Source organism: Enterobacter sp. A8, from assembly GCF_004296595.1.
Taxonomy (GTDB): Bacteria; Pseudomonadota; Gammaproteobacteria; order Enterobacterales; family Enterobacteriaceae; genus Enterobacter; species Enterobacter cloacae.
Genome location: NZ_SCMF01000001.1, coordinates 56372 through 112259, shown reverse-complemented (window position 1 = coordinate 112259; position 55888 = coordinate 56372). Strand labels below are relative to the sequence as shown.

General features: G+C 55.8%; 59 protein-coding genes and 1 other annotated feature (2 of these 60 cut by a window edge). Of the genes, 25 read left to right on the top strand and 34 right to left on the bottom strand.

What is annotated here, in order from left to right; translation table 11 throughout:
- The 3 genes from EQV24_RS00585 to ppsA all read right to left on the bottom strand — a co-directional run.
- Positions 1–592, bottom strand: the start of a protein-coding gene (locus EQV24_RS00585) for a glycoside hydrolase family 3 N-terminal domain-containing protein (protein WP_130626014.1). The gene continues 1784 nt to the left of window position 1, outside the view; only the first 592 of its 2376 coding nucleotides appear in the window; it begins with the start codon at positions 590–592; its stop codon lies beyond the left edge, outside the window.
- A gap of 3 nt (positions 593–595) precedes the next feature.
- Positions 596–1996, bottom strand: a complete 1401-nt coding sequence (locus EQV24_RS00580; protein WP_013096978.1) for an MFS transporter — start codon at positions 1994–1996, stop codon at positions 596–598.
- Between the two features lie 233 nt (positions 1997–2229).
- Positions 2230–4608, bottom strand: a complete 2379-nt coding sequence (gene ppsA / locus EQV24_RS00575) for a phosphoenolpyruvate synthase (RefSeq protein WP_020688345.1) — start codon at positions 4606–4608, stop codon at positions 2230–2232.
- 335 nt (positions 4609–4943) lie between these two features.
- On the opposite strand from ppsA, the gene ppsR reads away from it, so the two are divergent.
- From ppsR to EQV24_RS00535, 8 genes are all read left to right on the top strand, one after another.
- A complete protein-coding gene (ppsR, locus tag EQV24_RS00570; protein WP_023620693.1) occupies positions 4944–5777 on the top strand; it encodes a posphoenolpyruvate synthetase regulatory kinase/phosphorylase PpsR in 834 nt (277 codons plus the stop codon).
- 152 nt (positions 5778–5929) lie between these two features.
- Positions 5930–6976 carry a 3-deoxy-7-phosphoheptulonate synthase AroH gene (gene aroH, locus EQV24_RS00565; protein WP_058681460.1) on the top strand — a complete coding sequence of 349 codons (1047 nt, stop codon included), beginning with the start codon at positions 5930–5932 and terminating at the stop codon, positions 6974–6976.
- A 210-nt stretch (positions 6977–7186) separates the two neighbouring features.
- Positions 7187–7369: a hemin uptake protein HemP gene (gene hemP, locus EQV24_RS00560; protein ID WP_130626013.1), complete on the top strand. Its 183-nt coding sequence runs from the start codon at positions 7187–7189 to the stop codon at positions 7367–7369.
- Positions 7370–7445: 76 nt separating this feature from the next.
- The gene (locus EQV24_RS00555; RefSeq protein ID WP_057071549.1) at positions 7446–9431 is read left to right on the top strand and encodes a TonB-dependent hemoglobin/transferrin/lactoferrin family receptor; all 1986 of its coding nucleotides are present in this window, start codon (positions 7446–7448) and stop codon (positions 9429–9431) included.
- A 45-nt stretch (positions 9432–9476) separates the two neighbouring features.
- Positions 9477–10505, top strand: coding sequence for a hematinate-forming heme oxygenase ChuS (chuS, locus tag EQV24_RS00550; protein ID WP_040019718.1), 1029 nt, complete (start codon positions 9477–9479; stop codon positions 10503–10505).
- The gene (locus EQV24_RS00545) at positions 10502–11323 is read left to right on the top strand and encodes a hemin ABC transporter substrate-binding protein (protein ID WP_095427185.1); all 822 of its coding nucleotides are present in this window, start codon (positions 10502–10504) and stop codon (positions 11321–11323) included. Before chuS ends, EQV24_RS00545 begins: the two co-directional genes overlap by 4 nt.
- Positions 11323–12315: an iron ABC transporter permease gene (locus tag EQV24_RS00540; protein WP_023620696.1), complete on the top strand. Its 993-nt coding sequence runs from the start codon at positions 11323–11325 to the stop codon at positions 12313–12315. The genes EQV24_RS00545 and EQV24_RS00540 overlap by 1 nt, the downstream gene beginning before the upstream one ends.
- Positions 12308–13087, top strand: a complete 780-nt coding sequence (locus tag EQV24_RS00535) for a heme ABC transporter ATP-binding protein (protein ID WP_130626012.1) — start codon at positions 12308–12310, stop codon at positions 13085–13087. The genes EQV24_RS00540 and EQV24_RS00535 overlap by 8 nt, the downstream gene beginning before the upstream one ends.
- Here EQV24_RS00535 and EQV24_RS00530 read toward each other — a convergent pair.
- The gene (locus EQV24_RS00530) at positions 13066–13977 is read right to left on the bottom strand and encodes a LysR family transcriptional regulator (protein ID WP_165875998.1); all 912 of its coding nucleotides are present in this window, start codon (positions 13975–13977) and stop codon (positions 13066–13068) included. The genes EQV24_RS00535 and EQV24_RS00530 overlap by 22 nt on opposite strands.
- Positions 13978–14117: 140 nt before the next feature.
- Between EQV24_RS00530 and EQV24_RS00525 the strand changes: the two genes are divergently transcribed.
- The 5 genes from EQV24_RS00525 to EQV24_RS00505 are packed head-to-tail and all read left to right on the top strand — an operon-like array spanning position 14118 to position 18891.
- Positions 14118–14825, top strand: coding sequence for a CoA transferase subunit A (locus EQV24_RS00525; protein WP_020688355.1), 708 nt, complete (start codon positions 14118–14120; stop codon positions 14823–14825).
- A gap of 2 nt (positions 14826–14827) precedes the next feature.
- Positions 14828–15484, top strand: coding sequence for a 3-oxoacid CoA-transferase subunit B (locus tag EQV24_RS00520; RefSeq protein ID WP_013096990.1), 657 nt, complete (start codon positions 14828–14830; stop codon positions 15482–15484).
- A 9-nt stretch (positions 15485–15493) separates the two neighbouring features.
- The gene (locus tag EQV24_RS00515) at positions 15494–16675 is read left to right on the top strand and encodes an acetyl-CoA C-acetyltransferase (RefSeq protein WP_130626011.1); all 1182 of its coding nucleotides are present in this window, start codon (positions 15494–15496) and stop codon (positions 16673–16675) included.
- 43 nt (positions 16676–16718) lie between these two features.
- A complete protein-coding gene (locus EQV24_RS00510; RefSeq protein WP_130626010.1) occupies positions 16719–18110 on the top strand; it encodes a GntP family permease in 1392 nt (463 codons plus the stop codon).
- Between the two features lie 10 nt (positions 18111–18120).
- Complete coding sequence (locus EQV24_RS00505; RefSeq protein ID WP_130626009.1) at positions 18121–18891, top strand: 3-hydroxybutyrate dehydrogenase; 771 nt, start codon at positions 18121–18123, stop codon at positions 18889–18891.
- A gap of 39 nt (positions 18892–18930) precedes the next feature.
- Here the strand turns inward: EQV24_RS00505 and selO are convergent, their stop codons facing one another.
- The 14 genes from selO to thrS form a co-directional block, all read right to left on the bottom strand.
- Entirely contained in the window at positions 18931–20373 is a 1443-nt protein-coding gene (selO, locus tag EQV24_RS00500; protein ID WP_013096994.1) for a protein adenylyltransferase SelO, read from the bottom strand.
- 64 nt (positions 20374–20437) lie between these two features.
- Positions 20438–21148 carry an EAL domain-containing protein gene (locus EQV24_RS00495; protein WP_020688361.1) on the bottom strand — a complete coding sequence of 237 codons (711 nt, stop codon included), beginning with the start codon at positions 21146–21148 and terminating at the stop codon, positions 20438–20440.
- Between the two features lie 293 nt (positions 21149–21441).
- A complete protein-coding gene (locus EQV24_RS00490) occupies positions 21442–21906 on the bottom strand; it encodes an NlpC/P60 family protein (protein WP_023620702.1) in 465 nt (154 codons plus the stop codon).
- Between the two features lie 74 nt (positions 21907–21980).
- Positions 21981–22736: a vitamin B12 ABC transporter ATP-binding protein BtuD gene (gene btuD, locus EQV24_RS00485; RefSeq protein ID WP_130626008.1), complete on the bottom strand. Its 756-nt coding sequence runs from the start codon at positions 22734–22736 to the stop codon at positions 21981–21983.
- Complete coding sequence (locus EQV24_RS00480) at positions 22736–23287, bottom strand: glutathione peroxidase (RefSeq protein WP_020688363.1); 552 nt, start codon at positions 23285–23287, stop codon at positions 22736–22738. The genes btuD and EQV24_RS00480 overlap by 1 nt, the downstream gene beginning before the upstream one ends.
- 22 nt (positions 23288–23309) lie before the next feature.
- Positions 23310–24290: a vitamin B12 ABC transporter permease BtuC gene (gene btuC / locus EQV24_RS00475; RefSeq protein ID WP_057071555.1), complete on the bottom strand. Its 981-nt coding sequence runs from the start codon at positions 24288–24290 to the stop codon at positions 23310–23312.
- 103 nt (positions 24291–24393) lie between these two features.
- On the bottom strand, positions 24394–24693 hold the full coding sequence (ihfA, locus tag EQV24_RS00470) for an integration host factor subunit alpha (RefSeq protein WP_013097001.1): 300 nt from the start codon (positions 24691–24693) through the stop codon (positions 24394–24396).
- 4 nt (positions 24694–24697) lie between these two features.
- Positions 24698–27085, bottom strand: a complete 2388-nt coding sequence (gene pheT, locus EQV24_RS00465; protein ID WP_045295826.1) for a phenylalanine--tRNA ligase subunit beta — start codon at positions 27083–27085, stop codon at positions 24698–24700.
- 15 nt (positions 27086–27100) lie between these two features.
- Positions 27101–28084: a phenylalanine--tRNA ligase subunit alpha gene (gene pheS, locus EQV24_RS00460; protein ID WP_013097003.1), complete on the bottom strand. Its 984-nt coding sequence runs from the start codon at positions 28082–28084 to the stop codon at positions 27101–27103.
- 62 nt (positions 28085–28146) lie between these two features.
- Positions 28147–28271: a sequence feature (Phe leader region), on the bottom strand.
- Complete coding sequence (gene pheM / locus EQV24_RS23630; protein ID WP_001386830.1) at positions 28222–28266, bottom strand: pheST operon leader peptide PheM; 45 nt, start codon at positions 28264–28266, stop codon at positions 28222–28224. (Overlaps the previous feature by 45 nt.)
- Positions 28272–28449: 178 nt before the next feature.
- A complete protein-coding gene (gene rplT / locus EQV24_RS00450) occupies positions 28450–28806 on the bottom strand; it encodes a 50S ribosomal protein L20 (protein ID WP_000124850.1) in 357 nt (118 codons plus the stop codon).
- Positions 28807–28856: 50 nt separating this feature from the next.
- Positions 28857–29054, bottom strand: a complete 198-nt coding sequence (gene rpmI / locus EQV24_RS00445) for a 50S ribosomal protein L35 (RefSeq protein WP_001124225.1) — start codon at positions 29052–29054, stop codon at positions 28857–28859.
- A 97-nt stretch (positions 29055–29151) separates the two neighbouring features.
- Positions 29152–29694 (bottom strand): translation initiation factor IF-3, encoded by a 543-nt coding sequence (gene infC / locus EQV24_RS00440; protein ID WP_023616141.1) that lies wholly within the window; start codon positions 29692–29694, stop codon positions 29152–29154.
- A gap of 3 nt (positions 29695–29697) precedes the next feature.
- Entirely contained in the window at positions 29698–31626 is a 1929-nt protein-coding gene (gene thrS, locus EQV24_RS00435) for a threonine--tRNA ligase (RefSeq protein WP_013097005.1), read from the bottom strand.
- 294 nt (positions 31627–31920) lie between these two features.
- On the opposite strand from thrS, the gene yncL reads away from it, so the two are divergent.
- The gene (yncL, locus tag EQV24_RS00430; protein ID WP_071829997.1) at positions 31921–32025 is read left to right on the top strand and encodes a stress response membrane protein YncL; all 105 of its coding nucleotides are present in this window, start codon (positions 31921–31923) and stop codon (positions 32023–32025) included.
- An 85-nt stretch (positions 32026–32110) separates the two neighbouring features.
- Complete coding sequence (gene yniD, locus EQV24_RS00425) at positions 32111–32218, top strand: small membrane protein YniD (protein WP_008500658.1); 108 nt, start codon at positions 32111–32113, stop codon at positions 32216–32218.
- Between the two features lie 107 nt (positions 32219–32325).
- Here the strand turns inward: yniD and EQV24_RS00420 are convergent, their stop codons facing one another.
- Both EQV24_RS00420 and EQV24_RS00415 read right to left on the bottom strand, forming a co-directional pair.
- Positions 32326–32535 (bottom strand): hypothetical protein, encoded by a 210-nt coding sequence (locus EQV24_RS00420; protein WP_013097006.1) that lies wholly within the window; start codon positions 32533–32535, stop codon positions 32326–32328.
- 261 nt (positions 32536–32796) lie between these two features.
- Positions 32797–33555, bottom strand: coding sequence for a YdiY family protein (locus EQV24_RS00415; RefSeq protein ID WP_013097007.1), 759 nt, complete (start codon positions 33553–33555; stop codon positions 32797–32799).
- Positions 33556–33850: 295 nt separating this feature from the next.
- On the opposite strand from EQV24_RS00415, the gene pfkB reads away from it, so the two are divergent.
- From pfkB to EQV24_RS00400, 3 genes are all read left to right on the top strand, one after another.
- On the top strand, positions 33851–34783 hold the full coding sequence (gene pfkB, locus EQV24_RS00410; RefSeq protein WP_128311961.1) for a 6-phosphofructokinase II: 933 nt from the start codon (positions 33851–33853) through the stop codon (positions 34781–34783).
- Positions 34784–34886: 103 nt separating this feature from the next.
- Complete coding sequence (ghoS, locus tag EQV24_RS00405; protein ID WP_013097009.1) at positions 34887–35177, top strand: type V toxin-antitoxin system endoribonuclease antitoxin GhoS; 291 nt, start codon at positions 34887–34889, stop codon at positions 35175–35177.
- 105 nt (positions 35178–35282) lie between these two features.
- The gene (locus EQV24_RS00400) at positions 35283–36143 is read left to right on the top strand and encodes a fructosamine kinase family protein (protein WP_013097010.1); all 861 of its coding nucleotides are present in this window, start codon (positions 35283–35285) and stop codon (positions 36141–36143) included.
- A 33-nt stretch (positions 36144–36176) separates the two neighbouring features.
- On the opposite strand, the gene EQV24_RS00395 is transcribed toward EQV24_RS00400, so the two are convergent.
- Positions 36177–36713 (bottom strand): YniB family protein, encoded by a 537-nt coding sequence (locus EQV24_RS00395; RefSeq protein ID WP_013097011.1) that lies wholly within the window; start codon positions 36711–36713, stop codon positions 36177–36179.
- A 148-nt stretch (positions 36714–36861) separates the two neighbouring features.
- On the opposite strand from EQV24_RS00395, the gene hxpB reads away from it, so the two are divergent.
- The 4 genes from hxpB (at position 36862) to tcyP (ending at position 40627) form a co-directional block, all read left to right on the top strand.
- Positions 36862–37533: a hexitol phosphatase HxpB gene (gene hxpB, locus EQV24_RS00390; protein ID WP_013097012.1), complete on the top strand. Its 672-nt coding sequence runs from the start codon at positions 36862–36864 to the stop codon at positions 37531–37533.
- 129 nt (positions 37534–37662) lie between these two features.
- Entirely contained in the window at positions 37663–38424 is a 762-nt protein-coding gene (kduD, locus tag EQV24_RS00385; RefSeq protein ID WP_130626007.1) for a 2-dehydro-3-deoxy-D-gluconate 5-dehydrogenase KduD, read from the top strand.
- 93 nt (positions 38425–38517) lie between these two features.
- Positions 38518–39108 carry a metal-dependent hydrolase gene (locus tag EQV24_RS00380; RefSeq protein WP_095453129.1) on the top strand — a complete coding sequence of 197 codons (591 nt, stop codon included), beginning with the start codon at positions 38518–38520 and terminating at the stop codon, positions 39106–39108.
- A gap of 127 nt (positions 39109–39235) precedes the next feature.
- A complete protein-coding gene (gene tcyP / locus EQV24_RS00375; RefSeq protein WP_038419159.1) occupies positions 39236–40627 on the top strand; it encodes a cystine/sulfocysteine:cation symporter in 1392 nt (463 codons plus the stop codon).
- Positions 40628–40680: 53 nt separating this feature from the next.
- On the opposite strand, the gene cedA is transcribed toward tcyP, so the two are convergent.
- Positions 40681–40929 carry a cell division activator CedA gene (cedA, locus tag EQV24_RS00370; RefSeq protein ID WP_071829998.1) on the bottom strand — a complete coding sequence of 83 codons (249 nt, stop codon included), beginning with the start codon at positions 40927–40929 and terminating at the stop codon, positions 40681–40683.
- A gap of 188 nt (positions 40930–41117) precedes the next feature.
- On the opposite strand from cedA, the gene katE reads away from it, so the two are divergent.
- Positions 41118–43367, top strand: coding sequence for a catalase HPII (gene katE / locus EQV24_RS00365; protein WP_038979915.1), 2250 nt, complete (start codon positions 41118–41120; stop codon positions 43365–43367).
- Positions 43368–43456: 89 nt separating this feature from the next.
- Here katE and chbG read toward each other — a convergent pair whose 3' ends face one another.
- The 7 genes from chbG to osmE all read right to left on the bottom strand — a co-directional run bounded on the left by chbG (position 43457) and on the right by osmE (position 49309).
- The gene (chbG, locus tag EQV24_RS00360; protein WP_045902856.1) at positions 43457–44206 is read right to left on the bottom strand and encodes a chitin disaccharide deacetylase; all 750 of its coding nucleotides are present in this window, start codon (positions 44204–44206) and stop codon (positions 43457–43459) included.
- Between the two features lie 11 nt (positions 44207–44217).
- Complete coding sequence (locus EQV24_RS00355; protein ID WP_130626006.1) at positions 44218–45573, bottom strand: 6-phospho-beta-glucosidase; 1356 nt, start codon at positions 45571–45573, stop codon at positions 44218–44220.
- 110 nt (positions 45574–45683) lie between these two features.
- Positions 45684–46502, bottom strand: a complete 819-nt coding sequence (chbR, locus tag EQV24_RS00350) for a transcriptional regulator ChbR (RefSeq protein WP_130626005.1) — start codon at positions 46500–46502, stop codon at positions 45684–45686.
- A gap of 29 nt (positions 46503–46531) precedes the next feature.
- Positions 46532–46879, bottom strand: coding sequence for a PTS N,N'-diacetylchitobiose transporter subunit IIA (chbA, locus tag EQV24_RS00345; RefSeq protein ID WP_058651486.1), 348 nt, complete (start codon positions 46877–46879; stop codon positions 46532–46534).
- 48 nt (positions 46880–46927) lie between these two features.
- The gene (gene chbC / locus EQV24_RS00340; RefSeq protein WP_013097022.1) at positions 46928–48286 is read right to left on the bottom strand and encodes a PTS N,N'-diacetylchitobiose transporter subunit IIC; all 1359 of its coding nucleotides are present in this window, start codon (positions 48284–48286) and stop codon (positions 46928–46930) included.
- 79 nt (positions 48287–48365) lie between these two features.
- A complete protein-coding gene (gene chbB, locus EQV24_RS00335) occupies positions 48366–48683 on the bottom strand; it encodes a PTS N,N'-diacetylchitobiose transporter subunit IIB (RefSeq protein ID WP_013097023.1) in 318 nt (105 codons plus the stop codon).
- Between the two features lie 281 nt (positions 48684–48964).
- A complete protein-coding gene (gene osmE, locus EQV24_RS00330; protein WP_003857836.1) occupies positions 48965–49309 on the bottom strand; it encodes an osmotically-inducible lipoprotein OsmE in 345 nt (114 codons plus the stop codon).
- 232 nt (positions 49310–49541) lie between these two features.
- On the opposite strand from osmE, the gene nadE reads away from it, so the two are divergent.
- Both nadE and cho read left to right on the top strand, forming a co-directional pair.
- On the top strand, positions 49542–50369 hold the full coding sequence (nadE, locus tag EQV24_RS00325) for an ammonia-dependent NAD(+) synthetase (RefSeq protein ID WP_013097024.1): 828 nt from the start codon (positions 49542–49544) through the stop codon (positions 50367–50369).
- Between the two features lie 149 nt (positions 50370–50518).
- The gene (gene cho / locus EQV24_RS00320) at positions 50519–51397 is read left to right on the top strand and encodes an excinuclease Cho (protein WP_013097025.1); all 879 of its coding nucleotides are present in this window, start codon (positions 50519–50521) and stop codon (positions 51395–51397) included.
- Here the strand turns inward: cho and ves are convergent.
- The 5 genes from ves to astD all read right to left on the bottom strand — a co-directional run.
- Positions 51375–51932, bottom strand: a complete 558-nt coding sequence (gene ves / locus EQV24_RS00315) for an environmental stress-induced protein Ves (protein ID WP_013097026.1) — start codon at positions 51930–51932, stop codon at positions 51375–51377. The genes cho and ves overlap by 23 nt on opposite strands.
- 288 nt (positions 51933–52220) lie before the next feature.
- On the bottom strand, positions 52221–52712 hold the full coding sequence (gene spy / locus EQV24_RS00310; protein ID WP_130626004.1) for an ATP-independent periplasmic protein-refolding chaperone Spy: 492 nt from the start codon (positions 52710–52712) through the stop codon (positions 52221–52223).
- Between the two features lie 337 nt (positions 52713–53049).
- A complete protein-coding gene (gene astE / locus EQV24_RS00305) occupies positions 53050–54015 on the bottom strand; it encodes a succinylglutamate desuccinylase (RefSeq protein ID WP_029882005.1) in 966 nt (321 codons plus the stop codon).
- Between the two features lie 10 nt (positions 54016–54025).
- Positions 54026–55351: an N-succinylarginine dihydrolase gene (gene astB / locus EQV24_RS00300; RefSeq protein ID WP_058681920.1), complete on the bottom strand. Its 1326-nt coding sequence runs from the start codon at positions 55349–55351 to the stop codon at positions 54026–54028.
- A protein-coding gene (gene astD / locus EQV24_RS00295) for a succinylglutamate-semialdehyde dehydrogenase (RefSeq protein WP_013097030.1) crosses the window boundary here: on the bottom strand, positions 55338–55888 show its end. The gene runs 937 nt beyond the window's last position; the window shows 551 of its 1488 coding nt (coding positions 938–1488); the start codon falls outside the window, past its right edge; it ends in the stop codon at positions 55338–55340. Before astD ends, astB begins: the two co-directional genes overlap by 14 nt.

Sequence of the window (55888 nt, the reverse complement as noted above, 5' to 3'; positions counted from 1 at the left end):
TAACGTAGGCCGTGGCCATCACACCCACCAGCCAGGGATCTTCGCCAAAGGTCTCTTCCGTGCGCCCCCAGCGCACATCGCGGGAGACATCCAGCACCGGGGCCACCCCCTGCTGGCAGCCCACGGACCGCGCCTCTTTGCCTATCTGCTCGGCTGCCCGCTGTACCAGCGCCGGATCCCAGGTTGAACCGTAGTTGAGCGATGACGGGAACAGCGTGGCCGCTTTGCACAACAACCCCACCAGACACTCCTCATGGAACAGCGCCGGAATGCCGAGCCGCGTCTCTTCCATCATCATCCGCTGCAGACGGTTGGCGGCGCGCACGCCGGTTTGCGCATCAACGATATGGGTACCCAGCGGACGGGTAATCTGCCCGACGCCCAGCTTAAGCCGTTCGCTGAGCGAGGCCTGTTCACTCACCCCCGCGAATTCGTCACTCAAGTCGCTGCGTTCACGGTGGTTGCCGTTTTCATCGAGGATCAACCAGTACGCGTGCATCTGGGCGAACTTCTCTTCCGGGGTCATGCGTGCCAGCAAGTCGGCGACGCGCTCGTGCACGGGACGTCCCGCGTCCTTATAGATTGCAGTCATGTTTTACTCCTGTAGGGCGGAAGGGGCAGCCGGGCTGAGTTGCCCTGCTTCTGGCCGCACGTCGCGCTTGCTGGCCAGTTCGCGGGCGATGGAATCCACCAGCCGACTGTTGAGTTTGTAGATGGCAAGCAGCGCGACCATGCAGAGGAACAGCACGCACGGAATGAGGGTAAACAGTGCGTTAATGGTCGTGAGTACGTGCGGCGTCTGGGTTGCCTGGCCTGGCGCGTAATCCACCATCCCGAGCACCCAACCCACCACTGCCCCACCCAACGCCAGACCAAATTTGATGGCGAACAGCGCGGTGGAGAAGACCAGACCATCGAGCCGGCGACCGCTGCGGTGCTCTTCATAGTCGACCACATCGGAGAACATGGTCCACTGTAGCGGCGTGGTCAGGTTCTGGATGAAGCTAAAGACAATATTGAGGCCAAAAATCAGCCAGACCTGTGAAGGCGGCAGGAAGAAGATCAGCGCCCCAAAAATCACGAAGGAAATAATGGTCCACTGATAAGCGCGAACGCGGTCAAATTTCCCCAGCAGCCGTTCGGATAATAATGCGCCACTTAAGGAGGCCACCATCCCGGAGACGATAAAGGCAAACACCAGTTCCGGACGCAACAGCACATAATTCACGTAATACATCGTGGCAGAGCCACGCGTCACGACCGCCGTTAACAGCAAAATATTAAACAGGAACACAATTCGCCACTGGCTGTTCCCGGCCAGCAGTTTTAAATCGGTGAGCATGGAGCCAGAAGTATCATTCCGCGGAGAATAGCGCTCGCGGGTCATCAGGAAGCAGCAGAAGAATAAAATAATCCCCAGTAATCCCATCAGGCTCATGGCATAGAAATAGCCTTTCTGTACGTTGCCCTGTCCAAGATGCGAAACCAACGGCAAAGCGATAACCGTCACAATCAACCCGCCGATAAACGACAGGCCAAAGCGCCACGACTGCAGCGAATGGCGCTCGCGCGGATCCAGCGTCAGCGCGCCCGGCATGGCGCAGTAAGGGACGTTAATGGCGGAATAGATGAGGCTTAAAATCCCGTAGGTCACACAGGCATAGACGATTTTCGCCGTGGGCCCGACGTCGGGAACGTAGAACGTAATGAGGCAGCTTACGCCAAACGGAATGGCAAACCACAGCAGCCATGGACGGAAACGACCGTGACGCGTTTGGGTGCGATCCACCAGCGCGCCGATACAGGGATCAATAAAGGCATCGACCACGCGTACCACTAAAAACATGGTGCCCATAATGGCCGCGGGTAAACCGAAAACGTCTGTATAGAAATAAGCAAGAAATAACGTCGCTGTTTGCCAGACCAGCGCACTGGCCATATCACCTAAGCCATAACCTATTTTATCTTTGGTACGCAGTACAGAGGAGATTGTCATTTGTTATTTGCCTTTTTATCAGGTTAAAACGTATTTCAACCAGTTGCGCAAAATCGTGTTGATTTGCGCGGTAAGGCTCAAGTATTAGCAACCCTTTGTGTGCTAACAATTGTCTAAATTAACAGACAAATTATGATATTTGGTTTTTTACTTTATTTGTGATGGGGAGCAAATATAAGCGGAAATAAAAAAGGCGAGGATTATTTCCCTCGCCTTTTCAGATATGGAAGACGTTACTTGTTCAGTTCAGCCAGGCTCAGCCAGGTTTGCACCACGGTGTCCGGGTTGAGGGAAAGACTGTCGATCCCCTCTTCCATCAGCCAGGCCGCGAAGTCTTCATGGTCAGAAGGGCCCTGGCCACAAATCCCGACGTATTTACCCTGTTTCTTCGCCGCACGGATGGACATCGACAGCAGGGCTTTCACCGCCTCGTTGCGTTCGTCGAACAGCTCAGAGACCACGCCGGAGTCACGGTCCAGACCCAGCGTCAGCTGCGTCATGTCGTTCGAACCAATAGAGAAGCCGTCGAAGTGCTCCAGGAACTGCTCTGCCAGCAGGGCGTTGGACGGGATCTCACACATCATGATGATCTTCAGCCCATTTTCGCCGCGCTTCAGCCCCTGACGCGCCAGCTCGTCCACCACCGCTTTCGCCTGGTCCACGGTACGTACGAACGGGATCATGATCTCAACGTTAGTCAGCCCCATGTCGTTGCGCACGCGTTTTACCGCTTCACACTCCAGCGCGAAGCAGTCGCGGAAGCTGTCGGAGACATAACGTCCGGCCCCACGGAAGCCCAGCATCGGGTTCTCTTCTTCCGGCTCGTAACGCTCGCCGCCCACTAGGTTGGCGTATTCGTTAGACTTAAAGTCCGACAGACGCACGATCACGCGCTTCGGATAAAACGCCGCCCCGAGCGTCGCGATCCCTTCGGTCAGACGGCCAACATAAAACTCTTTCGGCGAGTCGTAGCCTTTCATCATCTCGCGGATTTCGTTCTGCAGCTTTGCGTCCTGGTCGTCAAACTCCAGCAGCGCGCGCGGGTGAACGCCAATCATACGGTTGATGATGAATTCCAGACGCGCCAGGCCCACGCCTTCGTTCGGCAGGCAGGCGAAGTCAAACGCGCGGTCCGGGTTACCGACGTTCATCATGATCTTCAGCGGCAGGTCCGGCATGGTATCGACGCTGGAGCTTTTCACGCTGAAGTCAAGGATGTCAGCATACACGTAGCCGGTATCCCCTTCGGCACAGGAGACGGTCACGTTCTGTCCGTCCTTCATGCGTTCGGTTGCGTCACCGCAGCCGACAACCGCCGGGATCCCCAGCTCGCGGGCGATGATCGCCGCGTGACAGGTACGGCCACCGCGGTTGGTGACGATAGCCGCGGCTTTCTTCATGATCGGTTCCCAGTCCGGGTCGGTCATGTCGGTTACCAGCACGTCGCCCGGTTCAATGCGGTTCATCTCGCTGATATCGTGGATCACTTTCACCGGACCGGCACCAATGCGGTGACCAATCGCGCGACCTTCCGCCACGATTTTGCCCTGCGCGTGGAGGGTATAACGCTCCATCACCTGGCCGCGGGAGCGAACCGTTTCCGGGCGCGCCTGGACGATGAACAGCTTGCCGGTGTGACCATCTTTGGCCCATTCGATGTCCATCGGACGGCCGTAGTGTTTTTCAATCTGCACCGCCTGCTTCGCCAGCTCCTGCACTTCGGCGTCGGTCAGGGAGAAGCGGTCGCGCAGCTCCTGCGGTACATCTTCAATCTTCACCTGCTTGCCATGCTCCTGGGTCGGGGCATAGATCATGCGGATTTTTTTCGAGCCCATGGTGCGACGAACCACCGCCGGACGGTTGGCGGCAAGCGTCGGTTTGTGGACGTAGAATTCGTCAGGGTTCACGGCCCCCTGCACCACCATCTCACCCAGGCCCCACGCGGAAGTGATGAATACCACCTGGTCGAAGCCGGACTCGGTATCAATGGAGAACATCACGCCGGAAGAGCCCACGTCGGAACGCACCATACGCTGTACGCCCGCAGAGAGCGCGACGCCGCGATGGTCATAGCCCTGATGCACGCGATAGGAGATAGCGCGATCGTTAAACAGGGAGGCGAACACGTGTTTCACCGCCACCAGCACCGCGTCATACCCCTGAACGTTCAGGAAGGTTTCCTGCTGTCCGGCGAACGAGGCATCCGGCATGTCTTCTGCGGTTGCAGAGGAGCGCACGGCGAAAGAGGCCTGCGCATCATCAGCGGAGAGCTGGTTGTACGCATCGTGAATGGCTTTTTCCAGTTCCGGCTGGAAAGGTGTGTCGATAATCCACTGGCGGATCTGCGCCCCGGCTTTAGCAAGCGCGGTAACGTCATCAATATCCGTTTTATCCAGCAGGTCGTAAATGCGCTGGTTTACACCGCTCTGGTCTAAAAACAGGTTAAACGCATCGGCGGTCGTGGCAAACCCGTTTGGTACGGAGACACCCATACCGGACAGATTTGTAATCATTTCACCCAGGGAGGCATTTTTGCCCCCAACTCTGTCTACATCATTCATGCCGAGTTGGTTATACCAAAGCACCAGCGGTGACGAGCCATTGTTGGACATCGAAACAATCCTTTTGTGATATTTGATCGGAGTAAGAAACACCTGACTACGTATTTATACTGGCATATTTATTTACGCTAAAAAAACGGTGAATCGTGTAAGCAATTTAAATTTTCAACTTTTCGGATACTTTCCCTCCACCGGATAAGCCGATGATTCCTATATATTCAGCCAAAAACCACAAAAATGACGTCGCTATTTGAAAAATGAAATCCACTTTTCAGGAAAATCAAAAACACCATTTCATTTTAAATTCAGATAACTTCTTTGCTGTGCAATTAACTTTTTTAATTTATGCTTTCAGACAATTAGGTCCGATATTCAGGGTGGATAAAATGGATAATGCTGTCGATCGCCACGTTTTTTATATTTCTGATGGTACGGCGATTACCGCCGAGGTGCTGGGGCATGCGGTGATGTCACAGTTCCCCGTTTCGATTAACAGCATCACGCTGCCGTTTGTGGAAAATGAGAGCCGCGCGCGGGCGGTCAAGGACCAGATTGATGCCATTTACCAGCAGACGGGCGTACGGCCGCTGGTGTTCTACTCCATCGTGATCCCGGAAATTCGCAACATCATTCTGCAAAGCGAAGGCTTTTGTCAGGATATCGTGCAGGCGCTGGTGGCCCCGCTGCAGAGCGAGCTGAAGCTCGACCCGACCCCCATCGCCCACCGAACCCACGGGCTGAACCCTGGCAACCTGACCAAATACGATGCGCGTATCGCCGCCATTGACTACACCCTGGCGCATGACGACGGCATCTCGCTGCGAAACCTCGACCAGGCGCAGGTCATTTTGCTGGGCGTCTCGCGCTGCGGCAAAACCCCTACCAGCCTCTACCTGGCGATGCAGTTTGGTATTCGTGCCGCCAACTACCCGTTCATTGCCGATGATATGGACAATCTGGTGCTGCCTGCCGCCCTGAAGCCGCTGCAGCACAAGCTGTTCGGGCTGACCATTAACCCGGAGCGCCTTGCCGCCATCCGCGAAGAGCGCCGCGAGAACAGCCGCTACGCCTCCATGCGCCAGTGCCGAATGGAGGTCTCCGAAGTGGAAGCGCTGTACCGCAAAAACCAGATCCCGTGGCTGAACAGCACCAACTATTCGGTCGAAGAGATCGCCACCAAAATTCTCGACATCATGGGTCTTAATCGCCGCATGTACTAATATGCTAGTACATTGGCTCAGATTCAGGTATCATCCACCACATCCTCGGGGCGGAGCCGCCCCGAACTTGAAATCAGCAGGGATTGGTTTAAGGTGATGCCCATCACTTCCCGGTAGTCTGCCGATGAAGCAAAAAATTTCTGAGACATTCCATGAATAAAACCGACGAACTCCGCACAGCGCGCATTGACAGCCTGGTTACACCGGCTGAACTGGCACAGCGGCATCCACTTTCCGCAGGCGTTGCGGAGCATGTTACGGCCTCGCGCCGACGCATTGAAAAAATTCTTAATGGTGAAGACAAACGTCTTCTGGTGGTAATTGGCCCCTGCTCGATCCATGACCTGGACGCGGCGATGGATTATGCAAAACGGCTACAGGGGCTGCGGGAAAAACACCAGCATCGCCTTGAGATCGTGATGCGGACCTACTTTGAAAAACCCCGTACCGTGGTGGGCTGGAAAGGATTAATTTCAGACCCCGATCTCAACGGCAGCTATCGCGTTAACCATGGGATTGAGCTGGCACGTAAGCTGCTTCTGCAGGTGAACGAGCTGGGCGTTCCCACGGCCACCGAGTTTCTCGATATGGTGACCGGCCAGTTTATCGCCGATCTGATCAGCTGGGGCGCGATTGGCGCGCGGACCACCGAGAGCCAGATCCACCGTGAAATGGCCTCTGCCCTCTCCTGCCCGGTCGGGTTTAAAAACGGAACCGATGGCAACACCCGGATTGCGGTCGATGCGATCCGCGCTGCGCGTGCCAGCCACATGTTCCTCTCGCCGGATAAGAGCGGCCAGATGACCATCTACCAGACCAGCGGTAACCCGTACGGGCATATCATTATGCGCGGCGGCAAGAAACCGAACTATCACGCCGGGGATATCGCCGCGGCCTGTGAAACGCTGGCCGAGTTCGATCTGCCGGAACATCTGGTGGTGGACTTCAGCCACGGTAACTGTCAGAAACAGCACCGTCGCCAGCTGGATGTCTGCGATGAGATCTGCCAGCAGATCCGCAGCGGTTCAAGCGCCATTGCGGGCATTATGGCCGAAAGCTTTATCCGCGAAGGCACGCAGAAAATCGTGTCGGGTCAGCCGCTGGTTTACGGCCAGTCGATCACCGACCCGTGCCTGAGCTGGGAAGACAGCGAACTGCTGCTGGAGAAGCTGGCGTCTGCGGTAGATTCGCGCTTCTGATGTTATTGTCGGGTGGCGCTGCGCTTACCCGGCCTACGATCCGTGCCCTTCTCCCTCTCCCTGTGGGAGAGGGTCGGGGTGAGGGCATCTGACCGCACTTCACCCCCAAATTTGATCCTCTCACCCTTTTTTCACAAAAACGCTTGCCGCGAATTTGCAGTTTATTGATAATGATTATCATTGTTACATTGATTGTTATTTATAAACATTATGTCACGTACGGATAACACTGCGGCAACGCCGCCAAAAACAGACACAGCATCCACCCCCGCCGAGCGTCGCATTGACAGCAAAACCCTGCTGGGCGATGAGGGACGGGTCATTATCGAGCATGACGGTCAACGCTACCTGCTGCGCCAGACCCATGCCGGAAAATTGATCCTCACAAAATAAACAACACAAAAACTCCGCCAGCCACCCAGGTGAACCCCAGGCAGCCAGCGCTTTCAATTCTTAATGGAGAGTTGCTATGCCACACCTGCCTTCCGCGCCTTTACGTCCGTCACTTCTGGCGCTGGCGATTGTCAGCACCCTGCCGGGCGTCGCGTTTGCTACCACAGATGAAATGACCGTGACCGCCACGGGTAACGCCCGTAGCGCCTTCGAAGCCCCCATGATGGTGAGCGTGATTGACGCCAGCACACCGGATAAACAAACTGCCAGCTCGGCAGCCGACCTGCTGCGTAACGTCCCCGGCCTAACGCTCGATGGCACCGGACGCACCAACGGCCAGGACGTTAACCTGCGCGGTTATGACCGTCGCGGCGTGCTGGTACTGGTTGACGGCGTACGCCAGGGAACCGACACCGGCCACCTGAACAGCACCTTCCTCGATCCGGCGCTGATTAAACGTATCGAAGTGGTGCGCGGTCCGTCGGCCCTGCTGTACGGCAGCGGCGCGCTGGGCGGTGTGATTGCCTATGACACCGTCGATGCCAAAGATCTGCTGGAGCCGGGTAAAAACAGCGGCTATCGGGTGTTCGCTACCGGTGCGACGGGCGATCACAGCATCGGCATGGGGGCCAGCGCCTATGGCCGCACCGATACCCTGGACGGGCTGCTCTCCTGGTCGAGCCGGGATCGTGGCGATCTGCGCCAGAGTGACGGCACCACCGCCCCGAACGACGAATCCATTCAGAACATGCTGGCGAAGGGCAGCTGGAAAATCGACGCGGCTCAGAGCCTGACCGGCTCCCTGCGCTATTACAATAACGCTGCACAGGAGCCGAAAAACCCGCAAACCAGTGCAGCAGACAGCAGCAGTAACCCGCTGACCGACCGCTCCACCATCCAGCGTGACGCGCAGCTCGGCTATCACCTTGCCCCACAGGGTAACGACTGGCTGAACGCCGACGCGAAAATTTACTGGTCCGAAGCACGTATCAACGCCCAGAACATCGACGGCAGCGGTGAGTTTCGCAAACAGACCACCAAAGGCGGCAAAGTGGAGAACCGCACCCGCCTGTTCAGCGATTCCTTTGCGTCGCACCTGCTGACCTACGGCGGTGAGTATTATCGTCAGGAGCAACGCCCGGGCGGGGCAACAACGGGCTTCCCGCAGGCACAAATCGATTTCAGCTCCGGCTGGCTGCAGGATGAAATCACCCTGCGCGACCTCCCCGTGACCCTTCTTGGCGGCACGCGCTACGACAACTACCGCGGCAGCAGCGACGGCTACAAGGATGTGGATGCCGATAAGTGGTCCTCCCGCGCCGGGTTAACCGTCAGCCCGACCGACTGGCTGATGCTGTTCGGCTCTTACGCGCAGGCGTTCCGCGCGCCAACCATGGGCGAAATGTATAACGACGCCAAACACTTCTCCATTGGCCGCTTCTATACCAACTACTGGGTGCCCAACCCCAATCTGCGCCCGGAAACCAACGAAACGCAGGAGTATGGTTTTGGTCTGCGCTTTGATGATCTGATGCTGGCCAACGATGCGCTGGAGTTTAAAGCCAGCTATTTCGATACCAACGCCAAAGACTACATCTCAACCACCGTCGATTTTGCGGCGGCGACCACCATGTCATATAACGTCCCGAACGCCAAAATCTGGGGCTGGGACGTGATGGCGAAATACTCCGCCGACCTGTTCAACCTCGACCTCGCCTATAACCGCACGCGCGGAAAAGATACCGACACGGGCGAGTACATTTCCAGCATCAACCCGGATACCGTCACCAGCAAGCTGGATATTCCGCTGGCACAAAGCGGCTTCTCCGTCGGCTGGATCGGCACCTTTGTCGATCGCTCAACGCACATCAGCAGCAGCTACAGCGAGCAACCCGGCTACGCGGTTAACGATTTCTACGTGAGCTACACCGGCCAGGCGCAGCTTAAAGGCGTCACCACGACGCTGGTGCTGGGCAACGCCTTCGACAAACAATACTGGTCGCCACAGGGCATTCCGCAGGATGGCCGAAACGGGAAGATTTTCGTCAGTTATCAATGGTAATCCCCGCCCCGGCTGGCCGGGGCAATGCTTTGAGAGGAAAAGACAATGAATCACTACACACGCTGGCTTGAGCTAAAAGAAGAAAATCCGGGTAAGTACGCGCGCGACATTGCAGGTTTAATGAACATCAGCGAAGCCGAGCTGACCTTCGCCCGTGTGGGTCATGACGCCTGGCGCCTGCGCGGTGACGTCCGCGAGATCCTGGCCGCGCTGGAAGCGGTGGGCGAAACCAAATGCATCTGCCGCAACGACTACGCCGTTCACGAGCAGGTCGGCGCCTTTACCCATCAACACCTGAGCGGCCACGCCGGGCTGATCCTCAACCCGCGCGCGCTGGATCTGCGCCTGTTCCTTAACCAGTGGGCGAGCGTATTTCATATCAGCGAGGCCACCGCCCACGGCGAGCGGCAGAGCATTCAGTTCTTCGACCACCAGGGCGACGCCCTGCTGAAGGTTTACGCCACGGATAACACCGACCTCACCGCCTGGGGCGATCTGCTCACCCGCTTTATCTTTGCCGGGAATCCGCCGCTGGCGTTGAAAACGGCCGATGTCCCGGCTCACGCTGAAAACCCGGACGCCTCGCTCGTGGACACAGAGTGGCGTGCCATGACCGACGTGCATCAGTTCTTCAGCCTGCTCAAGCGCCACAACCTCAGCCGTCAACAGGCGTTTCGCCTGGTGGGCGACGATCTGGCCTGCAGGGTCGACAACACCGCACTGGCCCAGCTGCTGGAAACGGCACGCCAGGACGGGAACGAAATTATGATTTTCGTCGGCAACCGCGGCTGCGTGCAGATCTTCACCGGCGTGGTGGAAAAACTGATGCCGATGAAGGGCTGGCTGAACATCTTCAACCCGGCTTTTACCCTGCATCTGCTGGAAGGCGCCATCGCCGAATCCTGGGTCACGCGCAAACCGACGGCTGACGGACATGTCACCAGCCTGGAGCTGTTTGCCGCCGACGGCACGCAGATTGCCCAGCTGTACGGCCAGCGGAGCGAAGGCGAACCCGAGCAGAGTCAGTGGCGCAGCCAGATCGACGCCTTAACGGCAAAAGGGCTGGCCGCATGAAAAAATGGCTTGCCCTGATCAGCGCCCTGCCGCTGCTGGCATTTGCTGCGCCGCAGGAGAAAATCGTCGCGCTCGGCGGCGACGTTACCGAGATTGTCTATGCGCTCGGCGCTGCGTCTTCGCTGGTGGCACGCGACAGCACCAGCCAGTGGCCACAGGCGGCGAACACGCTGCCGGACGTGGGCTATCTGCGCCAGTTGAATGCCGAAGGCATTTTGTCCATGCGCCCCACGCTGGTGCTGGCCAGTGCACAGGCACAGCCGTCTCTGGCGTTAAAACAGGTAGAGCAGAGTCACGTCAGGGTGATCACCGTTCCGGCAGGCAATGACCTCAACGTTATCGATGAAAAGGTTCGGGTTATCGCTGAGGCGACACACCGCGAGGCAGAAGGGAAAACCCTGCGCAACTCGCTGCGTCAGGCGCTGTCGGCGCTTCCCGTGTCACCGCTCAATAAACGGGTGCTGTTTATTCTCAACCACGGCGGGATGACCGCGATGGCCGCCGGGCAACAAACCGCAGCGGATGCTGCCATTCGTGCGGCAGGTCTGCAGAACGCGATGCAGGGCTTCACTCGCTATCAGCCGCTGTCTCAGGAAGGCGTTATCGCCAGTCAGCCCGACCTGGTGGTGATCTCGCAGGATGGCGTGAACGCTCTGGGTGGGGCGGATGCGGTGTGGCAACTGCCCGGTCTGGCGCAAACTCCAGCGGGACGTCACCGGCAGATGCTGGCCATCGACGATATGGCGCTGCTGGGCTTTAGCGTGCGAACGCCACAGGCCATCCAGCAGTTACGCCGTAAAGCGGAGCAACTGCCCTGATGTCCCGACGCGCCGTACTGGCATTGTGGTTGCTGGCCGCGCTGCTGGCCGTCATGACGCTGGCGGCCAGCGGTGTGGGCGCGTTGCGCCTGCCGGTCAGCCTGCTGTGGAGCGGCAGCGACGACGCGCTGCGTCAGATCTGGCTGACAATCCGCCTGCCCCGCGTGCTGCTGGCGCTGGCGATCGGCGGTTCGCTGGCGCTGGCGGGCTGCGTGATGCAGGGACTGTTTCGTAACCCGCTGGCCGACCCGGGCCTGCTGGGGATCAGCAGCGGCGCAGCACTCGCCGTCGCGCTGTGGGTGGTTCTTCCGCTCTCGCTGCCCGCGCTGGTGATGCTGTACGCCCCGATGATGGCGGCGTTTCTCGGCGCGCTGGCCGCGACATTCGTCATTTTCCTGCTCAGCCGGCAGCGTGACAGTTCCCTGTCGCGACTGCTGCTGGTGGGGATTGCCATCAATGCCCTGTGCGGGGCGGCCGTCGGCGTGCTGTCATGGCTCAGTAATGATGCCCAGCTTCGCCAGCTCTCACTCTGGGGCATGGGCAGCCTCGGCCAGGCCCAGTGGTCAACGCTGCTGGCCGTCTGTTCGTTGATGGTTCCCACCGTGCTGGTTATCTGGCGCCTGGCTGGCGCACTTAATTTGCTGCAGCTTGGCGAGGAAGAGGCGCACTACCTTGGGGTGGAGGTGGCCGTTGTACAGCGGCTCCTGCTGCTGTGCAGCGCCCTGCTGGTGGCCGCCGCGGTGGCCGTCAGCGGTGTCATCGGCTTTGTTGGCCTTGTGGTGCCACACCTGGTGCGCATGTGGCTGGGGGCCGACCACCGGGCGGTGATCCCCGGCTCAGTACTGGCCGGTGCGTTACTGTTGCTGGCTGCCGATACGCTGGCACGTACCCTGGTCGCCCCGGCGGAAATGCCGGTCGGTTTATTGACCAGTCTTCTCGGTGCGCCGTGGTTCCTGTGGCTTATCTTTCGTCGCGGAGGTGCGCATGGCTGAACGCTACTGTGCGGAAAATATTGTCTTTCACGCCGGGCAACGGACGCTGATCGACGACGTGTCGCTGACCCTCTCTGAGGGCGAACTGGTGGCGTTGATTGGCCCCAACGGTGCCGGGAAATCGACCTTGTTACGCCTGCTTACCGGCTATCTCAAACCCGCGAGCGGACGGTGCAGTCTTGCAGGAACGCCGCTTGCGGCCTGGCCGCCGGACAGACTCTCCCGCTACCGGGCGGTCATGCGCCAGAATACCCAGCTCGGATTCGACTGGCCGGTAGAAGCGGTGATCGGGATGGGGCGAGCGCCGTGGACGCGCCGCCCTGAGGCGTCGGTGATTGAGGAGGTGATGGCCATCTCCGGCTGTTTACCGCTGGCGGGCAGGCAGTTTGCGGCGCTCTCCGGCGGGGAGCAGCAACGCGTTCAACTCGCCCGCGCGCTGGCACAGCTCTGGTGCGACGGTGCGCCGCGCGGCTGGCTGTTTCTGGATGAACCCACGTCCGCGCTGGATCTTTACCACCAGCAGCATCTGCTGCGCCTGCTCTCTTCCCTGACCCGTCGGGGGCATTTGCATGTCTGTGTTGTGCTGCACGATCTCAATCTGGCGGCGCTGTGGGCGGATCGGATCCTGCTGTTACATAACGGCAAAATGGTCGCTCAGGGGGCCCCGGAGGCGGTTCTGCAGGCCGATACGCTGACGCGCTGGTACGGCGCGCAGGTGCAGGTTGGCCGACACCCGGCTCATGCTGCACCTCAGGTGTTTCTCGTCCCCTGATCGGGCTGATAAAAATCTTTCAGGGTTTCCAGCAGGGCATGCGCCGCTTTTGAGAGCTGCGTGTGCCCTGGATGGATCACCCCGATACATTTTTCTATCGGCGGGCTGTCCAGCGGAATACAGACCGCACCCAGCGATGTCATCTGCGCCTCGCACAGCGCCGGTACGGCACTGCCGCCCAGCCCGCTGGCGACCATCCTTCCTACCGTCACCAGCTGATGGCTCTCCAGCGCCACCTCCAGCTTGCGGCCGCTACGGGCCAGCTCCTCTTCCATCATCAGGCGCACCGCCGAGGGGCGCTGCAGGGTAATGAAATCCAGCGTCAGCAGTTCATTCCAGGAGAGGCGTTTTTTCATCGCAAGGGGGGACGCTTTCGGCACAATGGCGACAAACCGGTCGAGGCCCAGCGGCGTAAACAGCAGGTTATGCGTCGGCGCCGGTTCAAAGGCGATCCCCATCTCGACCCGCCCTTCCCGCACCATCTCAATCACCTGTTCGTTGATGACATCATGCACGGTGACGTTGATCCCGGCATGGCGATCGCGAAACGCTTTCAGCACCTCCGGCAGGACGTTAGCCGCAAACGACGGCATGGCCGCGACCGAGATTTTGCCGCGCTGCAGCGTAAAGCACTGGTGCATTGCCTCTTCAACGTTATCCCAGTCAGCCAACAGCTGCCGCGCCATCGGTAAAAAGGTTTCGCCCTCCTGCGTCAGGGTGACCTTACGCGTGCTTCGCTGCAGCAGCGGGCCCCCCAGCGCATCCTCCAGCCCTTTAATCGTCAGGCTGAGGGCTGGCTGAGAAAGATTTAACCGTTCGCTGGCGTGCGCAAAATTGAGAGTGTGAGCTACCGCTAAAAACGCGCGTAACTGTTTGACACTTATTCTCATTTTTCATCCTGTTAACTAATTGAAAAAATTTAGTTAACAGTAAATTAATAAAAAAACCAAATGAGTGGGTCACAAATTCAAAATTAACAAAAGAGTCGTCGCCCCCAATGATACCGCCACGGACAACAGGAGGGATGGCTATGGCAGGACTGGATAAACGCGTCGGCAGCTATGCGCAGGCGCTGGAGGGGCTGACGGACGGGATGACATTGCTGGCGGGCGGCTTTGGCCTGTGCGGTATTCCTGAAAATCTGATTGCGGAAGTCAAACGCCGTCAGGTGCAGGGCCTGACGGTGGTATCGAACAACTGCGGCGTGGATGGTTTCGGGCTCGGGCTGCTGCTGGAGACGCGCCAGGTGCGGAAGGTGGTGGCGTCTTACGTCGGCGAGAACGCGCTGTTCGAACAGCAGGTGCTGAGCGGCGAGCTGGAGGTTGAGCTGACGCCCCAGGGCACGCTGGCCGAAAAGGTGCGCGCGGGCGGGGCCGGTATTCCGGCATTTTACACGGCCACCGGCTATGGCACGCCCGTGGCCGCCGGGAAAGAGGTACGTCAGTTTGCCGGTAAGCACTACATCCTTGAAGAGGCCATTACCGGCGATTTTGCGCTGATCAAAGGCTGGAAAGCGGACTGGTACGGCAACGTTATCTACCGCCACACCGCGCAAAATTTCAACCCGCTAATGGCCACCGCAGGACGGATAACCGTGGTGGAGGTGGAAGAGATTGTCCCGCCGGGTGAGCTGCCGCCGTCCGCCATTCATACCCCGGGAATTTATGTCGACAGGCTGATTGTCGGCCAGTTTGAGAAACGCATTGAACAGCGCACGCTGCGCGCAGAGGGAGTCTGACCATGTTAACCCGCGAACAGATGGCCATGCGCGTCGCCCGTGAGCTGCGCGACGGTTACTACGTCAACCTGGGGATCGGTATCCCGACGCTGGTGGCGAACTACATCCCCGCCGGCATGGACGTGATGCTCCAGTCAGAAAACGGACTGCTGGGGATGGGGGAATTTCCCGATGCGCAGAGCCTTGATGCCGACATGATTAACGCCGGTAAGCAGACCGTCACCGCGCGAACCGGTGCCGCCATTTTCGACTCGGCCCAGTCCTTCGCCATGATCCGGGGGGGTCACGTCGACCTCACGGTGCTCGGGGCGTTTGAGGTGGACATGGAAGGCAACATCGCCTCGTGGATGATCCCCGGAAAGATGGTGAAAGGCATGGGCGGCGCCATGGATCTTGTCGCCGGGGCGCAGAACATCATTGTCGTGATGACCCACGCGTCGAAGAGCGGTGAGTCCAAACTGCTGTCGCGCTGCACGCTACCGCTCACCGGCGTGGGCTGCATCCGCCGGGTGTTAACCGACCTGGCCCTGCTGGAAATTAAAGACGGTGCGTTCATTCTGCGTGAATACGCCCCCGGCGTCGGCATTGACGAGATCGTCAGCAAAACTGCCGGAAAAATCATCGTGGCGGACGACGTTCGCGAAATGCGCTTTAGCTGAGGACTCAACATGAAAAACGTCATGATAGTCGGGGCAACGCGAACGCCGATTGGCAGTTTTCGCGGTTCGCTCTCTCCCCTTTCCGCCGTTGAACTTGGTGCTGTCGCGGTGCTCCGCCTGCTTGAGGAGAGCTCGCTTTCGGCAGGTGACACAGACGAACTGATTTTTGGGCAGGTGCTGACGGCAGGCTGCGGACAAAACCCGGCACGTCAGACGGCTATCGCCGCCGGACTGCCCGTCAGTACCCCTGCCACCACGGTCAATCTGGTCTGCGGCGCGGGGCTGAAGGCGGTACAGCTTGCGGCACAGGCTATCCGCTGTGGAGACGCAGAGGTGGTGATCGCGGGCGGTCAGGAGAGCATGAGCAATGCCCCTTACCTACTGGATGGCGCCCGTTCCGGGCTGCGTTTTGGCCACACAGGCCTGCAGGACAGCATGATCGTCGACGGCCTGTGGGATGCGTTTAACGATTACCACATGGGGATCACTGCGGAAAACGTCGCCCGGCAGTACGGCATTTCACGCGAACAGCAGGATGCCTTCGCCGCCGGGTCACAGCAAAAGGCGGCGTCTGCCATCGAATCTGCTCGCTTTGAGGCCGAGATTACCCCTGTAACGGTGAAACAGGGCAAGAAGCCGCCATTGGTGATTCGTCATGACGAACAACCCCGGCCAGGAACCACCGCAGAACAGCTTGCGCAACTACGCCCCGCGTTTCGCCAGGAGGACGGCACGGTCACGGCGGGGAATGCCTCCACCCTGAACGATGGCGCCGCCGCGGTGTTGCTGATGAGCGAAGAAAAAGCGCGGGCGAGCGGACTACCGGTGCTGGGCCGGATCGTGAGCTACGCCGTTACCGGGGTTGACCCGTCCGTAATGGGCATCGGCCCCGTCAGCGCCTGCCAGACCGCGCTGGCGCGGGCAGGCTGGACGCTGGATGAGGTGGATCTCATCGAAGCCAACGAAGCTTTTGCCGCGCAGGCGCTGGCGGTTGGTAACCTGCTTGGCTGGGATGCGCGCAAGGTAAACGTTAACGGTGGCGCTATCGCGCTGGGCCATCCGATTGGTGCATCCGGCTGTCGGATCCTTGTGACGCTGCTGCATGAGATGCAGCGCCGTGACGCCAAAAAAGGGCTGGTCACTCTGTGCATAGGCGGCGGGCAAGGCATTGCGCTGACCGTCGAGCGTTAAACCTCTCGTGAATACCCGAATATAACAACAGTAAGGAGTCGCAATGAGTGTGTTAATTGCCCTGGCGGCGCTGGCGCTGCTGATGCTGGCGGCCTATCGCGGATATAGCGTTATTCTTTTTGCGCCCATTGCGGCGCTGGGTGCCGTGCTGTTAACCGACCCGGGCGCTGTCGGCCCGACGTTTACCGGCCTGTTTATGGAAAAGATGGTGGGCTTCGTCAAGCTCTACTTCCCGGTGTTCCTGCTGGGCGCCGTGTTTGGCAAGCTGATTGAACTCTCCGGCTTCTCACGCTCCATTGTTGCCGCAGCGATTCAAATCCTTGGCCGCCGCCACGCCATTCCGGTGATTGTGCTGGTCTGCGCACTGTTAACCTACGGCGGCGTGTCGCTCTTTGTGGTGGCGTTTGCCGTTTATCCTTTCGCCGCCGAACTGTTTCGCCAGAGCGGGATCCCCAAACGGCTGATCCCGGCGACCGTGGCGCTGGGGGCGTTCTCGTTCACCATGGACGCCCTGCCCGGCACGCCGCAGATCCAGAATATTATCCCCACCAGCTTCTTCGGCACTAATGCCTGGGCTGCCCCCTGGCTGGGGCTGATTGGCTCGCTGTTTATTATCTGCTTTGGCCTGCTCTGGCTGGAGCGCCAGCGGCGGAAAGCGCTCAATAACAATGAAGGTTACGGCACGGATCTGAAAAACGAACCGGAAACGCCGGAAAGCATTAACCTTCCCCATCCGCTGATTGCGATTTCCCCCCTGCTGGTGGTGGGGATCCTCAACCTGCTGTTTACCCGCTGGATCCCCGGCTGGTATGGCACCAGCCACGAGCTGACCCTGCCCGGGCTGGCAAAGCCGATTGTGACCGAGGTCAGCAAGATCACCGCCATCTGGGCCGTGGAAGCCGCGCTGATTTCCGGTATCGTGCTGGTGCTGATCTTTGGTTTTCGCAACATCCGGGGACGTCTGGCGGAAGGCAGCCGGACGGCAGTGAGCGGCGCGATCCTGGCGGCGATGAATACCGCCTCGGAATATGGTTTCGGTGCAGTTATCGCCGCCCTGCCCGGCTTTCTGGTCTTATCCCACGCGCTGGCGGCTATTCCGAACCCGTTACTGAATGAAGCGATCAGCGTAACCGTTCTCGCCGGGATCACCGGTTCGGCTTCAGGCGGGATGAGCATTGCGCTGGCGGCCATGGCAGATAGCTTTGTCGCCGCCGCCCATGCCGCGAATATTCCGCTGGAGGTCCTGCACCGGGTGGCTTCTATGGCCAGCGGTGGCATGGATACACTGCCCCATAACGGCGCGGTGATTACGCTGCTGGCCATCACCGGTCTTAGCCATCGTCAGGCCTATGGCGGTATTTTCGCCATCACGATCATCAAAAGTCTGGCGGTGCTTTTTGTCATTGCCGTGTTCTATCTCACCGGCATTGTGTAAGGAGAATAAAATGAATCTGAACGGTAAAACGGCGCTGGTGACCGGCTCGACCAGCGGGATTGGTCTGGGCATCGCCCGCGTACTGGCAAAGGCCGGAGCACAGCTGATCCTCAACGGTTTTGGCGACAGTGACGCAGCAAGAGAAGAGATCGCCCGGCTGGGGAAAAAACCGGGTTATCACGATGCAGATCTGCGTGACGCCCTGCAAATCGATGCGATGATGCGCTACGCCGACACGCAGTTCGGCGGGGTGGATATTCTTATCAATAATGCCGGGATACAGCATGTCGCCCCGGTTGAGGCGTTCCCGGTGGAGAAATGGAACGACATTATTGCCATTAACCTGTCGTCGGTGTTTCACACCAGCCGACTGGCGCTGCCTGCAATGCGCGAGAAAAACTGGGGACGCATCATTAATATCGCCTCCGTGCATGGGCTGGTGGCATCAAAAGAGAAGTCAGCCTATGTCGCCGCCAAGCATGGGGTGGTCGGTTTTACAAAATCCCTGGCGCTGGAGACTGCCCGCACCGGTATTACTGCTAACGCCATCTGCCCGGGATGGGTGCTTACGCCGCTGGTTCAGCAGCAGATCGACAAACGTATCGCAGAAGGTGTGCCTGCGGATCGGGCGCGCGAGCAGTTGCTTGCGGAGAAACAGCCATCAGGAGAGTTTGTTACGCCAGAACAGCTGGGTGAACTGGCGCTGTTTTTATGTAGCGACAGCGCCGTGCACGTGCGGGGCGCGGCGTGGAATATGGACGGCGGGTGGGTCTCCCAGTGACGTATCGGCCGGGCAAGCCTGTGCTTCCCGGCCAAAACATTAGCTTGAGCAGCTGACCTCCAGCCGCTTGCCCCAGTCAGGCGGGCGGCTGACATAATCGTCGTCCCGGTCGGCAAACGGCGTGCGCAACGCTACGTGCAGCCGGTGTAATTCTGCATACTCACCTTGCTCCGCCTGCTCAATCGCCCGCTGCGCCAGCCAGTTGCGCAAGACCATCGCCGGGTTCGCCGCGTTCATCTGCGCCTGCCGGGTCGCGTCATCCACCTGCTCTTGTTGCAGGCGCGCGCGGTAAGTGGCAAACCAGTCGTCAAACGCCTGTCGGTCGATAAACTCATCGCGCAGCGGTGAGGCGGCGCTATGCTGCTCTGTCTGGCCGAGCATACGGAAGGTACGGGTATAGTCGCTGCCCTCACGCGCCATGAGCGCAAACAAGCCATTCAGAATAGTGTTATCGCCCTTCTCCTGCGTCATCAGCCCCAACTTGTTGCGCATCAGCGTGCCGTATTCGCGCAGCAATGTCTCCTGATAGCCGTCGAGCGCATCATTCAGGGCATCAACGTCGATAAACGGCGACAGGGATTGCGCCAGACGCTGCAGATTCCACAGCCCCACCGCCGGCTGATTGTCAAAGCTGTAGCGCCCCTGATAGTCCGAGTGGTTGCAGATATACCCCGGCTGGTAGTCATCGAGAAAACCAAACGGACCGTAATCAAAGGTCAGCCCCAGAATTGACATGTTGTCGGTGTTCATCACGCCATGAGCAAAGCCTACGGACTGCCAGCGGGCAATCATGATTGCCGTGCGGGCAACCACATCCCGGAACCAGAGGTGGTATTTGTCGGCCTCGTCCTGTAACTGCGGCCAGTGCCGTCGGATGGCGTAATCGGCAAGCTGGCGTACGTTTTCCGGCTCGCGGCGATAATAAAAGTGTTCAAAATGGCCGAAACGCAGATGGCTTTGCGCAATGCGCATCAGCATGGCGCCTTTCTCTACCGTTTCGCGGACCACCGGGGTGTCACTGGTCACTATCGTCAGCGCGCGCGTGGTGGGAATACCCAGCGCATGCATCGCTTCCGACGCCAGACTTTCACGGATGGTTGAGCGCAGTACCGCGCGCCCGTCGCCCATGCGTGAATAGGGTGTGAGACCCGCCCCTTTCAGGTGCCAGTCGACCGTCTCTCCGCCGGGGAGCTGTTGTTCGCCGAGCAGGATCCCACGGCCGTCCCCCAGCTGTCCCGCCCAGACGCCAAACTGGTGTCCGCTATAGACCTGAGCGAGGGGCTGCATGCCATCGAGCAGCGTTTCCCCTCCCCAGACGCCCGCGCCGTCTGAAGGCTGGAACATTTCCGGTGGGATAGCCAGGTCGTTCGCCAGCGAATCGTTATGCCAGACAAGACGGGAATGATGTAATGGTGTTGGTTTGAGTGCGGTATAAAAACCCGGCAACTCGTCATGCCAGTGCGCAGTAAAAGACAGGGTCATAAGTCCTCCTGCTTTTAGTGTAGAGGGTTTACCCGGACTTAAACACGGGCGAAAGAAAGGGTTATCACTGAACCAGCGTGGTGACGCGCTCTGCAGTTACGGCAGGCCACAGCGCCCCCTGCATGGCACCAAAGTTGAAGGATAAAACGCGCTGCAACAGGGCATGATCGTCAATACCGGCGACGAGCACAGACTGACAATGTGACGTTATTTGCCACAGAATAGCACGCATAAAGGGCTCAAAAGAAAGCGCTGCCGCGTGCTGCTGGATAAACCCTTTGTCCAGAATGACACGTTTAAACAAACCATCATAAACGGCTTTAAGCGAGGCTTCACCGGCACCAAAGTTTGCCAGCACCAGCGGAAAATGAATCGCCATTCTCGCCAGTTCAGGATCGTCTTTTCCGTTATTTAAACCTGGATAATTCTCATTAACAGTAAACTCAAGAAACGGATAACGCTCAAGTATTGAAACAGCGTTCCCATTACTTAATAAAAACTCAACTATTACAGGTGTAATATTGATCCATGCAATTAACTGATGCTGAATAAAAAACAGTTTGCAGGTATCAAGCAATTGCAGTTTTTCTTGAAACAGCGCTAACTCTTCTGCCGGCGTCAGACGTGGGATAACGAGTTCAGTGGGGATCCGTACATCGCTGCCGACGCCAGTAAAGTTAACCGTCACCTCTAATCCTTTAAGCTCACCGGCATTATTGCGGGCAGGCTGGAGCAACAGCTCAGACTGGTAGGCATTATCTAACGTAATAATCATTGCACTCGCCCCGCATTAAAGATGAGAGAGGACATCCTGGAGCAATTGCTGACACAATTCCACTGTCTTGATTTTAATAAGTTTAATTTCATTAGATCCGTATTAATTTTCAGATTTATCCCTGAATCTAAAATAATCTTATCCTGGTTGCTGCGTAATAGCCAGTTTTAGATAAAACAGACACATAAGGACATAAGTAATTTGTTGTAAATTTAACTTTAATCATCTTATTTGCAAAAAAACGGCATGGTTTAATTGTGCCATGCCGTCAGAAATGCGTGGTCGGTGGCGGACTAAATACGTCGTGCCTGCCAGAAATTTTTACGCCAGTAAACATTATCGAGGGAAGAACGCATCACCCCACGACTGGTCGAGGCATGAATAAACTGGTTATCCGTATCATAAATGCCAACATGCAGACCACTTTCACCCGAGCCGGTTTTGAAAAAAACCAGGTCGCCGGGTAACAACTCATCTTTATCAATTTCGGTACCGATTTCAGCTTGTTTGCGCGTTTCGCGTGGAAGCTGCAAATCAAACTTATCCCGGAACGTCATCAGCACAAAGCCGGAGCAATCTACCCCACCGCGACTCATGCCACCGTAACGATACGGTGTCCCGCGCCAGTTGCTCAGCTGATCGTTCAGGCTGGCAATCACGGTGATTGAATCTGAAAGTCGTGGGTTAGGCGGCGGTGCGCGATGGCTACTGCATCCCGCAAGAAATAACGCTGCCACCATGAGAAACCAGAATCGCATGTCCAGACGAATCCTCTGCTTTTTTTATTCTTTTCGTAATTTAGCGTGCAATGGCGCTAACAGGCAAGAAACGGTTACTCGTGTGCGGTAGAAATCAGCATCTTATGCCCTTCGATATCCAGCCTGCGGAACGGCATATGGTAAGCACGAGCGAGATTTGGCGGCGTAAGGACGCTATCACGCGTGCCGCTGGCAATCATCTTCCCGCGCGCCAGAAGCCAGACGCTGTGCGCATGGCGCAGCGTATGGTTCAGGTCATGGCTGCTCATCACCACGGCAATGCCTTGTCGACACAGCGCGCTGAGGAGCGTTTCCAGCGCCGCCTGTTGCGCCACGTCCAGACCACTCATCGGCTCGTCCAGCAACAACAGTCGCCCGTGAGGGTTGCCCGCCGGATGGATCTGAAGGATCACCGCCGCCAGACGGACGCGCTGCCACTCGCCACCGGAAAGCTGGCTGGCATGCCGGGAAAGTTTGTCCTCTAACCCCAACGCCGCCGCCACTTCGGTGAGCAGCGCGGTCTGCTGTTTATCGTGCAGATGCAGCATCAGATAGTGCCAGACCGGCATCGCAAACGGCGGGACCTGCTGCTGAACAAGGTAGCTCCGCCGGTGCGCCAGCGCGACCGCCGACCAGTCACTCAGGGGGCTATCGAGCAAGGTGATCGAGCCTGGCCCGACTGTCAGCCCCGCCATGCGCGCCAGCAGCGTACTCTTCCCTGCCCCGTTCGGCCCCACCAGATGCAGGATTTCACCTGCACGGATGGCCGCCGTCACCGGCTCCAGACGCCCCGTCTCGGCAACGTCCGTGAGCTGCATCAGCTGCGTCATTATTTCGCCAGCGCCAGCTTGATTGACTCCATGACGATAGGATCTTCAGGCGTCATATCCGGAGAAAAACGCTGAACGACCTGGCCGTCACGACCAATCAGGAATTTTTCGAAATTCCACAGGATGTCGTCCGGATAGAGCGGTGCTCGCCCTTTGCTGGCCATACGCTCGTAAAAGCCACTGCCTTCCGGTGCCACGGCGGTCGGCGCGGCGGCGACCAGTTTGGCATACAGCGGGTGACGATTTTCGCCATTCACATCAATTTTGCTGAACATCGGGAACGTCACGCCATAGGTGGTGCTGCAAAACGTTTTGATCTCCTCTTCGCTGCCCGGCTCCTGACCCAGGAACTGATTGCACGGGAAGCCCAGTACGGTAAAGCCGTCTTTCTCCCAGGCTTTCTGAATGTTCTCCAGCTGCTCATACTGCGGCGTCAGACCACATTTGGAGGCTACGTTCACAATGAGCAACACGTTGCCTTTGTAGCGTTCCAGGGTGGTTTTGTCCCCGTCGATGGTGGTCACTTCGGTATTCAGAATATCAGACTGCATAGCATTTCCTCAGGTTATCGATTTAACGTCCAGCTTTTAATAGTAGCCAGATAAACACCGGCGCGCCCAGCGTGGCGGTGACCACACCGATGGGCAACTCAGCGGCGTTCAGGGCGAGCCTGGCGATGATATCCGCCACCAGCAGCGTTGCCGCACCGGCCACTGCCGAGGCGGGAAGTAAGATTCGATGGTCGGTGATGCCACACAGACGCAACATGTGCGGGATAACCAGCCCGATAAAGCCAATCGCCCCCGCCAGCGCCACGCTCACTCCCACCAGCCAGCCAATTGCAATCACCAGCGCGTTGCGCCAGACGCCAATCGGCATCCCAAGCTGGCGGGCTGAGGTTTCACCAAGAGCGAGAATATTCAGCGGCTGCGACTGCACGCCCGCCCACAGTATGACCGGGACCAGCAGCATCATCAGCCAGCCCTGCCGCCAGTCTACGCCGCCAAACCCGCCCATCATCCAGTACATCAGCTGACGCAGATCGAACGAGGTGGAGAAGTAGACCGCCCAGGTCATCAACGCGCTGCAGATGATCCCCAACGCAACCCCGGCAAGCAGCAGCCGACTGGTTGATAAATGGCGTCGTGCGAAGCGCAGGAGAATAAGGGTGATCAGCAATGCCCCGAGAATGGCGCTGAGGCTAACGCCCCAGGGGGAAAGCGCCCCACCGCCGAGCATCACCGCGGCAATCAGCCCTACACCGGCGCCATTTGAGACACCGAGCAGCCCCGGCTCTGCCAGAGGGTTTTCAAACAACGCCTGCATAATGGTGCCTGAGAGCGCCAGCGCGGCACCGACCAGGATCACCGCCAGCGTGCGCGGCAGACGAATTTGCCAGACGAAAAGCTGCCCTTCAGGACCAAACCAGCATGCCGGGCTTAGCCACTGGTCGCCGGCACACAGGCTGAAACCGGCGGCAACAAAAAGCAGCAGCACCAGCAAAAGCAGGCGGCGTCGATCGGAACGCTGTTGGCGATGGGCAAAATCAAGCATGTGTACGGTTTTATTAGCGTGAGATGTAATTGATTTTACGGCGGGTTTGCCAGCGAGAGCAAAGAAAAAAGGCCGCGAAAGCGGCCTTTTTAGTTAGTTCATATTACTCTGTTTTGGGCGTTGCGTTTTCGACACGGCTTTTTAACTTCTGTCCGGGTCTGAAGGTCACCACGCGGCGGGCTGTAATGGGAATATCTTCCCCCGTCTTCGGGTTACGGCCCGGACGTTGGTTTTTGTCTCGCAAATCAAAATTGCCAAAGCCGGAGAGTTTTACCTGCTCACCATTTTCCAGAGCACGACGGATCTCTTCGAAAAACAGCTCTACCAGCTCTTTGGCATCCCGTTTGCTAAGCCCAAGCTTATCAAACAGATATTCTGACATTTCAGCTTTTGTAAGCGCCATAGGTTCAATCCCTCAATGATGCCTGGAATCGCTCTTTTAATGCCTCTACACATTTGGCGACGGTAGCGGCAATCTCCTCTTCTTCGAGTGTACGGCTGGTATCCTGAAGGATAAGGCTGATAGCGAGGCTCTTGAAACCTTCTGCTACGCCCTTGCCGCGGTACACGTCAAATAAGTTTACGCCAACTACCTGATTTACGCCAACTTTCTTACACTCGGCCAAAATATCTGCTGCAGGCACGTTTTCAGCGACCACAACCGCGATATCACGGCGGTTTGCCGGGAAGCGAGAGACGTCCTGCGCCTGTGGAATTACGCGGTCTGCAACCGGACTCCATTCCAGCTCAAACACGATGGTACGGCCGTTCAGGTCCAGTTTACGTTCCAGTTCAGGATGAACAACGCCAATAAAACCAATGCGTTTGCCCGCTAAATAGATAGCCGCACTTTGGCCCGGATGGAGTGCCGGAATGGCTTCTGCACGGAATTCAATTTCAGATAATTTACCGGTCAGATCGAGAATCGCTTCCAGATCGCCCTTCATATCGTAGAAATCAACCGTGCCTTTTGCCAGGTCCCAGTGCTCTTCATAGCGATTACCGCTGATGGCGCCAGCCAGCATGAGATCCTGACGGATGCCTAAATTTGCCTGATTATCCGGCACAAAGCGCAAACCGCTTTCGAAAATTCGCACACGGTTTTGCTGACGATTCTGGTTGTAGACAATCGTGCCCAGCAGGCCGGTCCACAGAGACAGGCGCATTGCCGACATCTCGCTGGAAATCGGGCTTGGCAGGATCAGCGCCTCCTGGCCTGGATGGATCAGCTGCTGCAGCTTAGGATCGACAAAGCTGTAGGTGATCACTTCCTGATAACCTTTGTCGTTCAGCATGGTTTTCACACGCTTCAGGGAGAGATCGGCTTCACGGTGGGAGCCCATCACCAGACCGGCCTGTACCGGCTCGTCAGGGATGTTGTTGTAGCCGTAGACGCGGGCCACTTCTTCTACCAGATCTTCTTCAATCTCCATGTCGAAACGCCATGACGGCGCAACGGCTTTCCACTCGTCCTGCCCTTCCGTCACGTCGCAACCCAGACGTTTCAGAATATCGGTGACCTGTGCATCGGCAACGTGGTGGCCAATCAGGCGATCGAGCTTGCTGCGACGCAGGGTAATGGTCGCGCGCTTCGGCAGCGTGTCTTCGTTGGTTACATCAATAACCGGGCCCGCTTCGCCGCCGCAGATGTCGATCAGCAGACGGGTCGCACGTTCCATCGCTTTGTACTGCAGCGCCGGGTCAACGCCACGCTCGTAGCGGTGAGAGGCATCGGTGTGCAGACCATGACGACGCGCACGACCGGTAATAGAGAGCGGGCTGAAGAAGGCACATTCCAGCAGAACGTTTTGCGTTTCATCGTTCACGCCAGAGTGTTCGCCACCGAAGATCCCGCCCATCGCCAGCGCCTTACCGTGATCGGCAATCACCAGCGTGTCGGCATTCAGTTTTGCTTCGCTGCCGTCCAGCAGAACCAGGGTTTCACCCTCTTTCGCCATACGCACGATAATCCCGCCGTCGATACGATCTTTATCGAATGCGTGCATTGGCTGGCCCAGTTCCAGCAGAACATAGTTGGTCACGTCAACAACCGCATCAATAGAACGGATACCGCAGCGACGCAGTTTTTCTTTCATCCACAGCGGGGTTGGCGCTTTGACGTTGATACCTTTCACCACACGACCGAGGTAGCGTGGGCAGGCCTCAGGCGCGTCTACCTGAATAGGCAGGACGTCACTGATGGTAGCAGCAACCGGGACGATCTCCGGCGCGTTCAGTTCGGTCTGGTTCAGCACCGCAACATCGCGAGCCACGCCGATAATCCCTAAGCAGTCTGCACGGTTTGGCGTCACGCTGATTTCGATGGTGTTGTCATCAAGCTTCAGGTATTCGCGGATATCGGTGCCGATTGGCGCATCCAGAGGCAGTTCAATAATGCCGTTGTGATCGTCGGAAATACCCAGCTCGGAGAACGAGCACAGCATGCCTTCAGACGGCTCGCCGCGCAGTTTGGCCGCTTTAATTTTGAAATCGCCCGGCAGCACAGCGCCGACAGTCGCCACGGCCACTTTCAGGCCCTGACGGCAGTTTGGCGCGCCGCAGACGATATCCAGCAGACGATCGCCACCCACATTAACTTTGGTGACGCGCAATTTGTCAGCGTTAGGATGCTGACCACATTCAACCACTTCGCCCACGACCACGCCGGTGAAGGCGCCAGAAACCGGCTCTACACCGTCAACTTCCAGACCCGCCATGGTGATCTGGTTGGAAAGCGCTTCGCTGTCCAGCGTGGTGTTCACCCATTCGCGTAACCACAGTTCACTGAATTTCATTGTTCTGTCCTGCCCTTATTTAAACTGTTTGAGGAAACGCAGATCGTTTTCGAAGAATGCACGCAAATCGGTCACGCCATAACGCAGCATGGTCAGACGCTCCATGCCCATCCCGAACGCAAAGCCGGAGTAAACTTCCGGGTCGATACCCACGTTGCGCAGTACGTTCGGATGCACCATGCCGCAGCCCAGCACTTCCAGCCATTTGCCGTTTTTGCCCATCACGTCCACTTCCGCAGACGGTTCGGTGAACGGGAAATAGGACGGACGGAAACGAACCTGCAGATCTTCCTCAAAGAAATTGTTCAGGAAGTCGTGCAGCGTGCCTTTCAGGTTGGTGAAGCTGATGTTTTTATCAACGATCAGCCCTTCCATCTGGTGGAACATTGGGGTGTGGGTCTGATCGTAATCGTTACGGTACACGCGGCCCGGTGCAATGATACGGATCGGGGGTTCCTGCTCCTTCATGGTACGGATCTGTACGCCAGAGGTCTGAGTACGCAGCAGACGGGTGGCGTCGAACCAGAAAGTGTCGTGGTCAGCACGTGCCGGATGATGGCCTGGAATGTTCAGAGCGTCGAAGTTATGGTAATCATCTTCGATTTCCGGGCCAGTCGCCACGGTAAAGCCGAGCTCACCGAAGAAACTTTCAATACGATCGATGGTACGAGTCACCGGATGCAGGCCACCGTTTTCGATACGGCGCCCAGGCAGAGAAACATCGATCGTCTCTGCCGCCAGACGCGCATTCAGCACGGCACTTTCCAGCGCCGCTTTACGCGCGTTCAGAGCCTGTTGCACCTGCTCTTTGGCTTCGTTTATCACCGCACCGGCTGCCGGGCGCTCTTCAGGCGGCAACTCACGCAGGGTAGTCATTTGAAGGGTCAGATGCCCTTTCTTACCCAGATATTCGACGCGGACATTGTCTAACGCGGCAACATCTGAGGCCTGATTAATAGCGGCTGTTGCACTGGCAACCAGCTCTGCGAGATGTGACATGATTTTCCTCATTATGTCGGTACAGACACCGATTTGGTGGACGTATTCTCTCAAATTCAGGCACAAAAAAAGCCTCCATCGGGAGGCTTATCTGGCGCTGTTTTTCGTTTCATCTTTCACGCGCTAGCCTCCTGAAGTCAGGTGCTAAAGTAAAAGAAGAAGCGGAAAATAGCAGCATTCATGCTTGCGTTACCTTGTGTGGTAAAAACCGTTAAGACCTTATTGAAAAGCCTGCACGGATAAAAGTCAATCTTCTGATAAGGTTATACCCTAAATAATTCGGAACGAACGCAGCCAACGCAGGTACAGCTTGAAGTATGACGGGTATATGAAAAGAGGGAGCCAGGCCCCCTCTCTCAACTGGCTTATGCCAGTGCTGCTTTCGCTTTTTCGACCAGCGCGGTGAACGCGACTTTGTCGAATACTGCGATGTCAGCCAGGATCTTACGGTCGATTTCAACAGAGGCTTTTTTCAGGCCGTTGATGAATTTGCTGTAAGAAATACCGTTCTGACGTGCTGCTGCGTTGATACGCGCAATCCACAGTTGACGGAACTGACGCTTACGCTGACGACGGTCACGGTAAGCGTACTGACCTGCTTTGATAACAGCCTGGAAGGCAACGCGGTATACGCGTGAACGCGCACCGTAGTAGCCTTTAGCTTGTTTCAAAATTTTCTTGTGACGTGCACGTGCAATTACACCACGTTTTACGCGAGCCATGTGTGCTCTCCTGTATCTATTCTAAGTTAAAAAAGTTAAACGTTAACGACTTATGCGTACGGCAGGCACGCGATAACCAGGCCCAGATCGCCTTTAGAAACCATGGCTTTTGGACGCAGGTGACGTTTACGCTTGGTAGCTTTCTTAGTCAGAATGTGACGCAGGTTAGCGTGCTTGTGCTTAAAACCACCTTTACCGGTTTTTTTGAAGCGCTTAGCAGCACCGCGTACGGTCTTAATTTTTGGCATTTTAATAACTTCCACTTCGCATTGTTAAATAAACGAAACATAGGCGAGCAAAACCTATGAGGCCCGAAGGCTCCACAGATTTTGCTGCTTGAAGGCCTTACTGTTTCTTCTTAGGAGCGAGCACCATGATCATCTGGCGGCCTTCGATCTTCGTAGGGAAGGATTCGACTACTGCCAGTTCACTCAGATCGTCACGGACGCGGTTAAGCACTTCCATACCAATCTGTTGGTGGGCCATTTCACGACCGCGGAAACGCAGTGTGATCTTGGCCTTATCGCCATCTTCCAGAAAGCGAATCAGGCTGCGGAGTTTTACCTGATAATCGCCATCGTCGGTACCAGGACGGAATTTAATTTCCTTAACCTGGATAACTTTTTGCTTCTTCTTCTGTTCCTTAGAAGACTTACTTTTTTCATAAAGGAACTTGCCGTAGTCCATGATACGACAAACTGGCGGTTCGGCGTTAGGGCTGATTTCAACTAAATCTACTCCAGCTTCTTCAGCTTTTTCGATTGCTTCTCTCAGACTCACAATCCCCAGCTGCTCGCCTTCCAGACCTGTTAAGCGAACTTCCTGGGCGCGAATCTCGCCATTGATACGATTCGGACGTGCCGTTTGAACTCGTTTTCCGCCTTTAATACCTTATTCCTCCAGTTGTTGAAGACTGCGGCTGCGAATCTCTTGTTGCAGCTTCTCAATCACTTCACTTACGTCCAGGCTGCCCAGGTCTTTACCACGGCGGGTGCGAACGGCAACTTTGCCTGCTTCCACCTCTTTATCACCACAGACCAACATATACGGGACACGACGTAAAGTGTGCTCGCGGATTTTAAAGCCAATCTTCTCATTTCTCAAGTCTGCTTTTACGCGAATGCCCGCATTTTGTAGTTTCTGCGTCAATTCTTTAACGTAATCCGCCTGAGAATCGGTAATGTTCATGACCACTACCTGCACCGGCGCAAGCCAGGTTGGGAAGAAGCCCGCGAACTCTTCGGTCAGGATGCCAATGAAGCGCTCCAGAGAACCGAGAATAGCACGGTGAATCATTACAGGGACCTGACGCTCGTTGTCTTCGCCAACGTAAGAGGCGCTTAAACGCTGAGGCAGGGAGAAGTCCAGCTGTACTGTGCCGCACTGCCAAGCTCTGTCGAGACAGTCATACAGGGTAAATTCAATTTTCGGACCGTAGAAGGCGCCCTCACCCAGCTGGTATTCAAACGGAATTCCGTTCTCTTCCAGCGCCACGGCGAGATCCGCTTCTGCACGATCCCAGGTCTCATCGCTACCAATACGTTTTTCCGGACGCGTTGAGAGTTTGACCACGATCTTCTCGAAGCCAAAGGTACTGTACATATCGTAGACCATACGAATACAGGCGTTAACTTCATCACGTACCTGATCTTCAGTACAGAAGATATGCGCATCATCCTGCGTAAATCCACGAACACGCATCAGACCGTGCAGCGCACCTGATGGCTCGTTACGGTGGCAGCTACCGAACTCTGCCATACGCAGCGGCAGATCGCGGTAAGATTTCAGACCCTGGTTAAAGATCTGAACGTGGCCCGGGCAGTTCATTGGCTTGATGCAGTATTCACGGTTCTCAGAAGAGGTGGTGAACATCGCATCTTTGTAGTTGTCCCAGTGGCCGGTTTTTTCCCACAGCACACGGTCCATCATGAACGGACCTTTCACTTCCTGATACTGGTACTCTTTCAGCTTGGAACGCACGAAGGTTTCCAGTTCACGGAAAATAGTCCAGCCGTCGTTATGCCAGAAGACCATACCCGGTGCTTCTTCCTGCATATGGTACAGGTCAAGCTGTTTACCGATTTTACGGTGGTCACGCTTCGCCGCCTCTTCCAGGCGCTGCAGGTAGGCGTTCAGGGCTTTTTTATCTGCCCACGCGGTACCATAAATACGCTGCAACATCTTGTTGTTGCTATCGCCACGCCAGTAGGCGCCAGCAATTTTCATCAGTTTGAAGTGATGGCAGAAGCGCATGTTCGGCACGTGCGGCCCGCGGCACATGTCGATGTATTCCTGGTGATGATACAAGCCAGGCTTGTCATCATGAGCAATGTTCTCATCAAGAATAGAGACTTTATAGCTCTCGCCACGCTTCACGAAGGTTTCACGCGCTTCGTGCCAGCTGACTTTCTTCTTAATGACGTCATAGTTGGTTTCGGCGAGCTCGTGCATACGTTTCTCGAGCGCGTCGATATCTTCCTGGGTCAGGGTGTGGTCAAGGTCAACGTCGTAGTAGAAGCCGTTGTCGATAACCGGGCCGATCGCCATTTTGGTGTTTGGCCACAGCTGTTTGATGGCATGACCTAACAGGTGCGCACAGGAGTGACGAATGATCTCCAGACCTTCTTCATCTTTTGCGGTGATGATAGAGAGTTGCGCGTCGTTTTCGATCAGATCGGATGCATCAACCAGCTCACCGTTCACACGGCCCGCGATGGTCGCTTTCGCGAGTCCAGGACCGATGTCCAGGGCAACATCCATTGGGCTAACGGCGTGGTCGAAATGGCGTTGGCTGCCATCAGGAAGAGTAATTACAGGCATTTTATATCCTTATTTGCAGTGATGCCCCACACATAAGAGCATATACAAAGAAAATAATCATAGTTTAACAAGAGATTACGACACCATCTGACCAACAATCGTCAAATTGGCTCGTCATCCTGCACCTGCCAAAATCAGAATAATGCCGGTTTACGGCAGGCTTTCTAATGGTAACACTAATGACAGGGCGTATGCACCCTCTGCGACCAGTTTGAACGTATGAGGGCACGATCGCCTGCCAGAGCTCGCAATACCCGATTGTTGAGCTATTCTTGAACAGGTCCTGACACAGCCATGAGGCATCACATGAATGTATCCAGTAGAACCGTAGTGATATTGAATATACTTTCTGCTGCCGGTTTAGCGTTGATCCTTGCCGAGAGATTTCATTGGTTCTAGCCCAACCGATGATGTGGCATAACCTTCTGTCCCCGACAGCGCGTATTTTGATAGACTGAAGGCATCAACAGACAAGGATTAGGTTATGCCAACTAAACGATTTGCCGTCAAACACTGGAAAATGGTGCTGGTCTTAATTGCCATCTGCGGTGCAATGCTGCTATTGCGTTGGGCGGCGATGATTTGGGGCTAAGCGGGAATTTGACGCTACGGCGTACGGAATAAAACACGTTATCGATATTCCACCTGTTTTTCGTCAAGGCGAAATACAGGTGGAATAATGGCGTACACAATTACCTGTCAGGACCATTCACCTGCTACCAGTTTATGTACATCAAACGCGTCATTCATTGATTGACCGGTAGACGGCGCGCCCGGCGCGATGTTTGACCCGGCTTCAACGTCAGAAGCGCGAGTCATTCCAACCTGACTGGCATCATCTGCAGCGAATACACCAAACGAAAGTGCAGAAAGCACCATGGCTGCAGCAGTATTTTTGATTTTTTTCATACTATTATTCTCTTTCTGAAGACATGCAATACTTCTCAAGGCAAATAAATGCCTGTGTATTGAGTATAACGCTGGTTCATCCTTTTGCCTCGCCTGGTTATTATCAATTTGTGTCAAATAAACAGAATGCGGTCTGGCCAGGATGAATTATGAAGAAATTAAGAAGATTTTTGAGGACCAATTATTTTAAAACGGCGTTTAATATAAAACAGCACAGTTTCTGAAAATAAAAAACGGGCCGAAATAATCGGCCCGTCTGCATTACATCTTATAGCCCAGTGAAACGGTGGTTCTGCGGTCGGTATGATCCGGCGCAGTCTCTGGAGGCGAAGAGTTCCAGGTCACGTTATAGGCCACTTTCAGGCCAAAGTGTTCGTTGATGTCCACATTCAGCGCTGTCTCAGAATTCAGCGTTGTGTCCTCGGCGCCAAACACAGAAACACCCTGGGTGAACTTCGTGTTGTCGGTCATCTGCCAGGCGTAGGTGCCAGACGCATAGCCGAGCGGTTGCGTTTTGGTATCGCCGTCGGTGAACTCGTCATAACGGACACCCGGACCGAATTCGAAGCGGAAGCTATGAACCGGACCGTTCAGGAACTGACGACCATAACCTGCGGTGAAGACATCGCGTTGACGATAGCCGTTGTAGCGGTCAGTCAGCCAGCTTGCCTGGCCAAACAGGTAGTCATAGTCAGTCATGTTGTAACGGCTACGTCCACCTACCGCGTATTTCTCGGAGGAGCGTTCATCGTTAGCGGAGGTGTTGCTGGCGTTTCCCCACAGAGACCAGGCGGTGGTGTTACCGTACCAGGTCAACGTGCTATCCGCCGTCAGAGAGGAGCTTTTCGTGTTACCGGATTGCGCCAGGTACCCGGCGTTCAAATTACCTTCAAAAGGTTTTTTCGCCGCGGTGGGATCGTCCATGACAGTAAAAACGGAATCATCAGCGGTTGCGCTCATAGCCGCAAACACGCCACCCGCCAGCATCAGTGCAGCGGGCACTGTCTTCAAAAGCTTCATTTTATTAAGGAGTCCGTACAACAAAAAAAGAGACCACACGGTCCCGGAAACTTTCTTGAGGATCAATGACAAGGCGTCCAGAGAAAGGTAACAAATTATAAAAAGCCGCAAATAACATAGCAATGTTTTCTTATTTCATTTTTTGAATAAGAACGATCCCAAAATGCGTTTTATTTTATATATCGCTTAGCCTTCGCTTTGTCATTATTCATATTGAAAATCATACTGTTATTTACATTGCCTTCCTGCCAAATGGTGCCAGACTAAAAGGAACCCACGCTAAAAGGAGGTAATGATGGTTTCTATCTACACTCTCACGCTCTCCCCTTCCCTCGATTCCGCCACCCTCACGCCGCAGATTTACCCGGAAGGTAAACTTCGCTGCAGTGCCCCGGTGTTTGAGCCCGGCGGCGGGGGGATCAACGTGGCACGCGCCATCACCCATCTCGGTGGGAAAGCCACGGCGATATTCCCCACAGGCGGTGCCACCGGCGAACATCTCGTCTCTCTGCTGGCAGATGAACAGGTCGCCGTGGAGACGGTCGAGGCCAAAGACTGGACACGTCAAAATCTGCACGTGCACGTGGAGTCCAGCGGAGAGCAATATCGCTTTGTGATGCCAGGCGCCAGACTGAGCGACGACGAGTTCCGTCAGCTTGAAGAGAAAGTGCTGACGATTGAAAGCGGTTCACTGCTGGTCATCAGCGGCAGTCTGCCACCCGGTGTCAGTACGGAAAAGCTGACGGCGCTCATTCGGGCCGCACAGCAGCGCGGCATCCGCTGTATTGTAGACAGCAGCGGCGAGGCGTTGCAGGCAGCGTTAGAGCCGGGAAATCTTGAGCTGGTCAAACCAAACCAGAAAGAGCTGAGCGCGCTGGTTAACCGCGAACTTACTCAGCCGGATGATGTGCGCAGCGCGGCCCAGGAGCTGGTGCGCACGGGTAAAGCGCGGCGCGTAGTGGTCTCTCTTGGCCCGCAGGGGGCGCTGGCCGTGGATGAAACGGGGTCAGTGCAGGTTGTCCCGCCGCCGATGAAAAGCCAGAGTACCGTAGGCGCAGGCGACAGCATGGTTGGGGCAATGACGCTAAAACTGGCGCAGGACGCGACGCTGTTAGAGATGACACGCTACGGCGTGGCGGCAGGTAGCGCGGCAACCATCAACCAGGGAACGCGGCTGTGTTCGCTGGCCGATACGCAAAAAATTGTCGATTACCTGTCCCGAAATTAACCCGCTTTCCCCTTCGCGCTGAAGGGGAAATGCAGTGCAAAGTCGCCAAACACACACTATCGACTATGCTAAGAAAACTTTCATGATAACAACGAGGTGAATTATGAGCAGTGGTGACATCACCCGCTACGTCGTTACCGTCAACATTCATGAAGCGTCGCTGACCGAGCTGAATGAGCTTAACAACGCCTTTACCCGGGCCAATTTCCTGCTCACGCTGACGGATGAAGAAGGCAATATTCATGATTTAGGCACGCTGGCATTCGGCCTGATAAGCGCCCTCAGCGAAGAGGAGGTTCGCGCGCTGGCTGAAAGCCTGGCTGAGAGCGTGACCGATAAACCTGCCGAAATTGATGTGGATACCTGGGAAACCTGGCAGAAAAAAGAACAATAAGTGCCCTGCATGAAGGTAAACCGCTCAGGTGTGCGTTAGTTCGTATTTTTTTACCGCAGTTATGCGCTAACTTTATGATCTGGCAGACAACATGGGAGAGAGATCATGTGGCAGGCTATCAGTCATCTTTTACGTGAACAACTGGGCGAAGGTGAAATTGAACTGCGTAACGAACTGCCAGGCGGAGAGATCCACGCCGCATGGCATATACGCTACTCAGGGCGCGATCTCTTCGTAAAATGCGACGAGCGAGAGTTGCTCCCGATTTTCACCGCCGAAGCCGATCAACTGGAACTGTTGTCGCGCAGCAAAACGGTCACCGTCCCGGAGGTGCTGGCCGTGGGCAGCGACCGCGACTACAGCTTTCTGGTGATGGAATACCTCCCTGCCCGTCCGCTGGATGCCCACAATGCGTTTATTCTGGGACAGCAGATAGCGCGCCTGCATCAATGGAGCGACCAGCCGCAGTTTGGTCTCGACTTTGATAACGATCTCTCCACCACACCACAACCGAATGCCTGGCAACGCCGCTGGTCGACCTTTTTTGCCGAGCAGCGTATCGGCTGGCAGCTTGAGCTCGCCGCCGAGAAAGGCCTCGAATTTGGCAACATTGATGCTATCGTCGAGCATATACAGCAGCGCCTGGCCTCTCATCAGCCTCAGCCTTCTTTGCTGCACGGCGATTTGTGGTCCGATAACTGCGCGCTGGGCCCCAATGGGCCGTATATATACGATCCGGCCTGCTACTGGGGCGACAGAGAGTGCGATCTCGCCATGCTGCCCCTGCACCCCGAGCAGCCGCCACAAATTTATGACGGCTATCAGTCAATCTCCCCCTTACCGCAGGGCTTCCTCGACCGTCAGCCGGTGTATCAGCTTTATACCCTGATGAACCGCGCAATTCTGTTTGGGGGTGAGCATCTGGTGAACGCACAGCGGGCGCTTGAGCGCGTACTGGCCGCGTGAAGGCAGGACGGGTGGCCTCAGGCCACCCTGTGATTATAAAAAGCCGAGCAGTGAGAAAAAGAAGTATCCCGCCACAATAATGATCACCGGCAGGACATAGAGCGGAAAGATTTGCAGGAAGATAGAGTGACGTGGCACCACGATGCGGGACTCGATCTGTTCACGCGTCATCCCTTCCGGGCCTTTGGCCTGTTCCAGAATCATCTGGTCTTCCACCCCTTCACGTAAAAAACGGGTCTGACGGCTCATGCGTGCGCCTGACGCCTGTAACGCCATGGCGATAAAAATCAGCGCATAAATCACCCAAAACCCGATATTCAGCTGCTGGTGAAAGTCCGGCGTGGGCGAGTTGAACCAGAAGATATTCAAAAATGGCGTGTTAAAACGCATCATCTCAATCATGACATGCGCAAAATCAAGCATGACCGCATTGATACCCGGCTGTTTTTCGCTGTGATCGTACATAAACTTGAGCACAGAAATCAGCGTAGAAATAACGGCAGGAATAAAAATCACCCAGCCAGCAACCCGTTTTAAGACAGCAATGCGTCCAGCTTGTTGATACGTCATCAGTTCCTCTTCATAAAGACGCGTTATTTGTGGCTAAGTCTACCTCCTGACCGTCATTTTCGCCCGATCTTTAAAGGCAATATGCTAAATTGCAGATTGTACTTAGCACGTATCGTCTGTCGTACACCCTTAATAAGGAGACGTTGTGATGTCGACACCGCGCCAAATTCTTGCCGCTATTTTTGACATGGATGGATTACTGATCGATTCCGAACCGCTCTGGGATCGTGCTGAACTGGACGTCATGGCCAGCCTCGGCGTCGATATCAGCCGCCGCCATGAACTTCCGGATACGCTGGGCTTGCGTATCGATATGGTGGTTGACCTGTGGTATGCCCATCAGCCATGGGTGGGCCCGGATCGCGATGAGGTCACCGCCCGCATTATCAGCCGCGCCATTGCGCTGGTGGAAGAGTCCAGGCCGCTGCTGCCGGGCGTCCGTGAAGCTGTCGCCCTGTGCAAGGCGCAGGGGCTGAAGGTGGGACTGGCCTCCGCCTCCCCGCTGCACATGCTGGAAAAAGTGCTCACCATGTTTGAGCTGCGTGACAGTTTCGATGCGCTGGCCTCTGCGGAAAAGCTCCCCTACAGTAAGCCCCATCCCCAGGTGTATATGGACTGTGCTGCTAAGCTCGGTCTTGATCCGCTAACCTGCGTGGCGCTGGAAGATTCCGTTAACGGCATGGTGGCCTCTAAAGCTGCGCGGATGCGTTCCATTGTCGTTCCTGCTGAAGAGGGCCGACACGATCCCCGTTTTGCGCTTGCCGACGTGAAGCTAAACTCCCTGGCTGACCTGACGGTGCAACACCTGCGAGGCGAATAAACGCTCTGTTTCAGGCAGCCTCGTGCTGCCTGAAAATAAAATAAAACACCGTTCCATTTCTGTTGCATTTCTCACGCCCGACTCCTATTCTAAGTTTCAGAACGACAATCACCTGCTTCTGAGGCGCGAATGATACTGGATACCTTTACTCTTTCAGGAAAAGTGGCCATCGTCACCGGATGCGATACCGGTCTGGGGCAAGGCATGGCCATCGCGCTGGCACAGGCGGGCTGCGATATCGTGGGCGTAAACCGTAAAGCGCCTGAGCAAACAGCGGCCAGCGTGACGGCGCTCGGCAGACGGTTTACGGCCATTCGGGCCGACCTCGGCCAGCAGGCGAGTCTTCAGGGTGTTGTGGAGCATGCCGTGGCTGAGATGGGGCGCGTCGATATTCTGGTGAATAACGCCGGGACGATTCGCCGGGAAGATGCGCTGGCGTTCACGGAAAAGGACTGGGATGAGGTGATCGACCTCAATCTGAAATCCGTCTTCTTCCTCTCACAGGCCGTGGCAAAGCAGTTTATCGCCCAGGGTCAGGGTGGGAAAATCATCAACATCGCCTCAATGCTCTCCTTCCAGGGCGGCATCCGCGTGCCCTCTTATACCGCCTCAAAAAGTGGCGTGCTGGGGATCACCCGTCTGCTGGCGAACGAGTGGGCGGCGCATGGCATTAACGTCAACGCTATCGCACCGGGTTACATGGCGACCAATAATACGCAGCAGCTGCGTGATGACGAGCAGCGTAGCCAGGAAATCCTTGACCGCATTCCTGCCGGGCGTTGGGGCGTACCGGAAGATCTGCAGGGCCCGGTGGTGTTTTTGGCCTCCGCCGCCTCAGACTACGTGAACGGCCATACCCTGGCCGTCGACGGGGGCTGGCTGGCGCGTTGACCCGCTTTGTGACAAAGAGTTACACCGTCACCTCTTTCGCCTACTGTATAAAAACCCTATACTGTATGAATTGACAGTTTCCTGGGTTTTATCATGACGGCGGAAGGCCACCTGCTTTTTTCCATTGCGTGCGCAGTATTTGCCAAAAACGCTGAGCTTACCCCCGTGCTTGCACAGGGGGACTGGTGGCATATTGTTCCTTCTGCCGTGCTGACCTGCCTGTTGCCCGACATCGACCATCCTAAATCTTTTCTTGGGCAACGCCTGAAGTGGATCTCAAAACCTATCGCCCGTGCGTTTGGCCATCGCGGGTTTACGCACAGCCTGCTGGCCGTGTTTGCCCTGCTGACGCTGTTCTATTTAAAAGTACCTGAAAGCTGGATAGTGCCCGCCGATGCCATTCAGGGCATGGTGCTGGGCTATTTGAGTCATATTCTCGCCGATATGCTGACGCCTGCTGGCGTGCCGCTGCTGTGGCCCTGCCGCTGGCGTTTCCGCCTGCCTATTCTCGTTCCCCAGAAAGGGAATCAGCTTGAGCGCGTGTTGTGCATGGCTCTGTTCGCCTATGCCGTCTGGATGCCGCAGACATTGCCCGAAAACAGTGCAGTGCGCTGGTCATCTCAGATGATCAATTCGCTGCAATTTCAGTTCAATCGCTTTATTCATCACCAGATTGAACAGTAAACCAGCAAAATTATCGCATTTGTCATAACCCATTCCATTTGGATATAAGCGCGACATCACACTTCTGCTAACCTTGCGCCAACAGGACCGGTAAAAACCGGCCACATAATAAATCAGGAGAACGGGGATGAATTTTCCACTCATCGCGAACATTGTCGTGTTCGTTATATTGCTATTGCTTCTCGCCCAGGCGCGTCACAAACAGTGGAGCCTGGCGAAGAAAGTGCTGGTGGGTCTGGTCATGGGTGTCGTGTTTGGCCTGGCCTTACATGCCGTCTACGGCTCCGATAGCCCGATACTGAAAGACTCCATTCAGTGGTTCAATATTGTCGGTAACGGCTATGTCCAGTTGCTGCAGATGATCGTCATGCCGCTGGTATTTGCCTCTATTCTGAGCGCTGTTGCTCGTCTGCATAACGCTACGCAGTTGGGTAAAATCAGTTTCCTGACCATCGGTACGCTGCTGTTTACCACGCTGATTGCTGCGCTGGTGGGGGTGCTGGTGACCAACCTGTTCGGCCTGACCGCCGAGGGTCTGGTTCAGGGTACAGCTGAAACCGCGCGCCTGACCGCAATTCAGACCAACTACGTGGGTAAAGTCGCTGACCTGACGGTGCCGCAGATGGTGCTCTCCTTCATTCCGAAGAACCCGTTTGCTGACCTGACAGGCGCCAGCCCAACTTCCATCATCAGCGTGGTGATTTTCGCTGCCTTCCTGGGCGTGGCGGCACTGAAACTGCTGAAAGACGATGCGCCGAAAGGCGAGCGCGTGCTGACCGCTATCGATACCCTGCAAAGCTGGGTGATGAAGCTGGTTCGTCTGGTGATGCAGCTGACCCCTTACGGTGTTCTGGCACTGATGACCAAAGTGGTTGCTGGCTCTAATCTGCAGGACATCATTAAGCTTGGCAGCTTCGTTGTCGCCTCTTATCTGGGTCTGGGCATTATGTTTGTCGTACACGGCATTCTGCTGGGTGTGAACGGCGTAAGCCCGCTGAAATACTTCCGTAAAGTCTGGCCGGTGCTGACCTTTGCCTTCACCAGCCGTTCCAGCGCCGCATCTATTCCGCTGAACGTCGAAGCGCAGACTCGTCGCCTGGGTGTACCTGAGTCTATTGCCAGCTTCTCGGCCTCCTTTGGTGCCACGATTGGTCAGAACGGGTGTGCGGGTCTCTACCCGGCGATGCTGGCCGTGATGGTTGCGCCAACGGTTGGGATCAATCCGCTGGATCCGGTCTGGATTGCTACGCTGGTCGGTATTGTCACCATTAGCTCCGCAGGCGTTGCGGGCGTGGGCGGCGGTGCTACCTTCGCCGCGCTGATTGTTCTGCCTGCGCTGGGCCTGCCGGTGACGCTGGTGGCCCTGCTGATCTCCGTTGAACCGCTGATCGACATGGGGCGTACCGCACTGAACGTGAGCGGCTCAATGACGGCCGGTACGCTGACCAGCCAGTGGCTGAAGCAGACCGACAAAGCCATCCTGGATAGTGAAGACGACGCCGAGCTGGCGCACCGTTAATCATTGAAAATAAAAAAACCGCCATCAGGCGGTTTTTTTATACGTGTTATTTTTCAAACTTCTTCATCCTGTCGAATTTGTACCGCCCACCGCTGGGCCGCTTCCGGCACGGTAAACACCGGGGAACGACGGAAATGCTCGCCAATCAGCACAAAGGCCACATATTTGCCACGTAACTGCCAGACATCGCGATAGCCATCCACCTTCAGCGCATGTTCAGGGGGAGCGGGTTCGACACGGGGCACGTAGCTAATAACCTGGCGATTTTGTTGACGAAGAGGTTTCATAAGCGACTGGTTCATTAAAGCACATTCTGAAAGCAGGAAATTTCTATGATAGCCGATCCTGCCCCCACGCGTCGCGTCTTGCGTGTGGTGGACCGCCTCTTTTACTAAGGCGGTGTCTGAAAAAGCTGAGTTCGCCTGCCCTTTCCGTACATTGTTCTATAGTTAACAGGGTTTTTTAGGAATGAATAAAGGAGAAGCGTGCAATGTCGAACAAAGATAACACACATCAATCACCCATTCATGGCACTGAAGAATCACAGCCGGGTATGGACTCCCTTGCACCTGAAGATGGCTCTCATCGCCCTTCACCGGGTCCCTCAGCCCCTGGCGAGCAGCCGACCGCGCCCGGTAGTATGAAATCGCCGGACACCGGCAATGAGAAACTAAAATCACTCGAGCCACACCGCAAAGGCGGAGAAGGCTATGCGTTGACCACCAATCAGGGGGTGCGCATCGCTGACGATCAGAATTCCCTGCGCGCGGGATCCCGCGGACCGACTCTGCTGGAAGACTTCATCCTGCGGGAAAAAATTACCCACTTTGACCATGAGCGTATCCCGGAGCGTATCGTGCACGCGCGCGGTTCCGCCGCTCACGGCTATTTCCAGCCCTACAAGAGCCTGAAGGAAATCACCAAAGCTGACTTCCTTTCAGACCCGGATAAGATCACCCCCGTGTTTGTGCGCTTTTCCACCGTGCAGGGTGGCGCAGGTTCGGCTGATACCGTGCGAGATATTCGCGGCTTTGCCACCAAGTTTTATACCGAAGAGGGTATCTTCGACCTGGTCGGCAATAACACCCCAGTCTTTTTCATTCAGGATGCGCATAAATTCCCTGACTTTGTCCATGCGGTAAAACCGGAGCCCCACTGGGCCATACCGCAGGGACAAAGTGCGCATGACACCTTCTGGGACTATGTCTCCCTGCAACCCGAGACGTTACACAACGTGATGTGGGCGATGTCTGACCGCGGGATCCCGCGCAGCTATCGCACCATGGAAGGGTTTGGCATTCATACCTTCCGGATGATCAACGCCGAGGGCAAAGCGACGTTTGTCCGTTTCCACTGGAAACCGGTCGCCGGGAAGGCCTCACTGGTATGGGATGAAGCCCAGAAGCTGACCGGGCGCGATCCGGACTTCCATCGCCGCGAGCTGTGGGAATCCATTGAAGCGGGTGACTTCCCGGAATATGAGCTGGGGTTACAGCTGATCCCGGAAGAGGACGAATTCAAATTCGATTTTGACCTGCTGGATCCGACCAAACTGATCCCCGAGGAGCTGGTGCCGGTTCAGCTGGTGGGCAAAATGGTGCTTAACCGCAACCCGGATAACTTCTTTGCCGAGAACGAACAGGCGGCTTTCCACCCCGGTCATATCGTCCCGGGCCTGGATTTCACCAACGATCCGCTGCTGCAGGGGCGACTGTTCTCCTACACCGATACGCAGATCAGCCGACTCGGCGGGCCGAACTTCCATGAAATTCCGATTAACCGCCCCACCTGTCCGTACCACAATTTCCAGCGCGACGGGATGCATCGTCAGGATATCGATACCAACCCGGCCAACTATGAGCCGAACTCCATCAACGATAACTGGCCGCGTGAAACGCCTCCTGGCCCGAAACGGGGTGGATTTGAGTCGTATCAGGAACGTGTGGATGGCAACAAAATCCGCGAGCGCAGCCCGTCATTTGGAGAGTATTACGCCCACCCTCGCCTGTTCTGGAACAGCCAGACACCGATTGAGCAGCAGCATATTATCGGCGGCTTCAGCTTCGAACTGAGCAAGGTTGTGCGGACCTACATCCGCGAACGCGTTGTCGATCAGCTGGCACACATTGATATTCAACTCGCCCAGAGCGTGGCCGATAACCTCGGCATTACGCTGACGGATGAGCAACGCAATCTTGCCCCGCCAAAAGAGGTCAACGGGGTGAAAAAAGATCCGTCGCTCAGCCTGTACGCGGTGCCGGGAGGCTCGATTAAAGGCCGGGTGGTGGCGATCCTGCTTAACGACAAAACCCGCGCCAGCGACGTGCTGGGGATCATGCAGGCGCTGAAAACCAAAGGCGTACACGCCAAATTGCTCTACTCCCGAATGGGTGAAGTGACTGCCGATGACGGGTCAGTGCTGCCGGTTGCCGCCACCTTTGCCGGTGCGCCATCCCTGACGGTGGACGCGGTGATTGTGCCGTGCGGCGATATTGCCAGCCTGCTCAGCAACGGTGACGCGGTCTATTATCTGCTTGAAGCCTATAAGCATTTGAAACCGATCGCCCTTTCCGGTGATGCGCGACAGTTTAAAGCACGCCTGAACGTGGCCGATCAGGGTGAAGACGGGATTGTGGAAGGCGATAACGTCGACGACGCGTTTATGACGAAGCTGTTTGATCTGCTAGCCGCGCACCGCGTCTGGTCGCGTAGCAGCAAGATTGACCAGATACCGGCGTAAAAAAAGCCGGGTGGCGCTTGCGCTTACCCGGCCGACATTTCGACTGGTTTTGTAGGCCCGGTAAGGCGAAGCCGCCACCGGGCTTTGTCTTAAAGATCTCCGAAAGTCCCCAACCGATACCCGCGCTCGGCAATCGCGTATTTCAGCGATGGCGACGTCAGCACCTCCAGCTCCGCCAGGCGCGGCCAGCAGTAGGCGCTCTTACGGACGGTGTTATCGACAAACGCAGGATGCGCCATCACCTCCAGCGACCGCTCCCCCCGGGCTGTGGAATCATCCAGCACCTTCAGGAACAGCGCTTCGTCGATCTCCTCACCGTAAAATGCGCTGCTGAACCCCTCCGTTGTTGTCACGGCAAAGTCCGGCAACCCGCGCACGTCGCGATCCACGCGCATCGCCACGCCTTTACGCTGAGCAAAATCCGCAACGAGCGGGAAAATCGCCGGGATCATATGCACATGATGATGGCTGTCGATATGGGTTGGTTCGCGACCAAAGAGGTCAACAAAACGGTTGTACTGACAGTCCAGCTCGCGGGCAATCTCTTCGAGCGGCAGCGCGTCCTGCTCCGCCAGTTCCCAAATCCATTTCCCGAGTTGCCCGTCACGCGTCAACTCCGGCATCGGTGAAAGCGGCCTCCCCAGCGTCAACACAAAATGCATGCCCACGCCCAGCTCAGGCGCTTCACGGCTCAGCTGCGCCGCGTGCTCTATCGCCTCTCCATTCACCAGCGCGGTGGTCGAGGTCACCACACCCCGTCGGCAGGCTTCAACAATGCCGTAGTTTTGCCCCTTAGACAGGCCAAAATCATCAGCATTGACGATCAGCAGGTTTTCCATCGCACGTCCTCTTAACGGTGTTGGTGCTTGAGCTTCTCAACCGTGGCGGCAAAGTTTGGCAGCCATTTTTCATGCGCCAGTATCATCTCGCTGGCCAGCCCTTCCGCATCGCGGTCGGAATGCACCAGCGGGCTGAGGTTCAACGCCAGCAGCACATCATTCAACTCACCGCTCAGCGCAGCGTTGCTGGCCGCCACTTCAAACCCTTTGATGGTATGGATGAGCCCCATCACTTTGTCATCAAAGTGGGTAATACGCGGATGCGGTTTTGCCCCCTCACGGCCCAGGATACAGGTCATCTCTACGGCCCAGTCGGCCGGGATATTGTCGATATGGCCGTGGTGCGGCACATTGACGTAGTGCTCAGCCTGCTTGTCATTGTAAATGGCGTTGATCACTTCGCACGCCGCGTCGGAATAGTACGCTCCACCGCGCTGTTCAAGCTCTTTCGGCTTCACGTTCAGGTTTGGATCTTTATACAAATCAAACAGCTGCTTTTCAACTTTCTGCACAACCTGAGCGCGGGCACCGCCTTTATAGTACTCGCCCATTTCGATGGCCAGCATCTCTTTCTGCTTGAAGTAGTAAAGCAGATACGAGCACGGCAGCAGATTCAGGGAACGGATGAGCCCTTCGCTGAACGGCAGGTCGAAGATATTTTTCACCGATGCAGCGGTCAGGTGGCCGGAAGCCACGCCGTCCAGCAGTTCAGCAAAGCGAGACTGGCCGTTGACTATCACATCTTTGATGAACACCATGTGGTTAAGGCCAAACAGATCGATAGAGAGATCGTCGTTGTCGGTCAGCTCCAGCACGTCGCGGATGAACATCTTCATGCCAATCGGAATATTGCAGACGCCGATAAAACGCTTGAAGCTGGTATGGCGGTAGACCGCCTCGGTGACCATCCCGGCCGGGTTGGTAAAGTTAATCACCCATGCGTTCGGGCAGATCGCCTGCACATCTTTGATAATGTCGAAAATGACCGGGATGGTGCGCAAACCTTTAAACAGGCCGCCCGCGCCGTTGGTTTCCTGTCCCAGGTAGCCGTGGCTCAGCGGAATGCGTTCGTCCAGTTCACGCGCTTTGAGCTGGCCCACGCGCAGCTGAGTGGTAACGAAGTCAGCGTCCTGCAACGCCAGGCGACGATCGAGGGTTTTATGCACGGTTAAGGGCACACCGGCTTTTTCAACCATCCGCTGGCACAGGTCAAAAATAATATTCAGCTTTTCCTGCCCTTCTTCAACATCCACCAGCCATAGTTCACTGACCGGTAATTCATGATAACGTTTCAGGAAACCTTCCAGTAATTCCGGGGTATAGCTGCTGCCGCCGCCAATGGTCACGACTTTTAATTTCTTTTGCATAACATCTCCCTTAGCGTATCAGGTTAATCGCCTGCAAGGTATAGCGGACTCTTCCCGCTATTTGGGCAAGCAATCAAGTCAATATTCGTGGCGAATAAACTCGCCAGGCACTAATTAATTACCGTCAAATTCTTCCGGTAACTGTTTGGTGTGAATGAGGTAAATTTCTTAAAGGTTTTAATAAACAGGCTGGGGCTACTGTAACCGGACTCATAAGCAATATCGGTGACAGAGTAGTTGGTAATTTCCAGCTGTTTTTTGGCAAAATTAATGCGGATTTCATTAATAATTTGCACGGGTGTTTTACGATAATAACGCTGTGTCGCCCGGGTCAGGTATTCCTGGGATTTTCCGGACAGTGACACCATATTTTCCAGAGCATTCTCGCTGAACTGCCCTTTGTCGTGCATCAACTCGACGGTACTGCGCAGCCATTGCGGAATGTCGTCGCTCACCTGCTGCTCTTCGCGGTGATGGCGAAAGCGGTTCATCACATAGAACGTCACGGTTTCAATAAATTCATCGAACTCATTGTCGCGGAAGTTGAGCGAGGCGATCACCGTTTCGATCCAGGTCATAAATTCGTTTTTCACGCGATAGACCTGTGACGCCACAAAGCAGAACGGCACCAGCGGCAGATAGTGTTTCTCAAAGAAACGTCTGCTGACGCCAACATTCAGAATACGGGTGGCCCCAAATTCGTAAAAGCTCTGGTGATAAGATCCCATCGGCAGGAAAACAAAATCACCGCGCTCCAGCAGGACACGCTTGCCGTTAATCTCCTGATAGTAGCGGCCGGTCAGAACAATCGTGAACTCGTAGTAGTCATGCTGATGCAGACCACTGGCGCTCTCCGTCTTGTTGTAAATAACCACGTGAAAATTCTTGCCATTAAACAGCTGCTGTTCAAGTGCGGTTTTAATTTCCATCGTGCTGACCTCCTGCTACTCAGTCTGACTTACTGCAGCTTCTCGTGAAGCTCAATTAACTCTGCCACCAGCTCGCGTGCCAGCATCGAGGTCATCAGGTGATCCTGTGCATGCACCAGCACCAGGCTGACTTTCATCTTCCCTTCCCCCTGGTCGCCTTCGATAAGCTTAGTCTGCACCAGGTGCGCTTCATTCAGCGCGATACGGGATTGATCCATCATGGTCTTAGCGGCGGCAAAATCGCCCTGCTTGGCCTGCTTCAGGGCGGCATACGCCAGGCTACGTGCTTGCCCGGAGTTGATGATAAGCCCCATCACCACTTCTTCCAGATCGCTCTCTACGGCGTCTTCGGCTACGATACTATCCAAATCTAACATCTTTAAGCTCCTTTTCGCTGGCGCGGGTTACCCCGCGCCAGGCAATATTTAGAATTTCAGTGCGAGGGCGATATCCTCTTCGCTCTCTTCTTCATCAATCACGGTCGCGGCTTTGTTGGCTATCGCCACGAATGGCATGTAGAGCAGTGTTGCAATCCCGAGGTTGAATATCGCCAGCAGGAAGGCCGCGACGCTACCGTTAGTGTTGAAGAACGCCCCCAGCCCCGCCGGCATGGTCCACGGCGCAATGTTGGTAACAGGCGGGATAATGCCCAGGTAATAGGCCGTCAGAGTGATCCCCGCCAGCAGCGGCTGAATCAGGACGAATGGAATGAACATCACCGGGTTCATGATGATAGGCAGACCAAACAGAATCGGCTCGTTAATCTGGAAGATGCCTGACGGCAGCGCCAGCTTCGCAACCTGACGATGGTCAGCGCGACGAGAGACAATAAAGACCGCGATGATCAGACCCAGCGTCGCCCCGGTACCCCCCAGGAAGATATAAGAGTCCAGCATCGGCTTCGCCCACACATGGAAGGTTTTACCGGCTGCCAGCGCCGCATCAACGGAGCCGTACTGCTGATAAAGTGCAACGTTTTCCAGTGCCCATGGGGTCATGATACCGCTGTCCAGCGCGGCCAGTGCCAGTGAACCATGTACGCCGAAGAACCACAGCAGGGAGGTGAAAATCACGTACGCCCAACCGACCACGCCACCCATCGACGCCAGCGGCGTAGAGATAGAGTCCATGATGATCTGGTGGAAGTTTGTGCCCCAGTGAGAGAGCGCCCAGGCAATAATCCCCATGATGGAGAGAATAATGAAGCCTGGAATCAACGCGGAAAATGAACGGGAAACGGAGCCCGGTACGCTATCCGGCAGGCGAATTACCCAGTTGCGACGGATAATAAAGGTGAACATCTCGGCAACCACCAGACCGATAACGATACCGGAAATAATGTTTGCCCCACCCAGCCAGTTGGCACCCACAGCATAAGCTTCACCCACGCTGTATGGGGTGACGGTCATAAAGGCGGCAACGGACAATAACCCCGCGGCCAGCGGATCCACCTTACGTTCTTCGGCTAATGCCATCCCAATAAAGAAAGGCGCCATCAGCGACATAATACCCAACGTACCGTTATATACGTTGCCGCCGATGGCTTTAAAACCGTTAAGGGTTTCAATGGTTGAAGCGTCTAACCGAATTCCTAATGAATAAAAAAAGGAACCTTCACCAAAGCTCAGAAAAACGTTGTTAATTAAAACGAACATTGCCCCGGCCAGCGTCAACGGCATTAATTTAATAAAGCCGTTTTTGATGGCGTTAACGTGAGGCTGCTTTCCTATTTTAACAGCAAAAGGAAGGAGTACCTTTTCAAGTGAAGCGATGACTTTACTCATAGGAAAATACCCTTAAATGCCGCAACGTATGTCGCGGCGTATTGTGTGTGAAATAACTCTTTGACGGGAAAAATAAAAATTAATTAGCAGCTTTTTTAATTGCTGCCACAGCAGCTTTCAGTACACCTAAACCATCAATCTTACCGTACAGCCCTGAGTCGATAACCTCGACCGGTTTATTCGGTAACAGACGTTGAATTTCTGGCAACATGTAAGCGATCTGCGGACCCAGTAAAATAACATCTGCGGTCTGGCCTTTTTCACCCGCCAGCGTTTCCGGGAACGCTTCGATCACCACCGGCACTTCATACTTTTCGGCCTGTGCACGCATCTTCGACACCAGCAGTGACGTTGACATGCCTGCAGAGCAGAACAGGTAGATATGTTTCTTTTCCATCATGATTTCCCTCTTTTATGACTACCTGCCGTCTCGCTATCACTCGACTCGCTCTCCTGGCTGACAGGTAATGTGCTGACTGTTGTTTATCGTTGGAGTGAGTATACGTAATGGTACAGAGGGGGGATAATTCTGCACAGGCCTAAATTGTCTCTCATTGACCTGGCTTGTTGACTACCTTCACATTTCAGGCAAATAATTCGCGCAAAGAAATAAGATTTACGTATGCATAAAAAAACCGGCCCAAAGGCCGGCTTGTTAACATCCTCAGGCAAGCAGGGTTACTGCGCCTTAGGTGCCTGCGGATCGGTATCGTATTCTGCACAGGTCTGGTAACCGGAATTGATGACGTGACCGGTGTCATCCAGAGCAACAAAGTAGGTTTCTGCCTTACCATCACGTTGACCCAGGATATAGGTCTGGCAGGTACCACGCGCGTGGATCATGGTCACTTCTGACGAAGGCTTACCGGCAATCGCAGCCACCTGCGAACGGGTCATGCCTTTTTTGACATCTTTCACTACCGGCTGTGTAAACTGATCTTTGGTGCGATCGTAAGCCGTACACCCTGCCAGCATAGTCAGTACCGCCGCTGCGCTAAGAATTCCTGCTACGTTCTTGTTCATATTCCGTCCTCTTGTTTATCAGCATGTTATCTAAGCATGGGATAAAAAGTACTATTGTTCAACTTTGCGAGTTACGCCAGACGAATTTCGGAAAATTCTAATAAAACAACGATAAGCTGCTAAAACGCCGCAAAATAGCGCACTCGAAACTGTGATCCTTGTCGTTTTACGCCTGAAGGGTTAGTTTTAACAGTTAACACATTCTGTTTATGGTCTGCATATGGAGGGCGTGATGGCTCTGCAACACGAGATTATTCAGGCGCTGGGCGCGAAGCCTGCGGTAGATGCAAATGAAGAGATCCGCCGAAGCGTTGATTTTTTAAAATCCTATTTAAAAACGAACTCGTTTCTGAAAACGCTGGTACTGGGCATCAGCGGCGGGCAGGACTCGACGCTGACCGGCAAACTCTGCCAGATGGCCATTTCAGAGCTGCGCGAAGAGACGGGAGATGAAGCGCTGCAGTTTATCGCCGTGCGTCTTCCGTATGGCGTGCAGGCAGACGAACAGGATTGTCAGGATGCCATCGCCTTTATCCAGCCAGACCGCGTATTGACGGTCAATATCAAAGGATCGGTGCTGGCGAGTGAACAGGCGCTGCGTGAAGCGGGCATTGAGCTGAGCGATTTTGTGCGCGGCAATGAAAAAGCGCGCGAACGTATGAAAGCGCAGTACAGCATTGCGGGCATGACCAAAGGCGTGGTTGTCGGGACCGATCACGCGGCAGAAGCCATCACCGGTTTCTTCACCAAATATGGCGACGGGGGCACCGACATTAACCCTATCTTCCGTTTGAACAAGCGTCAGGGTAAACAACTGCTGGCTGCGCTGGGCTGCCCGGAGCATTTATACAAGAAAGCGCCAACGGCGGATCTGGAAGACGATCGCCCTTCCCTGCCGGATGAAGCGGCGCTCGGTGTGACCTATGACAACATCGATGATTATCTGGAAGGCAAGAAACTGGACGAGAGTATCGCGAAGATTATCGAAGGCTGGTATCTGAAAACCGAGCACAAACGCCGCCCACCCATTACCGTGTTTGACGATTTCTGGAAGAAATAAAAGCAAAACGGTAACCCAGGTTACCGTTTTTAGTGTTTGCGCCCTCTCCCGAGGGAGAGGGTTGGGGTGAGAGCATCAGGCGACCCGGCTCTTTTTTAACCACCCCACACCTGCTACACTGTATACCTGAACAGTATATGGAGTCGTATGTGAGCAGGCGTCAATCTGCCCCGCGTCTGGAGTTTGAAGCGGCGGCTATCTATGAATATCCCGAACATCTCCGCCCCTGGCTTGAGGAATTACCTAAACAGCCGGGCGTGTACATCTTTCATGGCGAAAGCGACACCCTGCCGCTCTATATCGGCAAAAGCGTCAATATTCGCAGCCGGGTGCTGTCCCATCTGCGCACGCCGGACGAAGCCGCCATGCTCCGCCAGTCGCGACGCATCAGCTGGTATCCGACGGCAGGGGAAATGGGAGCGCTCTTACTGGAAGCCCGGCTGATCAAAGAGCAACAGCCCTTGTTTAATAAGCGTCTGCGCCGCAATCGTCAGCTCTGCTCGCTGCAGATAACCGCGGGCAAACCGCAGGTTGTCTATGCGCGCGACGTCGATTTTTCGCACGCACCGAATCTGTACGGCCTGTTCGCCAACAAACGTGCTGCGCTACAGGCGCTGCAAACGCTGGCGGACGAGCAGCAGCTTTGCTATAGCCTGCTGGGGCTGGAGGCCACCACCCGTGGACGCGCCTGTTTCCGCTCTGCGCTCAAACGCTGTGCGGGGGCCTGCTGCGGCAAAGAGAGCGTCGAGGATCATCACGCCCGGCTTCTTGGCGGGCTGGCGGCCATCAGCGTGAAGTGCTGGCCATGGGAAGGGGCCGTTGCGCTAAAAGAGGTGGGAGAGACGATGACGCAGTACCACATTGTTCATAACTGGTTCTGGCTGGGGGCGGTCGATAATCTGCAGGAGGCCGCCACCCTGTTACGCACACCCGCCGGCTTCGACCATGATGGCTACAAAATTCTCTGTAAGCCCGTGCTGACCGGCGAGTTTGACGTTATTGTGCTTAATGACCAGGCAGCCAGTTGATTTCGCTGAATAATAACCTGCCGTGCGATTCCAGCAAACGCAGGGTGTGGGTTCCCTCCTCCCAGCTCGCGCCCTGATCGGCTGTCAGCAATTTATCCCCCAGCTGCCACGCACCGCTTAAGACGAAGACTACACCCCCGCGTGAGCCAAAGGTAGTGAAGGTGCGGTCTGCCACCCGCACTTTCGCCTGGCAGCAATCCCGCCGGGTCATGATGTTGAAGTCCATCGACATCTGCCCGTCGCTTAACAGCGCTTTTACCGGCTGGTCGCCGGAAAAACAAAAGGGCTGATGGTGCTTCAGGGTATGGCAAAACGCCTGACCGGCATCCAGCGTCACTTCCCCCCCTTCCAGCAGGGTGATAACCCGGTCAACACCGGGAAAGGAGGAGAATTCGCCATTGCTGGCGATGGTCGCAATGCTGGCACGCCAGAAAAAATCGCGCGTCGCGGGAGGAAAACAACAAATTTCGCGCGTCTCACCAGCACCATTGCGCCAGAGACTGACCGGCATTTTACGGATATCAAAGAACTCCATCACCACTCCTGAATGGCGCAACGAGCGCCAGGGCAAGGATATCGCTATCGTTGCTGTCTTGTTTGTTATGATTGAATAGTTACAGACGTAGTATCGGCAGCAGAGCGGGCAAGCCTTAGCGGGACGCTGATAAAAAATCTAACGTCATGAATTCTCTGAAGCGATGACAGGAGAATACCGCGCCTGTTGCGGCAGACAAGAGGGTAAGAAAGAAAAAACCGCCGGTCCTGTCCACAGCATTTGCGCTTTTGTAGACAGGATCCCGGCGGTCTTAAGAGAGTGAACCGTTTATTCGGTTGGTGCTGGCATTTTACCTTCCATTGCCGGACGTTCTGTCAGACGCTTCTCAAAATTGGCATTAAATTGTTTTTTCTGTTCCGGCGTCAGAATGTTGTAGATCTTGTTCTGGGTTTCCATATGAGCCAGCATGCGGGCTTTATGCTGCTCAGCCATTTTGTCGATCTGCGCTTCGGCTTTTGCCTTATCGAAGCTGTCGCTGGCGATAATGTCATGCATCGCGCGGCGCTCTTCCAGCGGAGGACGTTTCATCTGGTCACGCTGGCTTTTCATGATGTCGCGGAACTGCTGTTTCTGCGCATCCGTCAGGTTCAGATCTTTGAACATCATCATCTCGTGCATACCCGGCTTGCCTTTGTGATGCATCATCATTTTGCCTTCAGCAGGCGCGGCAGTGGTGGTTGCGGTATCTGCGGCGAACGCCATGCTGGTAGCGCCCAGAGCCAGGGTAGAAGCAACAAACAGTGCAGTAAACTTACGCATAATTTATTTCCTTACTTTCAGTTATTCTTCGGCGCTATGCCGTGTTGACGAGATTAACTTTACGGGGTTTATCGTCAATTAGTCAGAGCAACGGTAAAACAATGAAAGTGTAAAAAACAAATTTTCGCCAAATATGGAGGAAATAAGGATAAAGCGTGGAGAGTTGCAACAAAAATATGCAATAAGCTGATTATTAAGAGATTGTGCAGAAGTATAACCAACTGCCGTTTAATAATAAAGCAATTATCCAGGAATATTCTGCAAAGAAAATACGATCGCCTTAATCGCTAAGAATATAGTTTTAATATTCCCCTCCCGCAGACAGGAGGGGACACGATCAGGACACTTTTTCCAGCATCAGCCCGGCCCGCAGACCAAAGGCCACAGACGGGTTGGGGAACAGCACATATTCGGTTGTTTTCTGCACCTCATAGCGCTCGTCGCCGTCCTCCGCCAGTAATGCCCCCTTGCGAAACGGCGTAAAATTGAGCGTGTGGGCCGCCATATGTAGCTGGAAAGCCTCGCTACGGCGGGTGATCTGCTGCACAACCCGATAACGCTCGACGGGCTGGCTGGTGTGCTCCGGCTCCTTCCCCCCCAGCAGCGCCCGCAGCGCAAGATGCGTCGGGGCAAAGCGCGTAAGATCGTTTTGCCCAAACGGCAGCGCTTTTCCCAGCTCCAGCGTGCAGGCCAGCGCGCCGAAGCGTTCGCAGGTAAAGTGCGTGAAGGTCCCCCCCGGCGACTGATGGAAGACCAGCGCTTCCAGCCCCGCATCCCCCAGCCAACTCAGAAAATCTTCCTCCCAGGGCTGATTACGCTGCGGCAGCACGCCAAAACGCACGTGATACGAGGCGCGGATCGCCGTATGCAGATCGAGATGCCAGCGCGATGGCCCCGCGTCGGTGAAAAAGGAGGTGACGATCTGCTCAAGCCACTGCGCCCGTGCCGTTTCATCACTTTGTGGGAATTGCGACCAGCGGCCACCGAACATGCGGTTGATGTCGCTCACCAGATAGCGTTTATTTTGCGCCAGCGCAGGCGGGTTTCCCAGAACCACCAGCAGACGGCAGTGCAGCGCGATCTCCCCGCGATACAACGCGCGCAGCAGCAGGTCGACAATCTCGACGGGCGCCGTTTCATTGCCGTGAATGCCGGTTGAGAGCAGAAGCGACAGTTCACTCCTGGCGGTCGGTGTCAGTTCAAGCACGCCGCGCCCCAGCCACCGCCAGTGGAATGAGGGGCCCTCCCCCTCACGTTGTGAGGGCGTTTCGTCGGACAGCGTCAGCGCCAGTAAATTTTCCATAGCGCCTCCTTTAGCGCTGGAACGGGTAAACCGAACCCAGCTGCAGGATTGAGGTTAACGCGTCCAGCGCCTCGCGGCCTTCGCGCAGCAGCTGCGGGTCAACCAGATCGGCCTGCGTTAACCGGTCGCGATAGTAGCGGTCCACCCAGTCGTTCAGGGTGTTAAACAGCGTCTCATTCATCATCACTGCCGGGTTAACGGCCTGCATTTCGGCAGGCGTCAGCACCACGCGCAGGCGTAAACAGGCCGGACCACCCCCGTTTGCCATGCTCTCGCGCAGATCAAAGACGCGCAGTTCCGCAATCGGGTTATCGGCTTTCACCAGTTCAGTCAGATAACGCCACACGCCCGGGTGATCGCTGGACTCCTGCGGCAGCACCAGCATCATGCTGCCATCGTCCCGGCTCAACAGCTGGCTGTTAAAGAGGTAGGTCTCAACCGCATCCTGCACGCTCACCGCCTGCGTCGGCACCTGAATCGGCGTAAACCCGGGCACGCGTTCATGCAGCGTGGCGAGGAGTTTCTCCTGATGGGCGAACGCCTGCTCGTGGCAGAACAGAACCTGGCGGTTAGAGACGGCGATCACGTCGTTATGGAACACGCCCTGGTCGATCACATGCGGGTTCTGCTGGGCAAAAATCACCTGCGACGGATTGACCTGATTCAGACGCGCCACGGCCTGGCTTGCCGCCAGCGTCTGTCGGGCCGGGTAGCGGGTTGGCGCAGAGTGGCCACCCTCTTCCCGCCCGTAAATAAACAGCTGTAACCCCGGTTCGCCGTAATCGCCGCCCAGACGGTTATGGTTGGCAGCACCTTCATCACCAAACATCGCCACCTGCGGCAGAGCCGGATGGACAGCAAAATGGGCGTCATTATGGAAAATGGCGCGCAGCACGCGCTCCGTGGTCTCCGCTTCGGTGGCGCGGTGGAATTTGTTGTTCAGGTTCGCCACCGTCAAATGAACCTTGCCATCCAGCGTATCGGCAGAAGGTGCGACGGTCGCCGCGTTGGCCACCCACATTGAGGAGGCGGAACTCGCCGCCGAGAGCAGGTGTGGCGTCTGCGTTCCCGCTTTCTCCACCACCTGTTCATCAGTGCCGCTAAAACCAAGCTGACGTAACACCGCCACGTTTGGACGCTCCTGCGGCGGGATCACCGCCTGCGGAAAACCCGCGTCCGATAACGCCTTCATTTTCAGCAGCCCCTGCTTTGCCGCCAGTTTCGGGTTGGAGACCTGAAAACGGTGTTTCGTCGAGGCTTCATTACCAAAGGAGAGCCCGGCATAGTGGTGCGTCAGTCCCACCAGGCCGTCAAAATTGACTTCACGCGCTTTCATGGCGATCTCCCTGACTAAAATCCAGACCCGGACTCAGCGTTTCCGGCAGCGTCAGCGCGGGGGTTTCCAGGCTCGCCATCGGCCACGCGCAGTAATCTGCGGCATACCACGCGCTGGCGCGATGGTTCCCGGAAGCTCCTACGCCGCCAAACGGGGCGGTACTCGCGGCACCGGTCAGCGGTTTGTTCCAGTTAACAATCCCGGCGCGCGCTTCGAGCAGCAGCTGATCAAACTTCTCGCGCTGCGGTGAAATCAGACCGCTCGACAGGCCGTAGCGGGTGTTGTTGGCCATCGCAATGGCACTGTCAAAATCGTCATAGCGCCAGACGCACAGCAGTGGTCCAAAGACCTCTTCATCCGGCACGTTGCTCGCGCCGCTCATCTCAACAATGCCTGGCGTCAGCAGCGACGTGCCCGGCTGAACCTGCTTCGGCTCCAGCAAGGTTTTCGCGCCGCGTGAGACATGGTCCTGCCAGGCTTTCAGAACGTTCAGCGCCGCCTGTTCGGAGATGAGCCCGCCGATAAACGGCTGCGGGT

Excerpts from the sequence above, each read along its gene's own strand:
- pheT (WP_045295826.1), bottom strand. The coding sequence starts at position 27,085 with ATGAAATTCAGTGAACTGTGGTTACGCGAATGGGTGAACACCACGCTG.
- ppsA (WP_020688345.1), bottom strand. The coding sequence starts at position 4,608 with ATGTCCAACAATGGCTCGTCACCGCTGGTGCTTTGGTATAACCAACTC.
- EQV24_RS00510 (WP_130626010.1), top strand. The coding sequence starts at position 16,719 with ATGAGTGTGTTAATTGCCCTGGCGGCGCTGGCGCTGCTGATGCTGGCG.
- EQV24_RS00530 (WP_165875998.1), bottom strand. The coding sequence starts at position 13,977 with ATGAGAATAAGTGTCAAACAGTTACGCGCGTTTTTAGCGGTAGCTCAC.
- EQV24_RS00400 (WP_013097010.1), top strand. The coding sequence starts at position 35,283 with ATGTGGCAGGCTATCAGTCATCTTTTACGTGAACAACTGGGCGAAGGT.
- EQV24_RS00520 (WP_013096990.1), top strand. The coding sequence starts at position 14,828 with ATGTTAACCCGCGAACAGATGGCCATGCGCGTCGCCCGTGAGCTGCGC.
- ppsR (WP_023620693.1), top strand. The coding sequence starts at position 4,944 with ATGGATAATGCTGTCGATCGCCACGTTTTTTATATTTCTGATGGTACG.
- EQV24_RS00555 (WP_057071549.1), top strand. The coding sequence starts at position 7,446 with ATGCCACACCTGCCTTCCGCGCCTTTACGTCCGTCACTTCTGGCGCTG.
- chbR (WP_130626005.1), bottom strand. The coding sequence starts at position 46,502 with ATGGAAATTAAAACCGCACTTGAACAGCAGCTGTTTAATGGCAAGAAT.
- ves (WP_013097026.1), bottom strand. The coding sequence starts at position 51,932 with ATGGAGTTCTTTGATATCCGTAAAATGCCGGTCAGTCTCTGGCGCAAT.
- aroH (WP_058681460.1), top strand. The coding sequence starts at position 5,930 with ATGAATAAAACCGACGAACTCCGCACAGCGCGCATTGACAGCCTGGTT.
- tcyP (WP_038419159.1), top strand. The coding sequence starts at position 39,236 with ATGAATTTTCCACTCATCGCGAACATTGTCGTGTTCGTTATATTGCTA.
- selO (WP_013096994.1), bottom strand. The coding sequence starts at position 20,373 with ATGACCCTGTCTTTTACTGCGCACTGGCATGACGAGTTGCCGGGTTTT.
- yniD (WP_008500658.1), top strand. The coding sequence starts at position 32,111 with ATGCCAACTAAACGATTTGCCGTCAAACACTGGAAAATGGTGCTGGTC.
- rplT (WP_000124850.1), bottom strand. The coding sequence starts at position 28,806 with ATGGCTCGCGTAAAACGTGGTGTAATTGCACGTGCACGTCACAAGAAA.
- astE (WP_029882005.1), bottom strand. The coding sequence starts at position 54,015 with ATGGAAAATTTACTGGCGCTGACGCTGTCCGACGAAACGCCCTCACAA.
- EQV24_RS00420 (WP_013097006.1), bottom strand. The coding sequence starts at position 32,535 with ATGAAAAAAATCAAAAATACTGCTGCAGCCATGGTGCTTTCTGCACTT.
- pfkB (WP_128311961.1), top strand. The coding sequence starts at position 33,851 with ATGGTTTCTATCTACACTCTCACGCTCTCCCCTTCCCTCGATTCCGCC.
- EQV24_RS00355 (WP_130626006.1), bottom strand. The coding sequence starts at position 45,573 with ATGCAAAAGAAATTAAAAGTCGTGACCATTGGCGGCGGCAGCAGCTAT.
- kduD (WP_130626007.1), top strand. The coding sequence starts at position 37,663 with ATGATACTGGATACCTTTACTCTTTCAGGAAAAGTGGCCATCGTCACC.
- chbG (WP_045902856.1), bottom strand. The coding sequence starts at position 44,206 with ATGGAAAACCTGCTGATCGTCAATGCTGATGATTTTGGCCTGTCTAAG.
- astB (WP_058681920.1), bottom strand. The coding sequence starts at position 55,351 with ATGAAAGCGCGTGAAGTCAATTTTGACGGCCTGGTGGGACTGACGCAC.
- chbB (WP_013097023.1), bottom strand. The coding sequence starts at position 48,683 with ATGGAAAAGAAACATATCTACCTGTTCTGCTCTGCAGGCATGTCAACG.
- btuD (WP_130626008.1), bottom strand. The coding sequence starts at position 22,736 with ATGACGCAGCTGATGCAGCTCACGGACGTTGCCGAGACGGGGCGTCTG.
- hxpB (WP_013097012.1), top strand. The coding sequence starts at position 36,862 with ATGTCGACACCGCGCCAAATTCTTGCCGCTATTTTTGACATGGATGGA.
- yncL (WP_071829997.1), top strand. The coding sequence starts at position 31,921 with ATGAGGCATCACATGAATGTATCCAGTAGAACCGTAGTGATATTGAAT.
- chbA (WP_058651486.1), bottom strand. The coding sequence starts at position 46,879 with ATGTTAGATTTGGATAGTATCGTAGCCGAAGACGCCGTAGAGAGCGAT.
- EQV24_RS00545 (WP_095427185.1), top strand. The coding sequence starts at position 10,502 with ATGAAAAAATGGCTTGCCCTGATCAGCGCCCTGCCGCTGCTGGCATTT.
- chuS (WP_040019718.1), top strand. The coding sequence starts at position 9,477 with ATGAATCACTACACACGCTGGCTTGAGCTAAAAGAAGAAAATCCGGGT.
- EQV24_RS00415 (WP_013097007.1), bottom strand. The coding sequence starts at position 33,555 with ATGAAGCTTTTGAAGACAGTGCCCGCTGCACTGATGCTGGCGGGTGGC.
- rpmI (WP_001124225.1), bottom strand. The coding sequence starts at position 29,054 with ATGCCAAAAATTAAGACCGTACGCGGTGCTGCTAAGCGCTTCAAAAAA.
- ghoS (WP_013097009.1), top strand. The coding sequence starts at position 34,887 with ATGAGCAGTGGTGACATCACCCGCTACGTCGTTACCGTCAACATTCAT.
- spy (WP_130626004.1), bottom strand. The coding sequence starts at position 52,712 with ATGCGTAAGTTTACTGCACTGTTTGTTGCTTCTACCCTGGCTCTGGGC.
- pheS (WP_013097003.1), bottom strand. The coding sequence starts at position 28,084 with ATGTCACATCTCGCAGAGCTGGTTGCCAGTGCAACAGCCGCTATTAAT.
- EQV24_RS00380 (WP_095453129.1), top strand. The coding sequence starts at position 38,518 with ATGACGGCGGAAGGCCACCTGCTTTTTTCCATTGCGTGCGCAGTATTT.
- EQV24_RS00515 (WP_130626011.1), top strand. The coding sequence starts at position 15,494 with ATGAAAAACGTCATGATAGTCGGGGCAACGCGAACGCCGATTGGCAGT.
- EQV24_RS00480 (WP_020688363.1), bottom strand. The coding sequence starts at position 23,287 with ATGCAGTCTGATATTCTGAATACCGAAGTGACCACCATCGACGGGGAC.
- btuC (WP_057071555.1), bottom strand. The coding sequence starts at position 24,290 with ATGCTTGATTTTGCCCATCGCCAACAGCGTTCCGATCGACGCCGCCTG.
- EQV24_RS00540 (WP_023620696.1), top strand. The coding sequence starts at position 11,323 with ATGTCCCGACGCGCCGTACTGGCATTGTGGTTGCTGGCCGCGCTGCTG.
- EQV24_RS00490 (WP_023620702.1), bottom strand. The coding sequence starts at position 21,906 with ATGCGATTCTGGTTTCTCATGGTGGCAGCGTTATTTCTTGCGGGATGC.
- osmE (WP_003857836.1), bottom strand. The coding sequence starts at position 49,309 with ATGAACAAGAACGTAGCAGGAATTCTTAGCGCAGCGGCGGTACTGACT.
- chbC (WP_013097022.1), bottom strand. The coding sequence starts at position 48,286 with ATGAGTAAAGTCATCGCTTCACTTGAAAAGGTACTCCTTCCTTTTGCT.
- cedA (WP_071829998.1), bottom strand. The coding sequence starts at position 40,929 with ATGAACCAGTCGCTTATGAAACCTCTTCGTCAACAAAATCGCCAGGTT.
- ihfA (WP_013097001.1), bottom strand. The coding sequence starts at position 24,693 with ATGGCGCTTACAAAAGCTGAAATGTCAGAATATCTGTTTGATAAGCTT.
- EQV24_RS00495 (WP_020688361.1), bottom strand. The coding sequence starts at position 21,148 with ATGATTATTACGTTAGATAATGCCTACCAGTCTGAGCTGTTGCTCCAG.
- thrS (WP_013097005.1), bottom strand. The coding sequence starts at position 31,626 with ATGCCTGTAATTACTCTTCCTGATGGCAGCCAACGCCATTTCGACCAC.
- EQV24_RS00580 (WP_013096978.1), bottom strand. The coding sequence starts at position 1,996 with ATGACAATCTCCTCTGTACTGCGTACCAAAGATAAAATAGGTTATGGC.
- katE (WP_038979915.1), top strand. The coding sequence starts at position 41,118 with ATGTCGAACAAAGATAACACACATCAATCACCCATTCATGGCACTGAA.
- nadE (WP_013097024.1), top strand. The coding sequence starts at position 49,542 with ATGGCTCTGCAACACGAGATTATTCAGGCGCTGGGCGCGAAGCCTGCG.
- EQV24_RS00505 (WP_130626009.1), top strand. The coding sequence starts at position 18,121 with ATGAATCTGAACGGTAAAACGGCGCTGGTGACCGGCTCGACCAGCGGG.
- EQV24_RS00395 (WP_013097011.1), bottom strand. The coding sequence starts at position 36,713 with ATGACGTATCAACAAGCTGGACGCATTGCTGTCTTAAAACGGGTTGCT.
- EQV24_RS00535 (WP_130626012.1), top strand. The coding sequence starts at position 12,308 with ATGGCTGAACGCTACTGTGCGGAAAATATTGTCTTTCACGCCGGGCAA.
- hemP (WP_130626013.1), top strand. The coding sequence starts at position 7,187 with ATGTCACGTACGGATAACACTGCGGCAACGCCGCCAAAAACAGACACA.
- EQV24_RS00525 (WP_020688355.1), top strand. The coding sequence starts at position 14,118 with ATGGCAGGACTGGATAAACGCGTCGGCAGCTATGCGCAGGCGCTGGAG.